Source organism: Halomonas llamarensis (assembly GCF_023555005.1).
In the GTDB taxonomy this organism is placed as follows: domain Bacteria; phylum Pseudomonadota; class Gammaproteobacteria; order Pseudomonadales; family Halomonadaceae; genus Vreelandella; species Vreelandella llamarensis.
On the sequence record NZ_JAMJPJ010000007.1, the window covers coordinates 55,809 to 113,479 of the forward strand.

At 57.3% G+C, this 57,671-nt stretch carries 51 protein-coding genes and 1 pseudogene (2 of these 52 cut by a window edge); 42 read left to right on the forward strand and 10 right to left on the reverse strand.

The features are described from left to right. The 12 genes from ileS to M8006_RS06670 form a co-directional block, all read left to right on the forward strand. Positions 1–2,540: the 3' portion of an isoleucine--tRNA ligase gene (gene ileS / locus M8006_RS06605; protein ID WP_250080672.1), read on the forward strand. Its footprint begins 292 nt before the window's first position; the window shows 2,540 of its 2,832 coding nt (coding positions 293–2,832); the start codon falls outside the window, past its left edge; the stop codon is at positions 2,538–2,540. Positions 2,541–2,604: 64 nt separating this feature from the next. Next, a complete protein-coding gene (lspA, locus tag M8006_RS06610) occupies positions 2,605–3,084 on the forward strand; it encodes a signal peptidase II (protein ID WP_250080740.1) in 480 nt (159 codons plus the stop codon). A 38-nt stretch (positions 3,085–3,122) separates the two neighbouring features. Continuing rightward, complete coding sequence (gene fkpB / locus M8006_RS06615) at positions 3,123–3,569, forward strand: FKBP-type peptidyl-prolyl cis-trans isomerase (protein WP_250080673.1); 447 nt, start codon at positions 3,123–3,125, stop codon at positions 3,567–3,569. 142 nt (positions 3,570–3,711) lie between these two features. Beyond that, on the forward strand, positions 3,712–4,665 hold the full coding sequence (gene ispH, locus M8006_RS06620) for a 4-hydroxy-3-methylbut-2-enyl diphosphate reductase (RefSeq protein WP_250080741.1): 954 nt from the start codon (positions 3,712–3,714) through the stop codon (positions 4,663–4,665). A 64-nt stretch (positions 4,666–4,729) separates the two neighbouring features. Further along, positions 4,730–5,152: a type IV pilin protein gene (locus tag M8006_RS06630; protein WP_347709746.1), complete on the forward strand. Its 423-nt coding sequence runs from the start codon at positions 4,730–4,732 to the stop codon at positions 5,150–5,152. Between the two features lie 211 nt (positions 5,153–5,363). Further along, positions 5,364–5,828: a GspH/FimT family pseudopilin gene (locus tag M8006_RS06640; protein WP_284046960.1), complete on the forward strand. Its 465-nt coding sequence runs from the start codon at positions 5,364–5,366 to the stop codon at positions 5,826–5,828. Beyond that, positions 5,825–6,217 carry a type IV pilus modification PilV family protein gene (locus M8006_RS06645; protein ID WP_250080674.1) on the forward strand — a complete coding sequence of 131 codons (393 nt, stop codon included), beginning with the start codon at positions 5,825–5,827 and terminating at the stop codon, positions 6,215–6,217. Before M8006_RS06640 ends, M8006_RS06645 begins: the two co-directional genes overlap by 4 nt. A 15-nt stretch (positions 6,218–6,232) precedes the next feature. After that, a complete protein-coding gene (locus M8006_RS06650; protein WP_250080675.1) occupies positions 6,233–6,682 on the forward strand; it encodes a PilW family protein in 450 nt (149 codons plus the stop codon). 33 nt (positions 6,683–6,715) lie between these two features. After that, positions 6,716–7,816, forward strand: a complete 1,101-nt coding sequence (locus tag M8006_RS06655; RefSeq protein ID WP_250080676.1) for a pilus assembly PilX N-terminal domain-containing protein — start codon at positions 6,716–6,718, stop codon at positions 7,814–7,816. Positions 7,817–7,890: 74 nt separating this feature from the next. Next, entirely contained in the window at positions 7,891–8,916 is a 1,026-nt protein-coding gene (locus M8006_RS06660) for a tryptophan--tRNA ligase (protein WP_250080677.1), read from the forward strand. Positions 8,917–9,049: 133 nt separating this feature from the next. Continuing rightward, entirely contained in the window at positions 9,050–10,270 is a 1,221-nt protein-coding gene (locus M8006_RS06665) for a YeeE/YedE family protein (RefSeq protein ID WP_250080678.1), read from the forward strand. A 107-nt stretch (positions 10,271–10,377) separates the two neighbouring features. Beyond that, complete coding sequence (locus M8006_RS06670) at positions 10,378–12,609, forward strand: CHASE2 domain-containing protein (protein ID WP_250080679.1); 2,232 nt, start codon at positions 10,378–10,380, stop codon at positions 12,607–12,609. Between the two features lie 132 nt (positions 12,610–12,741). Here M8006_RS06670 and M8006_RS06675 read toward each other — a convergent pair whose 3' ends face one another. The 3 genes from M8006_RS06675 to M8006_RS06685 form a co-directional block, all read right to left on the reverse strand. Further along, positions 12,742–13,515 (reverse strand): 3',5'-cyclic-nucleotide phosphodiesterase, encoded by a 774-nt coding sequence (locus tag M8006_RS06675; protein WP_250080680.1) that lies wholly within the window; start codon positions 13,513–13,515, stop codon positions 12,742–12,744. 39 nt (positions 13,516–13,554) lie between these two features. Beyond that, the gene (locus M8006_RS06680; protein WP_250080681.1) at positions 13,555–13,770 is read right to left on the reverse strand and encodes a hypothetical protein; all 216 of its coding nucleotides are present in this window, start codon (positions 13,768–13,770) and stop codon (positions 13,555–13,557) included. A gap of 65 nt (positions 13,771–13,835) precedes the next feature. After that, entirely contained in the window at positions 13,836–14,471 is a 636-nt protein-coding gene (locus M8006_RS06685) for a popeye domain-containing protein (protein WP_250080682.1), read from the reverse strand. Positions 14,472–14,676: 205 nt separating this feature from the next. Between M8006_RS06685 and M8006_RS06690 the strand changes: the two genes are divergently transcribed. Further along, entirely contained in the window at positions 14,677–16,353 is a 1,677-nt protein-coding gene (locus tag M8006_RS06690) for an NAD-dependent malic enzyme (protein ID WP_250080683.1), read from the forward strand. A gap of 64 nt (positions 16,354–16,417) precedes the next feature. Here M8006_RS06690 and acnA read toward each other — a convergent pair whose 3' ends face one another. Continuing rightward, positions 16,418–19,174: an aconitate hydratase AcnA gene (acnA, locus tag M8006_RS06695; protein ID WP_250080684.1), complete on the reverse strand. Its 2,757-nt coding sequence runs from the start codon at positions 19,172–19,174 to the stop codon at positions 16,418–16,420. Positions 19,175–19,451: 277 nt separating this feature from the next. Between acnA and trxB the strand changes: the two genes are divergently transcribed. After that, positions 19,452–20,402 (forward strand): thioredoxin-disulfide reductase, encoded by a 951-nt coding sequence (trxB, locus tag M8006_RS06700; protein ID WP_250080685.1) that lies wholly within the window; start codon positions 19,452–19,454, stop codon positions 20,400–20,402. A 23-nt stretch (positions 20,403–20,425) separates the two neighbouring features. On the opposite strand, the gene M8006_RS06705 is transcribed toward trxB, so the two are convergent. Then, a complete protein-coding gene (locus tag M8006_RS06705; protein ID WP_250080686.1) occupies positions 20,426–20,938 on the reverse strand; it encodes a GspH/FimT family pseudopilin in 513 nt (170 codons plus the stop codon). A 146-nt stretch (positions 20,939–21,084) separates the two neighbouring features. Here M8006_RS06705 and thiO point away from each other — a divergent pair, with 146 nt between their 5' ends. After that, positions 21,085–22,176: a glycine oxidase ThiO gene (thiO, locus tag M8006_RS06710; RefSeq protein WP_250080687.1), complete on the forward strand. Its 1,092-nt coding sequence runs from the start codon at positions 21,085–21,087 to the stop codon at positions 22,174–22,176. An 11-nt stretch (positions 22,177–22,187) separates the two neighbouring features. On the opposite strand, the gene M8006_RS06715 is transcribed toward thiO, so the two are convergent. Continuing rightward, a complete protein-coding gene (locus tag M8006_RS06715) occupies positions 22,188–22,493 on the reverse strand; it encodes a PP0621 family protein (RefSeq protein WP_250080688.1) in 306 nt (101 codons plus the stop codon). Between the two features lie 116 nt (positions 22,494–22,609). On the opposite strand from M8006_RS06715, the gene M8006_RS06720 reads away from it, so the two are divergent. Then, positions 22,610–24,244 (forward strand): NAD+ synthase, encoded by a 1,635-nt coding sequence (locus tag M8006_RS06720; RefSeq protein WP_250080689.1) that lies wholly within the window; start codon positions 22,610–22,612, stop codon positions 24,242–24,244. Positions 24,245–24,392: 148 nt separating this feature from the next. Here the strand turns inward: M8006_RS06720 and M8006_RS06725 are convergent, their stop codons facing one another. Together M8006_RS06725 and M8006_RS06730 are read right to left on the reverse strand one after the other, a co-directional pair. Further along, positions 24,393–26,099, reverse strand: coding sequence for a methyl-accepting chemotaxis protein (locus M8006_RS06725; RefSeq protein ID WP_250080690.1), 1,707 nt, complete (start codon positions 26,097–26,099; stop codon positions 24,393–24,395). A gap of 232 nt (positions 26,100–26,331) precedes the next feature. Continuing rightward, complete coding sequence (locus M8006_RS06730; RefSeq protein WP_250080691.1) at positions 26,332–27,138, reverse strand: outer membrane protein assembly factor BamD; 807 nt, start codon at positions 27,136–27,138, stop codon at positions 26,332–26,334. 199 nt (positions 27,139–27,337) lie between these two features. On the opposite strand from M8006_RS06730, the gene rluD reads away from it, so the two are divergent. The 12 genes and pseudogenes from rluD to M8006_RS06790 all read left to right on the forward strand — a co-directional run bounded on the left by rluD (position 27,338) and on the right by M8006_RS06790 (position 40,408). Continuing rightward, complete coding sequence (gene rluD / locus M8006_RS06735) at positions 27,338–28,297, forward strand: 23S rRNA pseudouridine(1911/1915/1917) synthase RluD (RefSeq protein ID WP_250080692.1); 960 nt, start codon at positions 27,338–27,340, stop codon at positions 28,295–28,297. 19 nt (positions 28,298–28,316) lie between these two features. Continuing rightward, on the forward strand, positions 28,317–29,072 hold the full coding sequence (gene pgeF / locus M8006_RS06740; RefSeq protein WP_250080693.1) for a peptidoglycan editing factor PgeF: 756 nt from the start codon (positions 28,317–28,319) through the stop codon (positions 29,070–29,072). A gap of 145 nt (positions 29,073–29,217) precedes the next feature. After that, positions 29,218–31,800 carry an ATP-dependent chaperone ClpB gene (clpB, locus tag M8006_RS06745; RefSeq protein WP_250080694.1) on the forward strand — a complete coding sequence of 861 codons (2,583 nt, stop codon included), beginning with the start codon at positions 29,218–29,220 and terminating at the stop codon, positions 31,798–31,800. Between the two features lie 233 nt (positions 31,801–32,033). After that, a complete protein-coding gene (locus M8006_RS06750) occupies positions 32,034–32,801 on the forward strand; it encodes a helix-turn-helix transcriptional regulator (RefSeq protein ID WP_250080695.1) in 768 nt (255 codons plus the stop codon). 133 nt (positions 32,802–32,934) lie between these two features. Further along, positions 32,935–33,291 (forward strand): RidA family protein, encoded by a 357-nt coding sequence (locus tag M8006_RS06755; protein WP_250080696.1) that lies wholly within the window; start codon positions 32,935–32,937, stop codon positions 33,289–33,291. 1 nt (position 33,292) lies between these two features. Further along, positions 33,293–34,228 (forward strand): bifunctional Delta(1)-pyrroline-2-carboxylate/Delta(1)-piperideine-2-carboxylate reductase, encoded by a 936-nt coding sequence (gene lhpI / locus M8006_RS06760; protein WP_250080697.1) that lies wholly within the window; start codon positions 33,293–33,295, stop codon positions 34,226–34,228. A gap of 84 nt (positions 34,229–34,312) precedes the next feature. Next, on the forward strand, positions 34,313–35,386 hold the full coding sequence (dctP, locus tag M8006_RS06765) for a TRAP transporter substrate-binding protein DctP (RefSeq protein WP_250080698.1): 1,074 nt from the start codon (positions 34,313–34,315) through the stop codon (positions 35,384–35,386). A gap of 98 nt (positions 35,387–35,484) precedes the next feature. Beyond that, a complete protein-coding gene (locus M8006_RS06770) occupies positions 35,485–36,030 on the forward strand; it encodes a TRAP transporter small permease (RefSeq protein ID WP_250080699.1) in 546 nt (181 codons plus the stop codon). Further along, positions 36,027–37,301 carry a TRAP transporter large permease gene (locus M8006_RS06775; RefSeq protein ID WP_250080700.1) on the forward strand — a complete coding sequence of 425 codons (1,275 nt, stop codon included), beginning with the start codon at positions 36,027–36,029 and terminating at the stop codon, positions 37,299–37,301. The genes M8006_RS06770 and M8006_RS06775 overlap by 4 nt, the downstream gene beginning before the upstream one ends. Before the next feature lie 20 nt (positions 37,302–37,321). Beyond that, complete coding sequence (locus tag M8006_RS06780) at positions 37,322–38,353, forward strand: histone deacetylase family protein (protein WP_250080701.1); 1,032 nt, start codon at positions 37,322–37,324, stop codon at positions 38,351–38,353. After that, complete coding sequence (locus M8006_RS06785; RefSeq protein ID WP_250080702.1) at positions 38,350–39,456, forward strand: class II histone deacetylase; 1,107 nt, start codon at positions 38,350–38,352, stop codon at positions 39,454–39,456. Before M8006_RS06780 ends, M8006_RS06785 begins: the two co-directional genes overlap by 4 nt. After that, a pseudogene (locus M8006_RS06790) lies at positions 39,453–40,408 on the forward strand (branched-chain amino acid transaminase). The gene M8006_RS06785 and the pseudogene M8006_RS06790 overlap by 4 nt, the downstream one beginning before the upstream one ends. On the opposite strand, the gene M8006_RS06795 reads toward M8006_RS06790, so the two are convergent. Further along, entirely contained in the window at positions 40,405–41,508 is a 1,104-nt protein-coding gene (locus tag M8006_RS06795; RefSeq protein WP_250080703.1) for a pyridoxal phosphate-dependent aminotransferase, read from the reverse strand. The pseudogene M8006_RS06790 and the gene M8006_RS06795 overlap by 4 nt on opposite strands. Positions 41,509–41,589: 81 nt before the next feature. On the opposite strand from M8006_RS06795, the gene M8006_RS06800 reads away from it, so the two are divergent. The 13 genes from M8006_RS06800 (at position 41,590) to M8006_RS06860 (ending at position 55,716) form a co-directional block, all read left to right on the forward strand. Beyond that, on the forward strand, positions 41,590–42,612 hold the full coding sequence (locus M8006_RS06800; protein ID WP_250080704.1) for a histone deacetylase family protein: 1,023 nt from the start codon (positions 41,590–41,592) through the stop codon (positions 42,610–42,612). Positions 42,613–42,700: 88 nt separating this feature from the next. Further along, entirely contained in the window at positions 42,701–44,359 is a 1,659-nt protein-coding gene (locus tag M8006_RS06805) for an RNA-binding domain-containing protein (RefSeq protein ID WP_250080705.1), read from the forward strand. A 246-nt stretch (positions 44,360–44,605) separates the two neighbouring features. Beyond that, positions 44,606–48,289, forward strand: a complete 3,684-nt coding sequence (locus M8006_RS06810; RefSeq protein ID WP_250080706.1) for an ATP-binding protein — start codon at positions 44,606–44,608, stop codon at positions 48,287–48,289. Further along, entirely contained in the window at positions 48,286–48,927 is a 642-nt protein-coding gene (locus tag M8006_RS06815) for a condensin complex protein MksE (protein ID WP_250080707.1), read from the forward strand. The genes M8006_RS06810 and M8006_RS06815 overlap by 4 nt, the downstream gene beginning before the upstream one ends. Further along, positions 48,924–50,168 carry a DUF445 domain-containing protein gene (locus tag M8006_RS06820; RefSeq protein ID WP_250080708.1) on the forward strand — a complete coding sequence of 415 codons (1,245 nt, stop codon included), beginning with the start codon at positions 48,924–48,926 and terminating at the stop codon, positions 50,166–50,168. Before M8006_RS06815 ends, M8006_RS06820 begins: the two co-directional genes overlap by 4 nt. Positions 50,169–50,170: 2 nt before the next feature. Further along, positions 50,171–51,052, forward strand: coding sequence for a DUF7281 domain-containing protein (locus tag M8006_RS06825; protein ID WP_250080709.1), 882 nt, complete (start codon positions 50,171–50,173; stop codon positions 51,050–51,052). 193 nt (positions 51,053–51,245) lie between these two features. Beyond that, positions 51,246–51,605: a BrnT family toxin gene (locus tag M8006_RS06830; protein ID WP_250080710.1), complete on the forward strand. Its 360-nt coding sequence runs from the start codon at positions 51,246–51,248 to the stop codon at positions 51,603–51,605. A gap of 128 nt (positions 51,606–51,733) precedes the next feature. Next, positions 51,734–51,997, forward strand: a complete 264-nt coding sequence (locus M8006_RS06835) for a hypothetical protein (protein ID WP_250080711.1) — start codon at positions 51,734–51,736, stop codon at positions 51,995–51,997. A 79-nt stretch (positions 51,998–52,076) separates the two neighbouring features. Then, entirely contained in the window at positions 52,077–52,544 is a 468-nt protein-coding gene (locus M8006_RS06840; RefSeq protein WP_250080712.1) for a hypothetical protein, read from the forward strand. Positions 52,545–52,659: 115 nt separating this feature from the next. Beyond that, a complete protein-coding gene (locus M8006_RS06845; protein ID WP_250080713.1) occupies positions 52,660–53,913 on the forward strand; it encodes a Shedu immune nuclease family protein in 1,254 nt (417 codons plus the stop codon). A 4-nt stretch (positions 53,914–53,917) separates the two neighbouring features. Then, the gene (locus M8006_RS06850) at positions 53,918–54,364 is read left to right on the forward strand and encodes a GNAT family N-acetyltransferase (protein ID WP_250080714.1); all 447 of its coding nucleotides are present in this window, start codon (positions 53,918–53,920) and stop codon (positions 54,362–54,364) included. Positions 54,365–54,407: 43 nt separating this feature from the next. Further along, positions 54,408–55,028, forward strand: a complete 621-nt coding sequence (locus tag M8006_RS06855; RefSeq protein WP_250080715.1) for an MBL fold metallo-hydrolase — start codon at positions 54,408–54,410, stop codon at positions 55,026–55,028. A gap of 34 nt (positions 55,029–55,062) precedes the next feature. Then, positions 55,063–55,716, forward strand: a complete 654-nt coding sequence (locus M8006_RS06860; RefSeq protein WP_250080716.1) for a DsbA family oxidoreductase — start codon at positions 55,063–55,065, stop codon at positions 55,714–55,716. Positions 55,717–55,815: 99 nt separating this feature from the next. Here the strand turns inward: M8006_RS06860 and M8006_RS06865 are convergent, their stop codons facing one another. Next, on the reverse strand, positions 55,816–57,012 hold the full coding sequence (locus M8006_RS06865; protein ID WP_250080717.1) for an E22 family MetX-like putative esterase: 1,197 nt from the start codon (positions 57,010–57,012) through the stop codon (positions 55,816–55,818). A 489-nt stretch (positions 57,013–57,501) separates the two neighbouring features. Between M8006_RS06865 and M8006_RS06870 the strand changes: the two genes are divergently transcribed. Then, positions 57,502–57,671, forward strand: partial view of an acetolactate synthase 3 large subunit gene (locus tag M8006_RS06870; protein WP_250080718.1) — the beginning only. Its footprint extends 1,555 nt past the window's final position; only the first 170 of its 1,725 coding nucleotides appear in the window; its start codon is at positions 57,502–57,504; its stop codon lies beyond the right edge, outside the window.

The following is a 57,671-nucleotide window of genomic DNA, read 5'->3' on the forward strand; positions in this document are numbered from 1 at the left end:
GCCTGCCTATCGAACATAAGGTGGAAACCACCCACGGCAAGCACCTGGAATCTGGAAAAGCCCGCGGCCTGTGCCGTGAGTATGCCGCCGCGCAGATCGAAACTCAGCTTACCGATTTTGTGCGCCTGGGCGTCGTCGGCGACTGGGACAACCCCTACCGCTCGATGGATTACGCCAACGAGGCGGGCGAGATGCGTGCGCTGGCCGATATGGTCGATGCGGGCTATGTGTTTAAAGGCTTGAAGCCGGTGAACTGGTGTTTCGACTGTGGCTCGGCGCTGGCCGAAGCGGAAGTTGAGTACGCTGACAAGAAGTCGGATGCCATCGACGTCGCTTTCCCCGTGGCAGACGCCGACAAGCTGGCGGCCGCGTTCGGTTTAGACGCGCTGCCCAAGCCCGCCGCCGTGGTGATCTGGACCACCACACCATGGACCATTCCCGCCAACCAGGCACTGAACGTCCACCCCGAGTTCACCTACGCGCTGGTCGATATTGGCGAGCGTCTGTTGCTGCTGGTGGAAGACCTGGTTGAAAGCTGCCTGGAGCGCTATGCACTGACCGGCGAGGTAATAGCCACCGCCAAAGGCGCGGCGCTGGATCTGATCAATTTCCATCATCCGTTCTATGATCGCCTCTCGCCGGTGTACCTGGCCGATTACGTCGAGGCCGAAGTCGGCAGCACCGGCATCGTTCACTCCGCGCCCTCCTACGGAATGGATGACTTCATTACCTGCCGCGAGCACGGTATGGAGTTCGACGACATGCTCAACCCGGTCCAGGGCAACGGCGTTTATGCCGACGACCTGCCGTTCTTCGGCGGCCAGATGATCTGGAAGGCGAACCCGCATATCCTCGACAAGCTACGCGACGTGAACGCGCTGATGGCCCATACGCCGATCACCCACAGCTATATGCACTGCTGGCGGCATAAAACGCCGGTGATCTACCGCGCCACGGCCCAGTGGTTTGTGGGCATGGATATCAAGGGTAAGGACGACAAGACCCTGCGTGAGCGTGCCCTGGAAGGCATCGAGGCGACCGAGTTCACGCCCGCTTGGGGCAAGGCACGCCTGCACAGCATGATCGCCAATCGCCCGGATTGGTGTATCTCGCGCCAGCGCAACTGGGGCGTGCCGATTCCGTTCTTCCTGCATAAACAAACCGGTGAGCTGCACCCGAACACGGTCGCGCTGATGGAGCAAGCGGCCAAGCGCGTTGAGCAAGAGGGCATTGAAGCCTGGTTCCGCCTCGACCCCGCCGAGCTTTTAGGCGCGGAAGCGGCCGAGTACGACAAAGTCACCGACACGCTGGACGTGTGGTTTGATTCCGGCACCACGCACCGCCACGTGCTTCGCGGTTCGCACCCGCATGGCCACGAGACAGGCCCGCGGGCGGATTTATATCTGGAAGGCTCCGACCAGCACCGCGGCTGGTTCCATTCATCGCTTCTCACCGGCTGCGCCATCGACGGCCACCCGCCGTATCGTCAGCTGCTCACCCACGGTTTTACTGTCGATGCCCAGGGTCGCAAGATGTCTAAATCCATGGGCAACGTCGTTGCGCCGCAAGAGGTGATGGACAAGCTCGGCGCCGATATTCTGCGCCTATGGGTCGCCTCCACCGACTACTCTGGCGAGATGGCGGTGTCGGACGAAATCTTAAAGCGCACGGCCGATGTGTACCGCCGTATTCGCAACACCGCACGCTTTTTGCTTTCCAACCTGAACGGCTTCGACCCGGTTACCGATCAGGTGGCGTTTGGCGATATGCTGGCGCTGGACCAGTGGGTGGTGGATCGCGCCGCGCAGCTGCAAGGCCGCATCAACACCGCGTATGAAGAGTACCGCTTCCTAGACGTTTACCAGCAGGTGCACGGCTTCTGCGCCCGTGAACTTGGCGGCTTCTACCTGGATGTGATCAAAGATCGCCAGTACACCACGCAAACCGATTCGCTCGCACGGCGCAGCGCGCAAACCGCGCTCTACCACGTGGTCGAAGCGCTTAGCCGCTGGGTCGCGCCGATTCTCTCCTTCACCGCAGAAGAGATTTTTGAGCACATCCCAGGCAAGCGCGGCGATAGCGTGCTGCTGGAAGAGTATTACTCAGGCCTTGGCACGCTCGACGACGGCGCCGAGATGGGGCGCGCCTTCTGGGAGCAGGTGCTGGAAGTGAAAAATGCGGTCAACAAACGCCTGGAAGACGCGCGTAACGCCAAAGTCATCAAAGGTAGCCTAGCGGCGGAAGTCACGCTTTACGTTGACGATACGCTCCACATGACGCTTGCCAAGCTTGGTGATGAGCTGCGCTTTGTGATGCTCACCAGCGACGTCACGCTCAAACCGCTGGCTGAAGCGCAAAACGCCGATGTCACCGAGCTTGAAGGCCTGAAGGTGGCCGTCGCGGCGAGCGAAAACACCAAGTGCGAGCGCTGCTGGCACCACCGCGAAGACGTCGGCAGCCACGCGGAACATCCGGACCTGTGCGGCCGTTGTATCACCAACCTGTCGGATGGCCCCGGTGAGACACGGCGTTATGCGTGAAAAAGCGTCGGGTAAAAAAAAGCCATCAGCGGCCGACCAAGCCAGTACCGTCACAAGGCCGCCCATGCAGCGGCCGCTGCGCTGGCTATGGTTGGCGCTGGCGGTCATCGTGCTGGATTTGGCGACCAAATACGCCGCCAGCGCGTGGCTTAGCTACGCGCAACCGGTGGAGGTACTGCCGTTTTTCAACCTCACGCTTTTGCACAATACCGGCGCGGCGTTTAGCTTTCTCGCCAGCCACCCCGGCTGGCAGCGGTGGTTTTTCGCTTTAGTGGCCATCGGGGCGAGTATCGGTTTGACTGTGTGGCTCTCGCGCCTAAAAGCGGATGAAAAGCTGCTGGCGGTCGCGCTGGCGTTGATGATCGGCGGGGCGCTGGGCAACCTGTATGATCGCTTGGTACACGGCTACGTAGTGGATTTTCTCTCTTTCCATGTCGCCGGTTGGTACTACCCCGCGTTCAACGTCGCCGATATCGGCATTACCCTAGGCGCTGCTGGCCTGATCTGGGAGTCGATCTTCGGCGAACGCCGACGCAACAAGTAATCGCCAGCAGACTAATTTTTAAACGACGGGTACAAGCAATGAGCGAATACCAGATTAATGAAGGCATGGAAATCACCCTGCACTTCACGCTGAAATTAGAAGACGGCACCGTGGTGGATTCCACCAAAGAAAAAGCGCCGGCGACGTTTCAGTTTGGCGATGGTAACTTGCCGCCGGGATTTGAAAACCCGATCAAGGGCATGACCGCCGGCCAGAGCGACAGTTTCGCTATCACACCGGAGCACGCCTTTGGCCAGCATAACCCGCAGAATATCCAAACGTTGAAGCGCGACGACTTCGGCGAAGAAACGCCGGAACTGGGCATGGTGCTCTCGTTTGCCGATAAAGCGGGAACGGAATTGCCCGGTGTGGTCAAAAGTATCGACGGTGATCGTATTGAGGTAGACTTTAACCACCCGTTGGCAGGGCGTACCCTGACCTTTGAGGTCGACGTTCTCGACGTTAAACCGGCGCTGACCCATTAAAAGCGCCACTTATGGCAGCGGTACTCTCCATTTTTTAGCGATGCAGTGGCATCAAGGCGTGAGCATGGCTTCTGAAAAAGTTTCTGAAATAGCTTCTGAAATAGCTTCTAAGACGCTCCCGGAAACGGCGAATACATCATCCGTGCAGATCAAACTGGCCAATCCGCGCGGCTTTTGCGCCGGGGTCGACCGGGCGATCGATATCGTCAATCGCGCGCTGGATGTGTTTGGCCCGCCGATTTACGTGCGCCATGAGGTCGTCCACAACCGTTTTGTGGTGGAAACGCTGCGTGAGCGCGGTGCAGTGTTTGTCGAGGAACTGCACGAAGTGCCTGACGACGTGATTGTGATTTTCTCCGCCCACGGGGTTTCCCGTGCGGTGCAGCAAGAAGCCGAAAAGCGCGGCTTAAAAGTATTTGACGCCACCTGCCCGCTGGTCACTAAAGTTCACCTGGAAGTGCTGCGCTATGCCAAGCGCGGTCAAGAGTGCATTCTGATCGGCCACGAAGGGCACCCCGAGGTGGAAGGCACCATGGGGCGCTACGACACTTCCCACGGCGGGCGAATCTATCTGGTCGAAGATGAACACGACGCAGCCAATCTGGAGGTCGAAGATCCTACCCAGCTGGCGTTCGTGACCCAGACCACGCTCTCGATGGACGACGCCGCCAAAGTCATCGACGCGCTGCGGAATAAATTCCCCGAGATCAGCGGGCCGCGCACGGATGATATCTGCTACGCCACCCAGAACCGCCAAGATGCAGTGCGCGAGCTAGCCGCCGAGAGCGACTTGGTGTTGGTGGTTGGCAGCCCCAACAGTTCCAACTCCAATCGCCTGCGCGAGCTTTCCGAGAGCGTGGGCACACCAGCGTATTTGATCGACAACGCCGAGCAGATCGATGCAAGCTGGCTAGATAACGTGCAGCGCATTGGCGTCACTGCGGGGGCCAGTGCGCCCGAAGTGTTAGTGAAAGGCGTGGTTGAGCGGCTGAAGTCACTCGGCGCCGCCGCACCCGAAGAACTCGCCGGCCGCGAAGAAACCATCACTTTTTCCATGCCCCGTGAGCTGCGTCAACAGGTGATTGCCAGCAGCTGATGCAAAGTGTATCGGCTTGCGACATACTGAAAACGTATGAGACGCCGATAACAGGAGCACCGCTGTGCCCTCACTTTTTCGTTTACCCGGCGGCCTATCGCGCCGCCAGTGTGGTTTCACCTTGATTGAGCTGATGATCGTTGTCGTGATCATCGGCATCATCGCCTCCATTGCCTACCCCAGCTACACGCGTTATGTGGAGCGCAGTCAGCGCAGCGATGCCCAAACCGTGCTGATGGAAGCTGCCAGTATTTTAGAGCGCTGTTATACCAATAATTACAGCTATGAAAGCTGCACCGAGGCAAATAGCTATCTTGGCAATCAATCAAACGATTTATATTCATTTGCTGGTGAAGGTGTTGGCATTGACGCTGAGGGAGGGAATTACACGGTCAGTGCAACAGGCCCAGCAGGCCGTGTAAAAGAGGGCTGTGAGACGATTGTGTTGCACAGCGATGGTCAACGAACCCCCAGTGAATGTTGGTAAGCCCTGTAGGAGCGCAATTGATTGCGCGAACGCGGGGAAATTCGCCCGATAAATCGGGCTCCTACAAGGCTGGCGCAGTGTTTAACCGCTCGCCCTGAGCTTGTCGAAGGGTGAGTGGAAAGGGGTTAGCCTGCAGGCAAGGCCCAGTATCCTTCGACAAGCTCAGGATGAACGGCATCACACAAACGGCATCACGCACCAACGGAGTACCATGAACCAACGCGGCTTCACGTTAATCGAGCTACTGATTACGTTAGCCATCGCGGCAATTCTCGCCACGGTGGCCGTTCCCGCGTTTAGTACTTTTCTCGCCCGCCAGCAGCTTGCAAGTGATGTCAACGAAATGATCTCGGTGCTGAGCTTTGCACGAAGTGAGGCGATCAAGCAGCGGCGTGATATTGAAGTGGTTTTGACTCCACCGGAATATCGCATCATACCAACGGCTGACAATAGCGACGTGCTACGTTTGGGAGAGCTTCGTAATATTCGCCATAATGGAGGCAGTGATACGCTCACCTTTACGTTCCAAGCCCTAGGCGATGCTGATACAACGACTTGCCCAAGTAACCTCTGCGAGATCACTATCAGCCCACGGCAGGAAAACAGTGACATTGATCCCGTCACGCTTGTGATTCGAACCACCGGTAGCATTCGTAAACAGGAGGGGGGGCCATGAAGCGCCAGCGTGGCTTTAGCTTGATTGAGGCGCTGATCGCCCTAGTTGTTCTCTCCCTCGGCTTGGTGGGCGTCGCCGCCATGCAGCTGAAAGCACTACAAAGTGCGACGGCGGGGTATCAGCGTTCGGTGGCGACGCTTGCAGCGGTGGATGCGCAGGAAAGGCTATGGGCTGAGTTGGCACAAGGAGTTGTCTGCTCAGACATGACCGACAACATGGAAAGTAATTGGCAAGAGTATTGGTTTGACGGCAGTGAAACACCAATCCGAGATTCTAGCGGCACCATTTCAGAAGAAGGCAGTTGCGAGTTTAAGATTACGATTACCCTTGACCTGGTTCCTGATGATGCCGACGGTGATTTTATCTATGTTTTCCGGCTTCCTAACTAAACCGTGAGGCTCATCATGTTTAAGAAACGACAGGCAGGCTTCACCCTAGTCGAATTGATGGTCGCCATGGTGGTTGGGACGATTATTATCCTGGGTGCTGGCCAGCTATTTCTTACAACCTTTCAGACCTTTCAGAAAGTCGATGAGTTAAGCCGTAAACAAGAAGCAATGGTGTTTGCTGCCAATACGCTAGTAAACGCCTACCGAAAAGGGGAAGGTGACGACTACACCTATAGTATTAGCACAGATGGAAAAAGCTGTTCCATATTTAAAGAAGGAGATCCTGTTGTAGATGGCTTTTCTCCAGATAATCCCGCTAATGACCAAGAATGTAATTATATGGCATCGGAAGACGGTAATCTCCATAAAATCACTCTACGGTTTGAGCGGGAGAGTGATGACAATGTAGAAGAACTGGTTTTTCACGTAATGGATAGAGCTAGCGCAATTAACCCAGGTTCATAAATTGCTTTAACCCTATTTTCTAGGTGCGTTGATATGAATGCTCAAAAAAATCCAATAAAGCAACAAGGCGCCGCCCTCGTTATTGTTCTCGCCCTATTAGCTGGGTCGCTGATGATCGGCGTTTCCGGCATGAACTCTGCGCTGATTGATGAGCGGTTGGCGGGGAATTACCGCGCGGCAGCGCTAGCGCAAATGGCAGCTGAAAAAGGAGGAAGTGACAGGAGAGAGGCGGATAACTTTAATTCATCAGAATACTCTGATTCATGCCTGGATCTGGTTGATTCCTATAATCTTGACAATTTTGAAGACGGTGATGAAGTAAATTCAGAAATATATAAGAATTTTTCTGTTCGCTATGATTATAGGGGGTGTGATTATAATGGTAATAATGCCGATTTTGTCGTTGGTCAAGTGAGAGAAAGTGATGGAAATTTAGTAGCAGAATATCCCCTGGTTGTGGGTCAGGCTTCTGGAGGAGGTTCTTCCCCAGTTTATGAAAATCTACCCAACGGACTTTTCGATTATTCGCTTTTAATAGGTGGTGCTCTTGCTATAAATGGTGGTGCAAATATACCTGGTACTGTGCGAGTTGGTGGAAACTATAGTGGTAATAAAAATCAAGATGAAATAGGCGCTATTATTAAAAATGATAACAATGATATTATAAATGATTATGGACCTGGAGGGCTAAATCCTGGTAGCGGTTTTATAGAAAAAATAAGAAATACATTAGGTTATGAGGAAAATGGCAGTCAATGTTTAGATAATGTTGAGTATAATATTAAATATTGCTATGGAGATGCTATTTTAAACTTGGAAGATATTGAGGGTAAACAGGTCGTTGTAGAGGGAGAAGTTAGCATAAATGGAAAGACTGATGGCGAAAAAAATACAGTAATAATTTCTGGTGGAAATGCAGATTTTGGTGGAATGGGGGGTGATAGGTTTAAAGGTTTTGTATGGTCGGGAGGATCATTGGTATTTAAAGGACAAGGTGGAACTCAATATGAAGGAAGCTTTATTTCGGCGGGTTCGTCTACTTTTAATGGTGGGTTAAATTTGGATTTTCTCCCCTTTGAAAATGAGGCTCCAGGTAGTGAAGACGACGGTGGCTACATTTGGCTCCCCCTATGATGTTGGACTTGCCCGTTCGCCTTGCCAATGGCAGCGCGTTATCATAGTTGCATTTGACCTAGAGCCTTATACTCATGAGCAAGTTTTCCGATAAAACCCGCGTTCTTACCGGTATCACCACCACCGGCACCCCGCACCTTGGCAACTACGTCGGGGCGATCAAGCCGGCGATTGAAGCAAGCCAAAACCCTAGCGTGCAGTCATTCTACTTTATGGCCGACTACCACGCGCTGATCAAATGCCAAGACCCGAAACAAGTGCAGCAGTCGCGCTTGGAAATCGCCGCGACGTGGCTGGCGCTAGGGCTGGATACCGATAACGCGATTTTTTACCGTCAGTCGGATATCCGCGAGATTCCCGAGCTTACCTGGATGCTGTCTTGCGTTTGCGCCAAAGGGCTAATGAACCGCGCCCACGCCTACAAGGCCGCCGTGGCGGATAACGAGGAATCTGGCAACCAAGACCCGGATAAAGGCATCACCATGGGGCTGTTCGGCTACCCGGTGCTGATGGCGGCGGATATTTTGATGTTTAACGCCAACAAAGTGCCGGTTGGGCGCGATCAGATCCAGCACATCGAAATGGCTCGGGATATCGCCGGGCGTTTTAACCACCTCTATAAGAGCCAATACTTCACCCTGCCCGAGGCGGTGGTGGACGAGAAGGTGGAAGTGCTGCACGGTCTCGATGGTCGAAAGATGTCCAAAAGCTACCAAAACACCATCCCGCTGTTTGTCTCCGAGAAAAAGCTGCAAAAGCTGGTGCGTAAGATCAAAACCAACTCACTCGAACCCGGCGAGCCCAAAGACCCAGACACTTGCACGCTGTTTCAGATCTACTCCGCTTTTGCCTCAAGTGAAGAAACCGAGGCCATGCGTGCGCAGTACGCCGAGGGCATTGGCTGGGGCGATGCCAAAAATCAGGTATTTGAATATCTCAACGCCCACCTGGCCGAGCCCCGCGAGCGTTACAACGCCTTGATGGAAGACCCCGGCCACATCGAAGCCGTGCTGCAAAAAGGCGCTGAGCGCGCCCGCGAAGAAGCAACGGTGACCATGGAGCGGCTGCGAGATGCCGTAGGTCTAGGACGTTTCATATAATTGATATTCTTATATAGAATAAAAACGTCACGATAAAGCCTTTTGCGTTATTTTGTTCTAGCGTTATTCTGATAATCGCTTCTTAAAAGCGCCTGTTGGATAGCAGGCGCTTTTTCAACCTAAGGGGATGGTTATGTCTACCGCTTCTGCCTCAATGGCGGCATCACAGCCGCACTCCCGCGTGCCGTTGGTGGCGGGTGCGCTGATTGTGCTGGGCGCCTTGGTGATTGGTGCCGTGTTTGATGCCAACACCGGCTTGCTGATGATTGTCGGCGGCCTTTTGGGCATGGTGCTTTACCACGCCGCGTTTGGTTTTACCTCCGCTTGGCGGGTGTTTATTACCGAGCGCAAAGGGCGCGGCCTGCGGGCGCAAATGGTGATGCTGGCGATTGCCGTGGTGCTGTTCTTCCCCGCGCTCGGGGCGGGCTCACTGTTTGGCACGTCGGTTTACGGCTTTGTTGCGCCGATTGGCGTCTCGGTTATTGTCGGGGCGTTTATTTTCGGGCTGGGGATGCAGCTCGGTGGCGGTTGTGCGTCGGGCACGCTGTTCACCGCGGGGGGCGGCAACGCCAGGATGATGATCACGCTGCTGTTCTTTATCGTCGGCTCCGTGATTGGCTCGGCGCATTTCGCCTGGTGGCAAAGCCTGCCATCATTTCAGCCGGTATCGCTGGTGGACGTGGCAGGCACTGGGGGCGGTATTGCCATTAGCTTGGCACTGTTTGCCGTCATTGCCGCTTTCACCGTGGTCATGGAGAAACGTCGCCACGGGCAATTAGAGCAGGCACCGGCGGTTACTAAACACGGTATGGAGCGTTGGCTGACCGGCCCTTGGCCGTTGGTGGCGGGTGCTGTGGGGCTGGCGCTGTTGAACTTTGCCACCCTGGCCCTGTCGGGGCGCCCGTGGGGCATTACCTCGGCGTTTGCCCTGTGGGGCGCCAAAGCGTACACCTTTGTTGGCGGCGATGTGAGCCAGTGGGGTTACTGGCAATCCTCCTGGAATGCGGCCGCGCTAGAAGCGAGCGTATGGCGCGATATCACCACGGTGATGAACGTTGGCATTATGCTGGGTGCGTTAGCGGCGGCCAGTTTGGCCGGTCGCTTTGCACCGAATTTCAAGATTCCGTTGAGATCCGTCGTGGCCGCTGTCATTGGCGGGCTGATGCTGGGTTATGGCGCGCGGTTGGCTTTTGGCTGCAATATCGGCGCCTATTTTAGCGGTATCGCCTCCGGTAGCCTGCACGGCTGGGTATGGCTGGTGGCAGCGTTCGCCGGCAATATGCTCGGCGTGAAGCTGCGGCCTTTCTTCTTCGTGGGAGAAGCAAGGAAAAAACCGGCAGCAAAAACGTGCTAACTGCCCGGCACTATTAAGCAATGCGCCTCGGCTTTTGGTCGGGGCGTTTTCGTTTTAACGCACGGGGCATGCTAGGTTGTCATGACATTGGTAACGAGGCCCCTGGCGTGGCGAAGCTTTTTTTTCAACGGCCGTCTTCCCAACAGCACCCTTCCCAAAAGAGCCGCTATTGGCGCTGGCTACAATACCTCGGCGGCGCGCTGATTGTGGCGTTGCTGCTGGCAGAAAGAGCGGGCGTGATGCCTCCTCTGCCCGTTCTGGAGCGCTTGGAGTGGCAGGCGTATGACCTGAAAGTACGCGGCACGCTCAGCGAGCAGGCTGACCCATCGTTGGCGATTATTGATATCGACGAGCGCAGCCTGTACGAAATTGGCCAGTGGCCGTGGCCACGCGCCACCGTGGCGGCACTGGTGGAAACGCTATTCACTGAGTACGACGCGGGCCTTTTAGGCATTGACGTGGTGTTTGCCGAGCCGGAGACCGCGCTGTGGCAACAGCACTGGGAAGCGCTTGCCCGCGAACATCCCCAATTAAACGATTTGGCGCCACCGGCTAACGGCGATGAGCAGTTGGCAAGCACCCTGGCAAACCACCCGGTGGTGCTGGGGTACTATTTTCAGGCGTCGCGCCAACCGAGCGACCCGCCTTCCGTTGGGCAGTTGCCCATGCCCGCCAGGGTGGAAACGTCAACGGCACTTCCTTTCCCCACGCCAGAGCGCTATACCGCCAATTTGCCGGTGTTGCAGCAAAATGCATTGGGCGCGGGCTACTTTGATAACCCGCGTGTGGATGACGACGGCGTGTTTCGCCGCGTGCCCATGCTGCAGCGCTGGGAAGACGAGCTATACCCCAATTTACCCTTGGCAATGCTGTTGACCATGCTGGGGCAGCCCACGATTACACCGGTGATTGGCGAAGGTGCGGGTATCACGCAGTTGGAAGCGCTTGATGTCGGCGGCTTCGAGATCCCCGTTGATGCACGAGGGGCAGCGCTTGTGCCCTGGTACGGCCCACGTGGACACTTCGATTACTACTCGGCGGCCGATGTCTTGGAAGGGCGCCTTGAACCAGGCGCGCTGGCGGGGAAAACGCTGATCCTGGGCGCCTCCGCCCCAGGGTTGATGGATTTACGCTCAACGCCAGTGGGGGCGGTTTACCCCGGGCCGGAGATTAACTTGAGCCTGCTGGCGGGGATGCTGCACCAGAGCATTAAAGCCCAGCCACCCTGGGTGCTTGGCTTTGAGCTCGTGAGTTTGAGCGCGCTTGGGCTTCTCATGGTGTTGCTGTACCCCCGCTTGAACGCGCCGCTATTGCTGGTGGTGAGCGGTGTACTGCTGGCGACGGCGGTCGGTGGCAACCTTTGGGCGTGGTACCAGGGGCTGGCGCTGCCTATTGCGGGGTTATTGCTGCTGCTGGTGGCGCAAATGCTGTGGCATTTGGCGATGAATTTCCTGCGTGAATCGCAGCAAAAGCGCTGGGTCGCCGAGCGCTTTGGCCAGTACATTCCGCCTGAGTTGGTAGAGGACATGGTCGAAAGCGGCGAAAGTTTTGGCCTAGAGGGCGAAGAGCGCGAACTCACCGTGCTGTTCTCGGATGTGCGCGGCTTTACCGCGTTTTCCGAGTCAATCCCGCCATCGGAACTCACCGCGGTGATGAACCGGCTGTTAACGCCGCTGACGGGCGCGATCCATCAATACAACGGCACTATCGATAAGTACATGGGCGACGCCATCATGGCGTTCTGGGGCGCGCCGCTGCACGACGCACAACACGCCGAGCACGCCCTTGACGGCGCCTTCGCCATGCTCGCGGCGCTGGAAGGCATCAATCGCGAGTTTACCGCCGAAGACAAGCCCGCGCTGGCGATGGGGGTGGGGCTCAACACCGGGCCGATGAGCGTGGGTAACATGGGCTCAAGCTTTCGCATGGCCTATACGGTGATGGGCGATAACGTCAACCTAGGCTCGCGCCTAGAAGGGCTCACCAAGGCGTACGGGGCGAGCGTGATCGTCAGCGACACCACCGCCGAGCAGGCGCCAAGCTGGTGCTACCGCCGCCTGGATAAAGTCCGCGTGAAAGGCCGCAGCATCGCGCTGTGGATTTTAGAGCCGCTCGGCCGCTGGGAAGACCTTTCCCAAGCGCAGCGCGAATGGCACGCCGCCTTCGAGCAGGCGCTGGATTTGTTCCACGCCGCGGATTTTGCCGCCGCCGAGCGCGCCTTCCAGGCGCTAGACCCGGAAGACACGCCCACGCAGATGTACCTGGAACGCATCGAACACTTTAAAACCGAGCCGCCCCCGGCAGACTGGGACGGCGTCTGGACGCACACGGAGAAGTGAGGTTAACGCTCAAATTCCTTGGTATACCAAAGTAAAAGTTGAACCATCGCTTACTTCAAGCGTGCCTGTCTTGGTTGAGAGGTTACCAGGCGTGGCGAGCGAGTCGGGAGACGTTGAGCGGCATAGCGTTCCTCATGATGGCAGTGCCCAATTTAAAGTAGGGGGAAGGTGTTGGCGTAGCTCGGTGGCAATACGTTCGCGTTGTTTGGGCTTTAAATGGGTGATCCATAAGGCGTTGGGCAGCGTATCCAGGCCAGCGAGCAGGGTAGCGAGTCGCTGCGGTGTCAGGTGGTGGGCGATTTCTGCCAGGCCATCCAGGTGGTTACTAAAAGCGCATTCAATGACCAAGCGGTCAAGCGCGCCTAAGCGGTTAAGGGAGGCAATGGTGGTCTCGCTTAAGCCCGTATCGCCGGAAATGGCTATCTGAGAGGTGCCATCGCTAATACAGTAGCCGCAGGTGGGGACGCCGTGAGTGACGGGAAACGCGGTGGCTTGTAGCGTTCTCTCCGAATCCGCAGGTAAGGCAAACGGCTGCCATAGATGGATGGGCACAAAGCGAACGACCGGGGTCTCCGCTGAGGGAAGGCGGGTGAAGTCAGGCCAGATGTGGCCGTTGAAAATATGCGTTTTCAACACCTCGAGCACCTCCGGCAGCGCATAGACGCTTAGGGCGCGCTCTTGCTCGACCAGCGTCTCAAATTGCGTATCGATCAGCAGGGGGAGGCTGGCGATATGATCAAGGTGTGCGTGCGTGATCAGAATGCTGCTGAGTGACGATAGGGCGGCATCACTAAGCCGTGACGCCCCTGTGCCCGCGTCAATGAGCGTATGAGGCGGTAGATAAAACGCGCTGGTGCCTTGCTGTGGCTCTAGGCCACCGCTGGCGCCAAGAGAGTGAATGAGCATAGCGTTGTTAGTATCTTTGCATAAGAGTGAATCGTCGACCTAGGCAGATGATGTGGCACGCAACCTCGGTAGCGAGGCGATGTCCACGGTATCAAACTGGTCATTAGCAAGGTACTCACGCGCGTACTCAATGTACACGCTTTCCTCGACAAACACGGCGAAAAAGTTGGGGTCTAAGTGACTGTTCTCGACCATGCGCCCATGATGGTCTGCGAGTGCTTGCTGCTTGGCCGCAACGTGTGTCTTTACTATCATCAGGCGGCTAAGTAGTGTTTCTAGTTTGGTCGACTTTCCCGCAGTCGTTTAGCCAGGCGGCGGGATCAGCGGGCGAGCTTATTTGCCATATCTAACCCAATTGCGCCTTGCAGGGCATCTTTCATATCGGGGTCGCGCAGGTACAAGCGCTCAAGGACATGAGCGGGCCACACTAAGTAGCGCACCGGTTCTTTGGCAACGACATCGGCACTGGTGAGCTTGTGACTGATAAAACTCATTTCGCCAGCAAAGTCTCCTGGGTACAGCGTGGCACGTTGCTGTTGGTTGATTTCGACCTGAGCTTGTCCCGATAAAATAAGCAGCAGTGCATTGAGTTCTTGGCCTTTCTCGATAAGACGCTCGCCTTTTTCGGTCTCATGTATTTCGGCGAGCTGGAGGAGGCGACGCATCTTTCGGGGCTTTAGCAAGCGCAATGTGGTTTGCTGTAACCACGTTTCCTGCTCATTGAGTTTGATGGGCCGCCGTTGAAGCAGCAACGCGGTTAAATTAAACGCATTGATAATGATAAAGGCGAGCTGCCACACCATGGCGGAATAGAGAGGCGTCGCTTGAAAATAAAAATAAGGCAGCGTACAGCTGGCTGCGAAAATCGTAATGGCGCGCAAATACGCCATGTCGCGGACCATATAAGCCACGCAAAATAAGATATTGGCAAAGAAAAACAGCGCCACTGTGAGCACATCACCTCCATTACGCGACGGCACGTTGGCAAAAGATTGAACATGTTGAATATGAGTAATCTAATGTTACAGGAAAGCGTGGCAAAGTCCTCTCAACAGGTAAAGAGTTTGCCTTGGGGCCGTGTTACATTATGGCTGTGCTAACGTAAGTGCTTGGTTTTATTTCACTGCAGCAGTCATCAGAGATAAAAAGCGGAGAGTGCCCATGACCCACGAAAAACGTCCCCTATACATTCCTTATGCTGGCCCGTCGCTGCTGGAGATGCCGCTGCTCAATAAGGGCAGCGCATTTTCCCAGCAGGAGCGTCTGGCGTTTAATTTGATTGGGCTCTTGCCGCAAAAGGTCGAAACGGTTGAGGACCAACTAGCACGCGCGTATCGCCAGTATCAGCAGTGTCACAGCGACCTTGAGCGCCATATTCATCTTCGCGCAATTCAAGACGACAATGAAACGCTCTACTTTCGCTTGGTTTCTCAGCACTTGGAAGAGATGCTGCCGATTATTTATACCCCCACCGTGGGCAAGGCGTGCCAAGAATTCTCCAATATCTACCGCAATCACCGGGGGCTTTTTATCGGCTACCCGGATCGCGAGCACATGGACGACATGTTGCGCAGCGCCACCAAAGACAACGTCAAAGTCATCGTGGTGACCGACGGCGAACGCATTTTGGGGTTGGGCGATCAAGGCATCGGCGGGATGGGTATTCCGATTGGTAAGCTGGCACTTTATACCGCGTGCGGGGGAATTAGCCCGGCCTATACGCTGCCGATCATGTTGGACGTGGGCACCAATAACCAAGCGCTGCTAGATGACCCTATGTACATGGGCTGGCGCCACGAGCGGGTGGGCCAGGAAGAGTACGACGCTTTCATGGACGAGTTTGTCGCGGCGGTGAAACGTCGTTGGCCGAACGTGCTGCTGCAGTTTGAAGACTTCGCCCAAGCCAATGCGGTCCCGCTGTTAGAACGTTATCGCGACGAGCTTTGCTGTTTCAACGATGACGTGCAGGGAACGGCATCCGTCGTGGTGGGCACCTTGATGGCGGCTTGCCAAGCGCGGGAAGAGACCCTTGCGGGTCAGCGTGTGGTATTTGTCGGCGGGGGCTCGGCCGGTTGTGGCATCGCCGAGCAAGTGGTGGTGTCGATGATGGCGGAAGGCTTAAGCGAAGCGGAAGCTCGCTCGCGTATCTACATGGTCGACCGCGAGGGGCTGATGACCTCGGATCAAACATGGCAGCGCGATTTTCAGCGCCGTTTAGCCCACGACCCAACACTGGTGGCAGAGTGGAACGGCCAGGCGTTGGAAGAGACGATCGCGCAAATCAAGCCTACCGTGCTGGTTGGCGTGTGCGGCCAACAAGGGATTTTTACCGAAGACGTGATTCGCACCATGCACGCCGGTTGCGAGAACCCGGTCATTATGCCGCTTTCCAACCCTACCTCCCGCGCTGAAGCGGTGCCAGAAGATGTCATCCGCTGGACGGACGGCAAGGCACTCGTGGCAACCGGTAGCCCCTTCGCGCCGGTGGTGCATAACGGCCGTACTTATCCTATCGCGCAGTGCAATAACGCCTATATCTTCCCCGGTATTGGGCTTGGCGTGCTCGCCGCTAATGCCTCGCGAGTGACGGATGAAATGCTAATGAGCGCCTCGCGTGCACTGGCGCGCGAAGCGCCGCTAGTAAAAGAGGGTAAAGGGGCGCTATTGCCGTCGCTTTCACGCATTAATGAGATCAGTAAGTCCATTGCCTTCGAAGTGGCTGCTCAAGCGCAGCAAAACGGCGTCGCATTGAAAACAAACGGCACCAAGCTGCGCGAGTCCATCGAGCGCAACTGTTGGTCGCCGGAGTACCGCGTTTATCGTCGCCGCGCGTTTTAATCTCAAACAAAAAAAGCCCCCACCGTAGTGGGGGCTGCAAGCATTGGACCGGTCGGTTACCCGACTAGGCTGCGCCAATCATCTTGCGAAGCACATAATGAAGGATACCACCATGACGGTAGTACGCCAGCTCATTAGCGGTATCGATTCGGCATTTGGCGTTAAGGTCGTGCACTTCACCGTCAGCTTTCAAGATTCTGACCTTAACGTTGCCGCCCGGGCTTAGCTCGGAAAGCCCTTCAATAGAGACTTCTTCATCGCCGGTTAACCCCAGCGTTTGACGGCTCTCGCCTTCGGGGAACTGCAGCGGAACCACACCCATGCCGATCAGGTTGGAGCGGTGAATACGCTCAAATGATTCGGCGAGCACCGCACGCACGCCGAGAAGCCGCGTGCCTTTGGCCGCCCAATCGCGCGAGGATCCCGTGCCGTACTCTTTGCCGGCAATGACGACAAGCGGCTTGCCTTCCTCTTTGTACTTCATCGCCGCGTCAAAGATCGCCATCTGCTCGCCGCTTGGCACATGGCGGGTTTCGCCGCCAATCACGCCGTCGAGCATTTCGTTTTTGATCCGCACGTTGGCGAAGGTACCGCGCATCATGACTTCGTGGTTACCGCGGCGCGAGCCGTAGGAGTTGAAATCGACCGGCTTGACGCCGTTCTCCTGCAGGTAACGACCAGCGGGGCTATCGGGCTTAATGGCGCCGGCTGGCGAGATATGGTCGGTGGTCACCGAGTCACCCAGCATTGCCAGCACACGCGCGCTTTTCACGTCGTCAATGGCGTCGGGCTCACGTCCCATGTCTTCAAAGAACGGCGGGTGCTGAATGTAGGTAGACTCCGGCCACTGGTAAACCTTACTTTGCGGCACGTCAATTGCTTTCCAGGTGTCGTCTCCTTCAAATACCGCGCCGTACTCTTTGCGGAACATCTCGGTATTTACTTGCGCCACCGCTTCGGCAATCTCCGCTTGCGACGGCCAAACGTCTTTCAAATACACCGGGTTGCCGTCGCGATCTTTGCCTAGCGCGTCTTGGGTGAGGTCGCACTGCACGTTGCCAGCGAGCGCGTAGGCCACCACTAGCGGCGGCGAGGCGAGCCAATTGGTTTTCACCAGCGGGTGAACGCGGCCTTCAAAGTTACGGTTACCGGAGAGCACCGAGGCAACGGTTAAATCGCCATCGGTGACGGCTTTCTCGATCTCTTCCGGCAATGGGCCGGAGTTACCGATACACGTCGTGCAGCCGTAGCCCACCAAGTTGAAGCCGAGTGCGTCTAAATCGTCGTTCAGATTGGCGGCTTCGAGGTAATCGGTGACCACCTTGGAGCCGGGCGCGAGCGATGTTTTGACCCACGGTTTGGTGGTTAAGCCTTTCTTGCGGGCATTGCGCGCCACAAGGCCGGCCGCCATCATCACGCTGGGGTTGGAAGTGTTAGTGCAAGACGTGATTGCTGCAATCACCACCGCGCCTGGGTTGAGCTTGAAGTCTTGGTCTTTGAAATTGACGTTTTGGCTGTCGTCGTGATCAAAGCTGCGCTCGACGCCTACGGCGGTTTGGCCGCCTTCAGAGTCGAGTTTATCTGGCGATGATTGGGGTTCCGTCGTCTTGCCGTCGTCTTTCATGACTTGGGCGAAAGCCGTCGGCATGTCTTTCAGTTCAACGCGGTCTTGCGGACGCTTCGGCCCGGCAAGGCTGGCCTCAACCTCGTTCATATCCAGGTGCAGCGAGTCGGTGAAGACCGGTTCGTCGCCCGGTTCGCGCCATAGGCCTTGGATCTTGCTGTAGGCTTCCACCAGTGCGACCTGCTCATCGTCGCGGCCGGTTAAACGCATGTAGTTGAGCGTTTCATCGTCAACCGGGAAGAAACCACAAGTGGCGCCGTATTCTGGCGCCATGTTGGCGATGGTGGCGCGGTCGGCCAGCGGCAGGTCTTTCAGGCCGTCGCCGTAGAACTCCACAAACTTACCGACGACGCCTTTTTTGCGCAGCATTTCGGTGACCGTCAATACGAGGTCCGTGGCGGTGATACCTTCGCGCAGCTTACCGGTAAGTTTGAAGCCAACCACTTCGGGGACCAGCATGGAGACCGGTTGGCCAAGCATGGCGGCTTCTGCTTCGATGCCGCCAACGCCCCAACCGAGCACGCCCAAACCGTTGATCATGGTGGTGTGGGAGTCGGTACCCACGAGCGTATCGGGGTAGGCAACGGTTTTGCCGTCTTCCTGCTTCGTCCACACCGTTTGGCCGAGGTACTCCAGGTTGACCTGGTGGCAGATACCGGTGCCGGGCGGCACCACGCGGAAGTTATCAAACGCTTCCTGCCCCCAGCGCAGAAATTCATAGCGCTCGCGGTTACGCTGCATCTCAATATCGACGTTATCCTGGAACGCTGTGACGTTGCCAAAATTATCCACCATGACCGAGTGGTCAATGACCAAATCCACCGGTGTAAGCGGATTGATGCGCGCCGGGTCTTCACCAAGCTTGGCAACGGCGGCGCGCATGGAAGCAAGGTCCACCACACCGGGCACGCCGGTAAAATCTTGCATCAGCACGCGCGCCGGGCGGTAGCCGATCTCGCGGCTCGATTTGCCTTCTTTCTGCCAATCGACCAGCGCTTGCATATCTTCCACCGCAACGCTTTCGTCATCAGCGAAGCGCAGTTGGTTTTCAAGCAGTGTTTTGAGTGTCTTGGGCAGGCGGTCGATGTTGCCTAGCGTGTTGGCAGCGTGAGGAAGGCTGTAGTAGTGATACGTTTGGCTGCCCACCTCGAGGGTTTGTAACGACTCGGTTTGTAGCGATTCGGGATTCTTGCTCATAGGTTTCTCCTTTTAGCGATTCAGCTTAGCAGCCGTTTCGCAGAGCGACGATCTGTGTCTTTTTTACTGCTTGTTCTTTTAATGCCCCAGCAATAGCTTTTTCAATACACTAATAACACATGGGTGTGTGGATAAATAATTTCAAGGCGATATTCGCCTAATCGCTAAGATAGACCCTTGTAATCACGCTGAGCTGGTACCATTTATCTACGCAAATATTTTGATCGCCCTGAGCTTGTCGAAAGGCGATCACATTTCATCTCACCAAGGTGCCTGCATGGAAACACGTCACGAACGCTTGATCATTCTCGGCTCCGGCCCTGCCGGTTATACGGCCGCCGTTTACGCCGCGCGTGCCAACCTCAACCCGCTGCTGATTACCGGTATCCAAGCGGGCGGTCAGCTCACCACCACCACCGATGTGGATAATTGGCCGGGGGATGCCGAGGGCGTGCAAGGGCCTGAGTTGATGGAGCGGATGAAGCAGCACGCTGAGCGGTTTAATACCGAGGTGCTGTTTGATCATATTCACGAGGTGACGCTAGGTGAAAAACCTTTCACCCTGAAAGGCGATAATGGTATTTATACCTGCGATGCGCTGATTATCGCCACCGGTGCCAGCGCGCGTTATCTGGGTCTTGAGTCTGAGCAAAAGTTTATGGGCCAAGGCGTGTCGGCCTGTGCAACCTGCGATGGCTTTTTCTATCGCCAACAGGAAGTGATTGTGGTCGGCGGCGGCAATACCGCCGTGGAAGAGGCGCTGTATTTATCTAATATCGCCTCCAAGGTGACCTTGGTACACCGTCGCGACACGCTGCGTGCGGAGAAAATTCTCCAGGATAAGCTGTTCGAGAAAGTGAAAAGCGGCAATATGGCCGTCGAATGGTTCCAAGAAGTCGACGAGGTGCTAGGCGATAACACCGGCGTCACCGGGGTACGGTTGAAGTCGACTCAAGACGGCAGCAGCAAAGAGCTGCACGCGCCGGGGCTTTTCATCGCCATTGGCCACAGCCCGAACACAGGGATGTTCGAAGGCCAGCTGGAAATGGGCGGCGGCTACATCAAGGTGAAATCGGGCCTTGACGGCAATGCCACCGCGACCAGCGTGCCGGGTGTGTTTGCCGCCGGCGATGTGATGGATCACGTTTACCGCCAAGCGATCACCTCCGCTGGCAGCGGTTGCATGGCCGCACTCGATGCCGAGCGTTATTTGGATGGCTTGAGCTAAGGGCACCGCTATCACTCAAGCACTCACGGTGAGGAGCAGTCGTAAGGCTGCTCCTTGGCTCGTAAACGACCGAGCTGGCTAAGTACGAGTTCACTTCCCTTCTCAGCCTTACCCGGGCACACAAAAAAGCGCCCGTTATAACCGCTGTTATGCCCCAGCGGAGTGAATTTAATGCGCTTCCAATTTCTGCTATAGGTGATTTTGGCCCTTTGCGTGGCAGGAAATACCCGCACGATATCATCGGCATCGAGGCTCTTCTGCTTATCTCCCGCGACCACGAGAATCGGGCCGCTCCATTGTTTAGTACATGTTTTTCGCTCAGCGTCCGTCGGGCAAACCGTGACCTCTATGCGTTGCGTAATCGCCGTATTGCGGGCAAATGCCAGCGTACTCTGTAGCTGGTTAACTGCCGCGCTGCGGACGTTGCGCTCGCCAAAGGCGAGAAAGCTGGGCATGGCGAGCGTCGCCATAATGCCCACGAGCAAGATGACCACCAGTAACTCCAGCAGGGTAAATCCTCGGGGTGGGTGTTCCACAGGCAAGCCTCCCTGGCCGTGATGAATGCTGCTTGACCCGCCTGGCTACGCGGTTATGCTCAAGGTCGGCGGCCAGACGGAGGTATGCTACCTATCAAGCTAGACGATGCTGGCCAACGTTATGTAAGCCAAAACGGACAAAACGTGTGAGCAATTTCTTAATTATTGGCGGCGGGGTCATCGGCATGATGACGGCGCTTCAGTTGGCGGATGCCGGTCAGCGAGTCACACTGGTCGAGCGCGGTGAGTGTGGGCAAGAGGCTTCCTGGGCCGGCGGTGGTATTGTGTCGCCGCTTTATCCATGGCGCTACGCTACGCCCATTTCACAGCTGTCGCGCTGGTCAGAAGGTGCTTACCCCGCGCTTTCTCTGCGCCTATTGGAAGAGACGGGCATCGACCCAGAATATCGCCAAAAAGGGCTTTTATACCTTAACGTTGACGACGAGGCGAGAGCCCTTGCCTGGGCGCGCACCATGGGTAAGCCGCTTAAGCGCGTCGGTAGCGACTTTGTAGCCGAGAAAGAGCCGCAAGCGGCACCCAGTGACAGAGCTCTATGGATGCCAACACTCGGCAGCATACGCAACCCGCGCTTGGCTCAGGCGCTAAAAGCGCGCCTGAGCGCGATGCCTGAGGTCACCTTGCGCGAAGGGTGCGAGGTGCAGCGTTTTATACGCCAAGGAAACACCGTTAACGGCGTTGAAACTGCACAAGGGCCACTTTACGGCGAACACGTGATTGTCTGCGGCGGCGCGTGGGCGGCGGGGCTTCTGGCAACGTTAGAGGTAATCCTCCCGGTCAAGCCAGTTAAAGGACAGATGATTGCCTTTCAAACACCGCCGGGGCTGGTCAACCGGGTGATACTGAAAGATGGGCGCTACGTGATTCCCCGTGCCGATGGGGTAGTGCTGGCTGGTTCGACTTTGGAGGACGTCGGCTTTGATAAAACCATCGACGCTGAAGCGCTGGCACTATTGAAGCAGAGCGCGGAAGCCATCGTGCCCGCCTTGGCAGGTTACCCGGTGGCGCACCACTGGGCGGGGTTGCGTCCCGGCTCGCCCGATGGTACGCCGTTTATCGGCCTGGTACCGGGTTTTGAGCGGCTCTACGTCAACGCCGGGCATTTTCGCAATGGCTTGGTGTTAGCGCCAGCCTCCACGCACTTACTGGTGGATAAGTTGCTGGGGCGTGAGGCGCTGATTGACCCGTCGCCATACCGGCTGGAAGGGCGTTTGTCCTAAGTCGGCTCGATTTAGTCGCGCTTGTTGGAGTCCTCATGTTTCTTTTGGCTTTCGGTAATGTCATCGCGCTGCTCTTGGAGAAAGCGGTCGCGGTGGGCACTTGAGCAGAACCACTGTTTTTGTTCGCGCAGGGCGTCTTGTTCTGGCACATGAACGTCGCACCACTGGCAGCGCACCATCTGGCCGCCATCGCGGCGTTCGGGTTTCTGCTCCAGCGCTTCGCGGTCAATCTTCCATTCGCGGTACATGCCATAAAGTTTGAGGCCGGCAAAAAACAGCACGGCGAAAATAATGAAACGAATGATCAATAGGTTCATCCTTTAAAACTCCCAGGGGTGTTAGTGCGACCTTTGCCAGCCGCTGGCCCTTGCGGGACAATAGGGTGAGTAACGCGTCACTGCGATTTCACGATTCTCAAGAGATTTGAACGCCCATGCAAGACTTAACGCTGGTCATGGCTCAACTCGACCCTTTGGTCGGAGATATTCCCGGCAACGCTGCCCGCGCGATTGAAGCGGTGCGCGAGGCGCGTATTGAGCACGGCGCCGATATTGTTGTCTTTCCGGAACTGTTTCTTTCTGGCTATCCGCCGGAGGATTTACTGCTGCGCCCGTCGATGGAGACGCGTTTGCGCGAAGCTCGTGCGACGATGGCGGAAAAAATTGCCCGCGATGTGCTGGTGATTATCGGCTACCCCGGCGTGCGCGAAGGGCGCTGTTATAACCTCGCCGGCGTTTTGTATAACGGCCGGTGGGAAGCCGAGTACGCCAAGCAAGCACTGCCGAATTATCAAGTCTTCGATGAGCAGCGCTACTTCACGCCGGGCACTGAGCCGTTGGTTTACGAGCACAAGGGCGCGAAGCTGGGGCTTTTGATCTGTGAGGATCTGTGGGAGGGCGCACCGGTTAACGCCGCTTGCGACGCTGGTGCGGAGCTGCTCATCAGCCTCAACGCCTCGCCCTATCATCACGATAAGCCCGCTGAACGGCTGCGTTTACTTGAAGCGCGTGCTAAAGACGTGCAAAAGCCGATTGTCTACGTCAATACCATTGGCGGCCAGGACGAGCTAGTGTTTGACGGTGGTTCATGCTGCGTGGATGCCCAGGGCGAGCTCAGCGTGTTGGCGCCGTATTGGCAAGCGGGTTTGATGCCCGTGCAATTTCTGCAGCAAAGCGCTTCGGCTTGGGTGCCGGAGCCCGGCGAGATTGAACCAGAGGTTGAGCCAGAGGAAAGCCTTTACTGCGCATTGGTGACGGGCCTTCGCGACTACGTCAATAAAAGCGGTTTTAAAGGTGTGGTGCTCGGGCTTTCCGGCGGGATTGATTCGGCGCTGTCGCTGGCAATTGCCGTTGATGCCCTCGGCCCGCAGCGGGTGCAGGCGGTGATGATGCCGTATCACTACACCGCTGATATTTCCAAACAGGATGCCGCCGAACAGGCCAAGATGCTGGGGGTCGAGTACGAGATCATGCCCATTGAGCCGATGGTGGACGCCTTTATGAGCACGCTGGCGGAAAGCTTTGCTGGCACCGAACGGGATACTACGGAAGAAAACCTGCAGTCGCGCTGCCGTGGTGTGCTGCTGATGGCGATCTCCAATAAGAAGGGGCTGATGGTGCTCACTACCGGCAACAAGAGCGAGATGGCGGTGGGCTACGCCACGCTCTACGGCGATATGGTGGGCGGCTACAATGCGCTTAAAGACGTCTACAAGACGTGGGTGTACCGCTTGGCCCGCTGGCGCAATACCGAGTCGCCCGCAGTGCCCGAACGGGTCATTGAACGCCCCCCAAGCGCGGAACTGGCGCCCGATCAGCAGGATAGCGACTCGTTGCCCGACTACGACACGCTGGACGCTATTTTGGTGCGCTATATTGAAGGCGATATGAGTGCAGAAGCGATGATTGAGGCGGGCTTTAAGCGCGACGACGTGTACCAGATCGTCAAGCTCGTTGACCGTTGCGAGTACAAACGTCGCCAAGCGCCGGTTGGCGTGCGCGTCACCCCGCGTGGCTTTGGGCGTGATCGCCGTTATCCGATCGTCAATGGCTGGCAGCCGGGAGAGTAACCCGCCTACCGTTGCGACGTCAGTGTGGGTAGCGATGAGTCGATAAAGCCAGTAACGCAAACGCCGCCTTAAAAAAGGCGGCTTTTTTGGCTTTAGTCCGTTATCAGCGCGATACAGTGAGCGTATCTACTAAGATTAGCTTAGACACCTAGAAGCTTTCCCACTCGGGCTCGTCTTGTTGAGATTTGCGCACCACAGGAGCGGGGGTTGAGCGCTCGCTGCGTGGCGCACTTGACGTGCTGGCAATCGTCGGCTGAGGGCGTTCGTTACTTGCGTGAGGAAGTTTGAACTGTGACATGGCGTCGATGAGGCGGTGCGCGTTTTGGCGCAGATTATTGGCAGACTTGGCACTTTCTTGCACCAGCCCGGCATTTTGCTGGGTGACTTGATCCATCTCGGTCACCGCTTGTCCAACTTCCTGCACCCCGTCACTTTGTTCGGCGCTGGCGTTGCTAATTTCTTGCATGATGCTCGTCACGCGCGAAATCGCCGAGACTATCTCTTCGGTCGATTTGCTCGCCTCTTCGGCGCGTGCATTGCCGTGATTAACGCGGTCGAGATTGCTGGAAATCAGCGTGTTGATTTCTCGAGCGGCATCGGCGCTGCGCTGTGCAAGCTTGCGTACTTCTTCAGCCACTACCGCAAAGCCACGGCCGTGTTCACCGGCACGAGCCGCTTCCACGGAAGCGTTCAGCGCCAAGATGTTGGTCTGGAAGGCAATGGAGTCGATGGTGGAAATGATGCCAGCGATTTCCTGTGAACTCTGGTTTAGCTCGTTCATGGTTGCCACGACTTGATGCACCGCTTCTCCGCCTTGCTTGGCTGTGCTGGAAGCGCTGGAGGCTTCTTGACTTGCTTGGGCGGAGTTATCGGCGTTTTGTTTGACGGTGCTGTTGAGCTGTTCCATCGCCGAGGCGGTTTCAGCCAGTGCGCTGGCTTGCTGCTCGGTGCGCGCAGAAAGATCGTTGTTGCCTTCGGCAATTTGCTCGCTGTTAGTCGCGACCGCTTCAGCAGAGGCACGCACCTGCGCTACAATGCCTTGCAGCTCACGGGCCATCTCGACCTGTGCGGCCATGATGCTGCGCTTGTCGCCCTTCTTTAGGTGCCCTTGAGTGGTTAGCTCACCGCGACCAACGGCTTCGGCAAAGGCTTTGACTTCGTAGGGTTCGGCGCCAAGCTCTCGTAGCAGTTGGCGTGAGAGGAACCATGCGATAAGGACGCCGATCAGTAGAGCGACGAGAGTCGAGATCAACATCTTTATCTGAAAACCGGAAGCCGTGTCGCGTGCGCTGGCGGTGGTCGCGTTATTGATCTTTTCCTGTAAATCAATGTACTGGTTAATGCGGTTTAACCACTCAGCATAGGCTGGGCCTGCTTGTTCAAGAAGTAGAGTGCGTGCCCTCTCGATATTGCCGGATTCGCGAGCGTTAAGTACCTCTTGGGTAAGCGCAAGCGCGGTTTGTTGCTGTGCGTTGATGCTATCAATAATCTGCTCCCCCTGCTCACTCGCGGCATATTCGGAGATTACGCCCTGCATGCCCGAAGTTGCTTCGACGTAATTATTGCTCAGGCGCTGCATCAAGTTCTTAAGCGCACGGACCTCACTTTCATCTTGGGTTAGGACGATATCGCGAAGGGCGATGGCACGGTCGTGGACGCTGCCGCGCCAATCCACCGCAAAACTCTGTTTCTCACCGTTAACATCGTTGATGGTGGTTAGGTCACGATCAATCTGGTTAACTTCGTAGATACCTTCGGCAGCAATAATGACGAGTAAGGCAAGAAGGATGGCAAAGCCAATGGTGAGGCGGGTACCAATTCGGGCTTTTGCGAGGCGGGCATACAGCGAAGACATGCATTCTCCTTAAGGCACCGTTAATATGCTTGATAATGTGTGTGCGCAGATATTAGCCCTAAGTATGAGTTTTGTACAACTATTGAGGCGTTTTCTTTTTTATACTCCTTATTGGTGCATAGAAAAATATTATTTATCAGTTATTTAGGAACTTTTCCTGGTAACGATAAAAAACCACGCCGAAGCGTGGTTTAAGTGGTTAGTTCATCTGTATAGCTTATAAAGATCTTGTCTAATGATGCTTGGGTTGAAACTCACCGCCGTTAAGTTGCTCGTGATCGGGAGCGTTTTCCCGCAACACGGCAAGCACTTCTTGTACACGGTCATTCATTCCGAGGCCCATATAGCCCTCTACCATGGTAGCGAGGGCATCGTGAGAGGCGTTGGACTCGGGATAGTTCTCAATCACCCAACGGCCGCGTTCCACCGCCGCCACATAGGCCCCGCGACGCAGGTAGTAATCGGCGACGTGCAGTTCGTGGCGGGCGAGAATTTCGCGCAAGTAGATAATACGCTGCTGAGCATCGGCGGCGTATTCGCTACTGGGGTAGCGCTGGATGAGCTCGCGGAAATCGTTGTAAGCATCGCGGGTCGCACCCAGATCGCGTTTGGAAATGTCGATTAAACGCAGGCGCTCAAGGCTAAAGCGACCCGCCTGCCAAGCGGCAAGGCCGCGCAGATAGTAGGCGTAATCTACTTGCGGGTGATCGGGGTGCAAGCGAATAAAGCGGCTTGCCGCTGCCCGTGCCTCTTCCCAGTTATCGTTTTCATAGTAAGCGTAAACCAGCTCAAGCTGCGCTTGTTCGGCGTGAGCGCCAAAGGGAAAGCGAGTGTCAAGCGCTTCCAAGCGTTCAATGGCGGTCGGGTAAAGACTGCTGTCTAGCGCAGCGCGGGCGCTCTCATATAGCTCCCGTTCTGCGACATCAGCATATTTACCCTCGTCAACGGAGTCGGTTGAGCCGTTGCTGGCGCAGCCTGTTAATAGGGCCAGACTTAAGGTAAGTGCGCCAAAATAGGTCGCAGCAGAAAAAACGCGCATGGAGATCCTCGTGACAATCCAGCCAATCGCCGAAAAGCGATAGCGGCCATGTTAGAATGAGTTGTTGATAGCCCACTATAAATCACCTCAGCGCAAAACGCAGGCGTAAAGCCATTGTTGTTAACAACGTCGTTAAGAACGTTGCTAAAAACGTTGCTAAAAACGTTGTCGAAAACTGAGGTGCGTTAAAGGAACCTTTATGCCCCGTACTGTTGAAGCCACGCAGCGGGTACCGGCAACCCTTGTCGGCGCGCGTTTAGACCAAGCAGCGGCTGAGCTGTTCAGCGACTACTCGCGTGAGCGTTTGAAAGCGTGGATCAACGCTGGCGAACTCACCGTCGATGGCGCCCATGTTAAGCCTAAAACCAAGCTTTATGGCGATGAAACGTTAGACCTCTGCGCCACGCTGGAAGAAGAAGGACGTTTTGAGCCGCAGGCGATAGCACTGGACGTGGTGTTTGAAGATGACGCCGTGATGGTGATCAATAAGCCCGCTGGCATGGTCGTTCACCCGGCGGCGGGCAATCCCGATGGCACGCTGCTCAACGCGCTGCTGTACTACCATCCAGCAATCGCCCAGCTGCCGCGGTCCGGTATCGTTCACCGCCTGGATAAAGACACCACGGGGCTGATGATGGTGGCGAAAACGCTGCCAGCGCAAACCGCGCTGGTTGAGCAGCTGCAAGCGCGCACGGTCTCACGCCAGTATGACGCTGTGGTGATCGGCACGCCGGTGGCGGGCGGCACCGTTGACGCGCCGATTGGCCGCCACCCGAAGGATCGCAAACGCCAAGCCGTGAATGCCTCGGGTAAACCGGCGGTGACGCACTTTCGCGTGGTGGAGCGCTTTCGTGCCCACACGCACGTGCGCTGCAAGCTAGAAACCGGGCGCACCCACCAGATTCGCGTTCACATGGCGCATGCACGCTACCCGCTGATTGGCGACCCGGTCTATGGCGGGCGGCCCAAACTGCCACCGGGAGCTGCCGAGCCGCTAAAAGAGATCCTGCGCGAATTTCCGCGACAGGCGTTGCACGCGCGCAAGCTCTCCTTTGTTCACCCGCACACCGAGCAGACCATGACCTTCCGTGCGCCGCTGCCAGATGATCTGTTAATGTTGCTGGATTACCTGCGCGAAGATCACGCGACCATGCGTTAAAACGCCTGAAGGAGCTGTCATGAGCGACGCCATTGACCTTCGTCCCACGTTAATCACGCCCGACTGGCCAGCGCCGCCTAACGTAGGAGCTTTCGTCACCACGCGTGAGACCGGCCCCAGTCAGGGCGATTTTGCCGCCTTTAACCTGGCGCATAACGTTGGCGATAACTCAGATCATGTCGACCTGTGTCGGCGCCAGCTACACAAAGAGCTAGGCGATGAGCGCCCTCTGATGTGGCTAAACCAAACGCATGGGGCGCGGGTGCAGCAACACTTCCAAACATCCCCGCCCGAAGCGGATGCAGCATTGGCCATGAGCCGCGACTACGCCTGCGTGGTGTTGACCGCTGACTGCTTGCCGGTGCTGTTTTGCGACCGTGCCGGGACACGTGTGGCGGTTGCCCATGCAGGCTGGCGCGGGCTAGCGGGCGGTGTATTAGAAGCGACCGTGGCTGCGCTCAACACGCCGCCCGACGACGTGCTGGTGTGGCTGGGGCCAGCCATCTCTAACGCGCAGTTCGAAGTGGGCCCAGAAGTGTACGACGCTTTTATTGCCGTGAATCCCGAAGCGGCGGAGGCGTTTGATCACAGCCCCTATCGGTTAGGGCACCAAATGGCCGATTTGTATCGCTTGGCGCGGCTGCGGCTTGAAGCGCTGGGCATCCATCATGTTAGCGGTGGTCACTTTTGCACAGCGTGTGAGTCGCGCTTTTATTCTTATCGTCGCGACAATGGCCACACGGGGCGCATGGCCAGCGTGATCTGGCTCAAGTAGCTCTCCCTTCTTTAAGGTCTCCTCTTGAAAGTGCTGAGAACGGGCACCATAAATTATATTAGGCGCGGCTCAACACGTGGCCGCAAGCATGATTTAGGGGCAAAACGGTGCGTCCAAACGCGCCGTCATCCCGGAGGAGATTTTTATGCGATTTGATAAGTTTACCGCCAAGCTGCAAAACGCGATTGCCGATGCGCAGTCGCTGGCCGTGGGCCACGGGCACAACCAACTAGAGCCCGTTCACCTGCTGCTTTCGCTGATCGACAATCAAGATACCGGCATCAAAGCACTGGTGCAGAAAGCCGGTGGCGACAGTTCGCGGCTGCGCGAGGGTCTTAACCAACAGCTTGACGACTTACCCAAAGTCAGCCAGTTCGATGGTGAAGTGCAGCCCTCAAGAGATTTGATCAAGCTTTTCAACCTGACCGACCGCGAAGCGCAAAAGCGCGGTGACCAGTTCATCGCCTCAGAGCTGGTGCTACTGGCAGCCCTTGAAATGGGCCAAGTTGCTAAGGCCTTAAAAGACGCTGGCGTGACGCGCAAGGCACTGGAAACCACCATTGAAGGCGTGCGCGGCGGCGAGAAAGTCGACGACCCTAACGCCGAAGATCAGCGCGAGGCGCTCAATAAGTACACCCTGGATCTTAATGAGCGAGCCGCTAGCGGCAAGATCGACCCGGTGATCGGGCGCGATGACGAGATCCGTCGCACCATCCAGGTGCTGCAGCGCCGCACAAAAAATAACCCGGTACTGATTGGGGAGCCGGGCGTGGGCAAAACCGCCATCGTTGAAGGCTTGGCCCAGCGTATTGTCGACGGCGAGGTGCCAGAGGGACTTAAGGACAAACGCGTGCTGTCGCTCGATATGGGCGCGCTGCTGGCGGGGGCCAAGTTCCGTGGTGAATTCGAAGAGCGGCTAAAAGCGGTGTTGAAAGAGCTCTCTCAGGAAGAGGGCCGGGTGATTCTGTTCATCGACGAGCTGCACACCATGGTCGGCGCGGGCAAAGCCGAGGGCTCCATGGACGCGGGCAATATGCTTAAGCCAGCGCTGGCGCGCGGCGAGCTGCACTGCGTGGGTGCCACCACCTTGGATGAGTACCGCAAGTACATCGAAAAAGACGCGGCACTTGAGCGGCGCTTCCAGAAAGTCCTGGTGGACGAGCCCACCGAAGAAGACACCGTGGCGATTCTGCGCGGGCTGAAAGAGCGCTATGAAGTTCACCACGGCGTGGATATCACCGACTCGGCGATCATTGCCGCGGCGAAGCTCTCCACGCGCTATATTACCGACCGTCAGCTGCCCGACAAAGCCATTGACCTGATCGATGAGGCGGCCTCGCGTATTCGCATGGAGCTCGACTCCAAACCCGAAGAAATGGATAAGCTCGACCGCCGCCTGATTCAGCTCAAAATGGAGCGCGAGGCGCTGAAGAAAGAGACCGACGAGGCATCGAAAAAACGGTTGGAAGCGCTGAATAATCAGATCCACGAGCTGGACCGCGAATACGCTGACCTGGATGAAATTTGGAAAGCAGAGAAAGCCAGCATTCAGGGCGCCGCGCAGTTCAAAGCCGAGCTTGAGCAAGCGCGCATTGACCTTGAGCAGGCGCGTCGACAGGGCGATCTCGGGCGCATGTCGGAGATTCAGTACGGCAAGATTCCCGAAATCGAGAAGAAAATCGCCGAGAGTAACGAGGGCGAAGCCGCTGATACCGCCAGCCACCAGCTGCTGCGCTCCAACGTCACCGAAGAAGAAATCGCCGAGGTGGTCTCTCGCTGGACCGGCATCCCGGTAGCGAAAATGCTGGAAGGCGAGCGTGACAAGCTCTTGCGTATGGAGGAAGCACTGCACGAGCGGGTGATCGGCCAGGAAGAAGCGGTCGAAGCCGTGGCAAATGCCGTGCGTCGTTCGCGCGCAGGGCTTGCCGACCCGAACCGCCCCAGCGGCTCGTTTTTATTCCTCGGCCCGACCGGGGTGGGCAAAACCGAGCTGTGTAAGTCGCTGGCGAACTTTTTGTTCGATACCGAAGAGTCGATGGTGCGTATCGATATGTCGGAGTTCATGGAGAAGCACTCCGTGGCACGGCTAATTGGCGCGCCTCCCGGTTATGTGGGTTACGAAGAGGGCGGCTACCTGACCGAAGCGGTGCGGCGCAAGCCCTACTCCGTGCTGCTTTTGGACGAGGTGGAAAAAGCGCACGCTGACGTGTTCAATATCCTCCTTCAAGTGCTTGAAGATGGCCGCTTAACCGACGGGCAAGGCCGCACGGTGGACTTTCGTAACACCGTGATCGTCATGACATCCAACATGGGCTCGGACATTATCCAGCGCATGGGCGGCGACGACAGCGACTACGAAAGCATGAAAAATGCCGTGATGGAAGTCGTGGGCAACCACTTCCGTCCGGAGCTAATTAACCGTATCGACGAGGTGGTGGTGTTCCACGCCCTCGGCCAAGAGCAGATTCAGGCCATCGCCGCGATTCAGCTGGAGCGCTTGAAGGCGCGCTTAGCCGAGCACGACTTGGGGCTTGAGGTCAGCGACGACGCCATGGCGCAGCTGGCCGTAGTGGGCTTTGACCCGGTCTTCGGCGCGCGGCCACTCAAGCGGGCGATCCAAAGCCGCATTGAAAACCCGCTGGCCCAAGACCTGCTAGCCGGCAAGTTTGCCCCTGGCAGCATCATCCGCGTCAGCGCAGAAGACGGCAAGCTGGTCTTCAATAGCTAAACAATAGCTAACTGACGGCTAAGGGCGCAGCACACAGCACCTTGCGCCCTAGGCCGTTGCCGAAATGCAACGCGTAAAGCCCTACTGGCATGGCTGGTGGGGCTTTTTAATGCGTGATCCTTTTTCTAAAGTGCCAACCGAGCGTTAGCCCAAAGTTGACTACCCCCTCGCATTTTGTTGCCTCGCCGTCTTATAGTGTTTGATCAGTATTCGACGAAAGACGGTAACCCACCATGGCCCTTTTTGAGCTGCAAAGCCGCAATTTAGACCAAGAGCATGTGGCCCATACCCACGATTTCCATCAGCTGATACTAGCCACCTGTGGTGTCACGGAGCTTGCGATGGAAGGGCAGGGGGAAAGGGTAACTGCCCGCCGTGGGTGTTTGATTCCTTCGTCGCGCCATCATGAGTATCAGGGCGACGGCAGCAACCGTACCCTGGTGCTGGATGTTCCCGTTGCTCAACTGGCTACGCTTGAAAAAGGCAGTGAGATTGAGCGCTTGTTCGATAAGCCGCGTTTTTTCAGCGTGCCCCCAGCGTTAAACCAACTTACCCACGCCCTGGCCAGTCAGCTTGAGCAGTGCCCTGCGCTGCAGAATGAGATCGCTATTCTGCTGTTACGTGCGCTGACGATGTATCTGCATGACGCCACACCTGAAGCGGCTGAGCAGTTGGGTCAGCACTGCATCAGTGAACGCCTCGACCTAGCCCGTTTGGATGCCTGGTTGGATCAGCACCTTGCCGACGAAATTCGCGTGGAGCAGCTAGCCGCCCTTTGTGCCTTGAGCCCAGGGCATTTTCACACCTGCTTTCGCGAGTTGACCGGCGTGACGCCGCTGGCCTATGTCCAGCGCCGGCGCCTGGAGCATGCGCGTTCGTTGGTACGGCACAGCACGCTTAGCCTGGGGCATGTCGCCATGCTGGTCGGTTTTCGCGACCAGGGCAGCTTCTCCCGCGCGTATCGGCGCTATTTCGATATTTCTCCCTCGTCTGACAGGTAGGCGTTTCCTGAAACCGGCTCCCATCCTGAGAACCGTCTGCATGACTTACGGGCAAACTTGCCGCAGTGTCGGGCAAGTAATTTGCCACATAGCGTTCTAGTCTCTGAAGAAGCCCTTTTGATGGAGAGACCCTGTGAGCGTTACCTACCAAGACAGCAATGCGCGGATGAGCCAAGTGGCGGTTCATAACGGCACCGTTTACCTTGCGGGGCAAGTACCCACGGATGCCTCGGCAGATATGCGCGGGCAGACCGAACAAGTGCTGGCGCGCATCGATCAACTGCTGGCCCAGGCCGGCACCTCCAAAGAACATCTGCTTTCAGCGCAAATCTGGGTTACCAGCATGGCAGAATTCGACCATATGAACGCCGCCTGGGATGCCTGGGTCGTGCCGGGTCGCCCGCCCGTGCGCGCAGCCGTCGAAGCCAAACTCGCCAAGCCCGAATGGAAAGTGGAAATCATGGTGATTGCCGCGCTGCCGGAGGCCTGATATGCGGGTGTTATCTGCACAAGACGTTGCTCAAACGCTTAGTTGGGATGGTTTGGTCAAGCGGCTACATGCTACTTTCGTGAATGGCGTTGAGTCACCACCGCGCCACCATCACGCCATGCACCGGCCAGATGGCGAAGCCACCATGCTGCTGATGCCCGCCTGGGAAGAAGCGGGGTATATCGGCGTCAAGATGGTCAATGTGTTTCCACAAAACGCCGACCATGGTGTCCCTGCTATCTCCGGGCTTTATCTGCTCAGCGAGGGCAAACATGGCCAGCCGCTGGCATGTATCGATGGCAGCGAGCTCACCCGTCGTCGCACGGCTGCGGCGTCGGCGCTTGCCGCCCAGGCGTTGGCGAATGAAAACGCAGAGACCTTGCTGGTCGTGGGTACGGGCAAGCTGGCACCGATGGTGATTGAAGCCCACGCCAGCGTGCGGCCTATCAAGCGGGTGATGATTTGGGGGCGTAACCCGAGCAAGGCGGCAGCGATAGCCGACGATTACGCCGAGCGCTTCGAGACCCAGGTGGTGGAAGCGCTGGCCGACGCCGTGGCCGAGGCCAATATCATCAGCTGTGTGACGCTTTCCACCCAACCGCTGATCAAGGGTGAATGGCTGACCCCCGGCACCCATCTGGACTTGATCGGCGCGTTTCGTCCACAAATGCGCGAAACCGATGCACTGTGTTTGCGCCGCTCAGAGGTATTTGTGGATACCTACGCCGGTGCCAAAGGCGAGGCGGGGGATATTCTGCAAGCGATTGACGAAGGTGAGTTTCAGCTTGACCAGATTCAGGCGGAGCTTGCCGAAGTGCTATCTGAAGCTAAGCCCGGACGCTCGGGAGAGGAGGCGATTACGCTGTTCAAGTCGGTAGGTGCGTCGCTTGAAGATCTCGCCGCCGCCATTGAGGTATGGGAGTCACTTCCCGAATAACCCACACAACAAAAAAATCGCTACCGATGAGGTGGTAACGCCAGTCATAACCAAGACCGACCAACAACCAAAACGAGGTATGTTATGAACGCTAATAAATCCATATTGATTGCCGCCCTGGCAGCGCTCCCGCTGGCGATTGCCAGTGCTAATGCCCAAGCGCAATCCAATGAAATGGTGATCGCCACCCAACTGCCGGAGGACATGAGCAATAACGCGATTTATCCGGCGCTGGTGCACTTCAAAAACCTTGTCGAGGCACGTACCGACGGGGATCTTGCGGTCAATATCTTCGGTGGCGGCCAGTTAGGCGCCGAGGTGGAAAACGGCTCGGAAGTACAGGGCGGGCGTACGCTGCAGTCGACGATCATGTCGGCCGGGGCGATGTCGTCCTTCTATGCAGACTATCAGGTCGTCACGGCGCCATTCCTGTTCACTAACTGGCGCCAAGCCTGGACGTTCTTTGACAGTGAGTGGTTCGCTGACTTCATGTCCGGCACCATTGAAGACGCCGATATGCGCTACCTGGGCACCTTCGACGATGGCGGCGGCTTTGTGGCGTTTACCAATAACGTGCGCTTGATTGAGACCGTCGAAGACCTGGAAGGGCTCAACATCCGCACCGAAGAGAACCCTGCCCACGTTGCCATCATGCAAGCCCTCGGGGCGTCTGCCACACCGTTACCCTGGGGCGAGCTGATCACCGCGCTGGAAACCGGCCTGGCCGACGGCCAGTTCAATGCGCCCGTACTTAACACCACTTTCAACTTCGATGCGGTGACCGACTACACCACCCTTACCGGGCACGTTTACAACAGCGCCCCCTGGGTCGTTAGTGAGTCGTGGTACCAGTCGTTGCCCGAAGAGCAGCAGCAAGTGCTGATTAGCTCCGCGCGGGAAGCGATCCAGATGAGCCACGGCATGTCAGGCGCACTGGCGACCGCCAGCTGGGTGGAATCCTGCGAGCGCTTTGAAGAATGCTACCTGATGCCTGATGACGAGCGCGAACGCATGGCCGAGATTGCCCGCCCTGCCTGGCAGGAATGGATCGTCGATGACTTCGGCATGGACGCAGACCGTGTACAGGGGCTGCTGGACGAAGTCGAAAGCGTCGGCCAAACAGTTGCCGAGGAAGACTACCGTGTTTATGGCCAATAAACACATGTCCATAGCGACGCGCTGCTGACCGTCGCCGGGGTGGTGCTTACCGCCCCGGCGTAAGACGTGATTAGCGGGCGTTGTCATGAGGGGGTGTTATGGGCGTATTACAACCGTTGCGCCGCCTGAGCGATGGTGTCAATCAGGTGGCTATCGTGGTGTGTGTGGGCTGTATCCTGGCGATGCTGGGCATTTCGTTTACCGCCTTTCTCTACAAGCTGGTAACGGGCAGTACATTAAGCTGGACCTATTCACTGGCCCGGCTTTTTTTGCCGTGGATCGGCTTTCTCTCCATGACCATTTCGCTGCGCTACGGCGAACACGTGGCCATGACCCTGCTGGTTCGCAGCCTCCCCAGAATCATGGTGCAAATCGCTGCCGGGCTCTGTTTGGCGGTGATTGGGCTGTTTGCGCTGATGCTGACCTGGTACGGCTGGGAGTACTTCACCAGCGCCACTCAGGTCTACATGGTGTCCGCGCAAATTCAAATTTCCAGCAAGTTTACCGCTGTTGTACTGCCCATTAGCGGCGTCATTATGCTGCTTCACCTGGTGCATGGTTTCGCCCTGCTGGAGCACTTTATCGATGACAGTCATGTGATCGATGAACTGATTGAAACGGCCGATGGGGAGCCCCGCTCATGACGCATGCAATCGTGGTATTCGTATTGCTGCTGTTGATCGGCGCGCCGGTGGCGGTGGTGATGGCCATGTCGGGGCTGGCGGGCGGTTTTGCGCTGGGCGGCGAGCGCATGCTGGGGATCATTGCTGATCGCATGTTCTCCGGCGTATCGGGCTTTCTGCTGATCGCCGTGCCCTACTTTATCTTCACCGCCGAGCTGATGAATCAGGGTGGGCTGACGCATAAGCTGATCGCGTTCAACAATGCGCTGTTTGGCCGGGTGCGCGGCTCGCTCTCCCATGTGAATATCTCGGTCTCGGTGTTTTTTGCCGGGCTAACCGGCGCGGCGGTCACCGACACCGTCGCGATCGGCAAGATCATGATCCCCGAGATGAAAAAGCAGGGCTATGATGCCGACTACGCCGCCGCGGTCACCGCCTGCTCCTCGATCATTGGGCCGATTATCCCGCCAAGCGTGGTGATGGTGGTTTACGCCACGCTGCTGCGCGATATCTCGGTGATTGACCTGTTTGCCGGGGGCATTATTCCCGGCTTGATCATGGCATTGGCGCTGCTGGGCGTGAGCTTTTTCCTGGCCTGGAAGCGTAACTACCCCAAACAAGCGCCAACGCCCTTTAAAGCGGCAATCGTCGCCTTTCTCGTCGCGCTGCCGGCCATGGTCGTGCCGCTGATTATCCTCGGCGGGATTCTCTCAGGGCTGACGACGATTACCGAAGCCTCGGGCTTTGCGGCGGTTTACGCCATCGCGATTGGCGTGGTGTTCTACCGCAACCTAACCTGGCGCAAAATCTGGGATTCGCTGGTGACCACGGTGCGCTTCTCTGGCGTGGTGTTCTTCCTGTTAGCCACCTCGGCGGTGCTGGGTTGGTTTGTCACCCGCTCGGGCATAGCCAGGGATGCGGCGAGCATGATCACCACCGTGAGCGATGCCGCCTTTGTGCAATTGATGCTGGTCTGCCTGCTGCTCATCGTGATTGGCACGGTGATGGATGTGCTGCCCGCGCTGGTGGTGATCGCGCCGGTGCTGGTGCCCGCGATGATCCAACTGGGGTTCGATCCGCTACACTTCGCCATCTTGATGATCGTGGTGCTCAATATCTCCAATGTGACCCCGCCGGTGGGGATGACGCTGATGACCGCCGCGCGAATCGCCGAGGTGCCCTATGAAAAGGCGATTGTGGCGTCACTGCCGTTTTACGTGTCGTTTTTAGCGGTGATTGTGCTGCTGGCTGCTTTCCCAGCGCTCTCCACCTGGATTCCTTCTTTACTCTAACGGGCTGCCAACACTTAACCATGAAATGTTTTTACCACCTTGATCAGGAATTCCATGCGCCGCCAACGTTTTTGCTGCGCGGCCAGCCCGTGCCTTCGCCGGAAGGGCCGGTGCGCGCCGAACTGCTCACCCAAGGTTTGGCGAACGCAGGACTGACCCTGACCGCACCCAGAGAGGCGGATTCGCCAACGCTGCGCAAGCGCCTGGAGAAGATCCATACGCCGCGCTACCTGACGTTTCTGGACACCATTTACGCTCGCTGGCAGGCGCTGCCGGATGCAGCAGAGTTTGTTGCGCCCAATATTCACCCCTGCGGTGGCGGCCACCACTACCCGCGCCATCCGATTGGGCAGGCGGGCTGGCACCTGCATGACATGGCCTGCCCGCTAAGTGCCACCAGCTTTCAAGGCGCGCTGGCCTCGGCGGCAAGCGCCGAAGCGGCGGCTGAAGAGGTGCTTAATGGGGCGCCAGCGGCCTATGCGCTGTGCCGCCCACCGGGTCACCATGCCGGGCCTGAGCGCGCCGGAGGCTTTTGCCTGCTGAATAATTCGGCGCTGGCGGCCACGGTGCTGCGCGAACGCTTTGCCAAGGTGGCGATCATTGACGTGGACTTGCACCACGGCAACGGCACCCAGGATATTTTCTACCACCGCCGCGATGTCTGGACGGGCTCGCTGCATGCTGACCCCAGTGACTTCTACCCCTTCTTTTGGGGTGGCGCTGATGAAGAGGGCTTTGATGAGGGCGTAGGCGCTAACGTCAATCTGCCCCTGCCGGTAGGCAGCGACGAGGTGGTGTATCTCGACGCCCTGGCGGTGCTAATTGATCACCTGCAGCGCTACGAGCCGGATGCGGTGGTGGTGGCACTGGGGTTAGATGCCCATAAAGATGACCCGCTAGCGGGACTAACGGTGGAAACCGAAGCGTTTATTGAGGTGGGCAAACGCCTAGCGGCACTTGCGTTACCGATGGTGATTGTTCAAGAAGGCGGCTATCCCACCGAGCATCTAAGCGCCAACCTGGCCGCCTTTATGCAGGGCTTTACGGCATGAACAGAACCGGTTTCTACTGGCATGAACGCTGCTTCTGGCATGATCTGGGTGCGATAGGTGTGTTCTCTGCGCCCGGCGAATTTTTACAGCCCCAGGCCGCCTCGGAAAGCCCCGAAAGCAAGCGGCGGCTGAAAAATATCCTCGAAGTCAGCGGGCTGATTGATGAGCTGAGCGTGGTTAAACCACCTGCCGCGACGCTTGATGACCTGCTGCGCTTTCATACCCCGCGCTATTTAGACGAGCTGCAGGCGGGGGATAACGCGCGAGGCGGCAATGGCGGCGACTGCGCGCCTTACATGCCGGGTAGCTGGGCAGCGGCAACCCATTCAGTGGGGCTAGGCGTGGCGGCTGTTGAGGCCGTAGCACTGGGCGAGGTGAGCAACGCCTACGCCCTGTGCCGCCCGCCGGGCCACCACGCTGAAGCCGATCAGGGCCGCGGGTTCTGCCTGCTGGGCAATATTCCCGTGGCGGTGATGCGCGCCCGCGCTTTGGGTCAGGTTAAGCGCGTGGCGATACTCGATTGGGATGTCCACCACGGCAACGGCCAGCAGGCGGCGTTTTATAATGAGCCGGATGTGCTGACCGTCTCGATTCATCAGGCGGCCAACTACCCGCTGGAAACCGGCGGTTTTGACGAGCAGGGCGAAGGTGCAGGCTTGGGTGCCAACCTCAATCTACCGCTGCCGCCGGGGTGCGGCCTGGGGGCTTACGACTACGCCATGGAAAGACTGGTGCTGCCCGCGCTGGAGGTCTTCAATCCCGAACTCATTGTGGTGGCCTGTGGTTTTGATGCCTGCGCCAAAGATCCATTAGGCAAAATGTTGCTCAACAGCCAGGCGTTCGCCGCCATGACCGCCCAGCTTAAAGCGCTGGCAGAGCGCTGCTGCGATGGCAAGCTGGTGTTTGTCCACGAAGGTGGTTACTCCGAAGGCTATGCGCCGCTATGCGGCCACGCGGTGATCCAAACCCTGGCGGGCAGTGCGATTGCCGTGCCCGACCCGCAAAACGATGAAATTGCCGCCTGGGGCTACCAGGCCCTGCAACCGCACCAGCAAACGCTTATCGATAGCTGGCGCCAACAGTGGGAGCAAGCAATCCGATGACACCGCTTTATGATCGCGACGGCTGGATTTGGCAGGACGGCGAATGGCGTGAGTGGCGCGACGCCACGGTGCACCTGTTTACCCATACGCTGCACTACGGCATGGGCTGCTTTGAAGGTGTGCGCGCCTACGCTGGACCCAGCGGAACGCACCTGTTTCGCGCGGCAGAGCATACCCGCCGTTTGGTGGAGAGCGCTCATTCGCTGGATATGCCGTTGCCGTTCAGCGAAGCTGACTTGATCGAGGCCCAGCGCGAGTGCCTGGCCAAGAATAATTTGAGTAATGCCTACCTGAAGCCCACGGTATTTTCGGGGCTGAAGGCTTGGGGCTACGTGCCCAGGGGCTCACCACCCATGTGATGGTCGCCGCCTGGGATCTAGGCCCATACATTTCCCCTCAGGCGGCGACTCACGGGCTGCGGGCGCTGACCTCTTCCTGGGCGCGCCACCACGTCAATATCAGCCTCTGCCGCGCCAAAACCAACGGCCACTACGTCAATTCCATGCTGGCGCTGAATACGGCGCTCAAAGCCGGGTTTGATGAAACCATCATGCTCGACCCGGAAGGTTATGTGGCCGAGGCCTCGGCGGCGAACGTCTTTTTGCTGCGCGATGGGGTGCTGCATACCCCGGAGGTGACTTCGTGTTTGCAAGGCATCACCCGGGATAGCGTTATTCAGCTGGCGCAAAAGGGGCTGGGTATTGAGGTTCGCGAGCGGCGGATGACCCGCGACGAACTCTACACCGCCGATGAAGCTTTCTTGACCGGCACCGCCGCCGAAATATTGCCGCTGCGCGAGCTGGATGGGCGGCGTATCGGTGGGCGCGCTGGCGCCCCGCCCGTCAACGAGCCCATCAGCCCAAACAGTGTCACGGCCCAACTGCAGAGCTTATATCGCCAGGCGGTGCGCGGTGAGCTGGATGATTTCCGTCACTGGCTGACGCCAGCCTAAGTCTTGATTGCCTTCTCTAGCGCCGCCAATCTTCCTGGCTCCAGTGCGGCCTGCACGGCGGTAATGCGTATCACATTGGCAAGCGCCGGGTGTGCTAGGCGAGCGACCAGCACGCCCTTGGCGAGTAACTGCTGGTGCACCTCGGCGGCCAGCTCGGCGCTGGGCAGGCGAATGCCGACAAAGTTGGTGGCGCTGGGCAGTACGTCGGCCCCTAGCGTGCGAAAGTGCTCCGCCAGCTTTTCCCGTCGGGCTTTCACGTCGGTGACATGCTGGTTCACCTCGTCAGGATGGTCGAGCACCACTTCGGCGGCCGCCTGGGTGAAGGTGGAGACGGCATAATGAATACGCACCTTCATCATCATCGCCAGCACTTCTGGCTCGGCGATGGCGTAGCCAATGCGTAGGCCGGCCAAACCGTGGGCTTTTGAGAGTGTGCGCAGGCGAATTACCCCTGGTATGGCTTTAGCAGCGAACTCGCTGCCCGCATCATCACGGAAGTCTCCATACGCCTCGTCTAACAGCAGCCAGCAGGTATCGGGCAGCGCGTCGCGCAGTTTTAGGATGGCGCTGTCGCTGTGCAAGTGGCCGCTGGGGTTATCCGGGTTGGCCAGATAGACCAGGCGGGCGTTTTCCTCATGGGCTGCGGCGGCCAGGGCTTCCAAATCGGGAGCCAGCACGCCGGGGGCTTCATGGTAGCGGGGTTCGACCACAAGACAGCCCTGGCCCTTGGCGAAATAGCCAAAGGTGGGGTAGGTGCCAGCGGTGCTGACGACGGTTTCACCCGGTTCGCAGGTGGTGCGCAGCGCCAGGGCAATCAAACTGTCGGCGCCAGCGTCCACCAGCAGCGTGTCCAGCGCAATACCCTGCTGTTTGCTCAGGCGCTGGCGAACACCCAGCGCCTCGGCATCGCCGTAGCAGTAAACGTGTTCGGCCAGGGCATCGCCAAAGTGCTCGCGCAGCGCGCGGTGCGGCATGTCCAGGCCTTCGTTGGAGCCCAGCCGATGAGGGATATTCTGGCCAATGCGGCGCTCCAGCACCTTGATACCGGGAAAGGGGTTGGCGGGGCCTTCGCTCATTAAGTGGTCGGGGTAGCGGGGCATGGTGGCTCCTGGCAATACGGTTAATGATTAACCTAAGATTTTAGTGTGCAAGTACTTTCATCATTGATAAGGGCGGTGCTTATGCAAACCTTCTTCCACGATGACCAGTTGCTTCACCGGCCGCAAGTCTACTTCTCACGAGGGATGATGCGCACGCCCCAGGAAGTACCCGAACGCGCCACGCATCTGCTGGCGGCGGCCAAGCAGCTTGGCTTCGACGTTCAACCACCTGCCGATTATGGGGTAGCGCCGCTCAGGGCAGTGCATTCGCTGGCCTACCTGCGCTTTCTGGAAAGTGCCTATCGGCGTTGGCATGCCCTTGGCGAAGATTGGGGAGACGAAGTTATCTCCAACATCTTCGTGCGTTCGCCCAACGCTCTGCGCGGCATATTGGCGGAAGCCGCGCGCTACCTGGCCGATGGCAGCGCGCCGGTAGGTCAGCATACCTGGCAGGCGGCGTACTGGTCAGCGCAAAGCGCGGTCGCCGGTGCCGAGGCCCTGCTTAACGGCGAGCGGTTCGCCTACGCGTTAACGCGCCCGCCGGGTCACCACGCGGGTATCGAAACCGCCGGTGGCTTTTGTTTCCTCAATAATACCGCCATTGCTGCTCATCACCTTACCTCGCGCTACCCCCGCATCGTAGTGCTGGACCCTGATATGCACCATGGGCAGGGCGTTCAGGAAATTTTCTACCAGCGCGACGATGTGCTGTATATCTCGATCCACGGCGACACCACCAACTTCTACCCGGCGGTTACCGGCTTTGAAGACGAGCGCGGGCAGGGCGCAGGCTTGGGTTACAACATCAACCTGCCGATGCCCCACGGGTCACCGGAATCGGTGTTTTTTGAACGCCTGGAACAAGCCTGCCAGGCCATTCGCCTGTGTGAACCGGACGCGATCGTGCTGGCGCTGGGCTTTGATATCGACGAGCGAGACCCCCAGGCGAAAGTCGCCGTCTCCACATCAGGCTTTGGTCAGCTTGGCCGAACAGTCGCGGACCTGAATCTACCCACGTTGGTGGTACAGGAAGGCGGTTACTACCTGGAGGGGCTTGAAGCCAATGCGGTGCGTTTTTTTGAGGGGCTGCTCGGCAAGGCGTAATCAGTAAGACAAGCCATCAAGGTGTCTGGCACTATAGCCACTTTCAGCGATCAGCAAACGATCCGGATAGTCATTGAAAGGGAACGGCATGAACCAGCCAGCCTTGCATACGCTGCTTGAGGACCTAATCCACACCTGGGAGAACGAGGTAGTGGAATTTAAGCAGGCTGGTAACGACTACGACACTAACAAGATTGGTGAATACTTCTCGGCCCTTAGCAATGAAGCCAATCTGCGTGGGTTGGAACGTGCTTGGTTGGTATTTGGCGTAAGTAATAAAACTCGTGGTGTAGTGGGAACCAGCTACCGCGAAGACCCTGAGCGTCTGCATAACTTGAAACAGCAAGTAGCACAAAGCACTGAGCCCAGTGTCACCTTCCGCGATATCCATGAGTTGCAACATACAGACGGTAGGGTGTTGCTGTTTGAAATACCCGCGGCACCACGTGGCATTCCCATAGCATGGAAGGGACACTATCACGCCCGCGCGGGTGAAAGTCTGGGATCCTTAGGCTTGGACAAACAAGATGAGATTCGTCAACAAACTCTTGCACAGGACTGGAGCGCGCAACTGGTTTTAGCCGCCAGTCTAGCCGACCTGGACGAGACTGCGTTGCATAAGGCCCGTGATGCCTTTGCCCAGAAATACGCCAATCGTTTTAGTAGCGACGAGGTAATGGGCTGGCCTTTGTCTACCTTTCTTGATCGGGCACGTATTACTCAGAACGGTAAGATTACGCGAACCACGCTATTACTGCTGGGCAAGGCTGAAGCCGCTTGGCATCTGTCGCCTCATCCAGCCCAGATGACCTGGAAGTTGGAAGGCGCGGAGCGTGCCTACCAGCACTTCGCACCCCCTTTTCTGCTGGCCACTTCGCAACTGTACCAACGCATTCGTAATGTACAGTTGCGCCTGCTCCCACAGGACGAGCTGTTACCTGTTGAAGTATCGAAGTATGACCAGAAAATCGTGCTTGAGGCTCTGCATAACTGCATCGCCCATCAGGATTACATGCGCCAGGGTCGGGTGGTGGTAATAGAACACCCGGATCGTCTGGTGTTTGAAAATGAGGGAAGCTTTTATGAGGGCGCACCTGGTGACTATCTGGAAGGTAATCGTATACCCCGCCGCTACCGCAATCCCTTTTTAGCCCAGGCCATGGCGGAGCTGAATATGATCGACACCATGGGCTACGGCATTCATGACATGTTTGCCCGTCAAGCCCGCCGTTATCTCCCCATGCCTGATTATGATCTTGGCGAATCGGGTGCGGTCAGGCTGACTATCTATGGTGGTGTCGTTGATCCGGCCTATAGTCGGCTTCTGATCCAGCAAACTGATTTACCGCTTGCGGATGTGTTGGCACTAGACCGAGTTCAAAAGCAGTTGCCGATTCCCGACGAGGCGGTCACTCGCCTAAAGCGCGCTGGCCTTGTAGAGGGGCGAAAGCCGCGTTTCTATGTTTCAGCCAGCGTGGCTAAGGCGACTGCAAGCAAAGCGGACTACATTCGTACACGTGCACAGGATGATGAGTTCTACGCCAAGCTGGTCATCGATTACTTGCATCAGTTTGGCCAGGCTAGCCGCGCAGAGATTGATAAGTTATTAATCGATAAGCTCAGTGATGCGCTCACACCTGAACAAAAACAGCGCAAGATAGGCAACCTATTGACCAAACTGAGGCGGCGGGAGCGCATTCTTAATACGGGGTCGAGAGGTAAGCCAGAATGGAAGCTTGCAGAATGAAAGCAGCATTGAAAGGAATTTAATTATTTAAAAATCAATTTCTTACTTCTTTCTGCAAAAAGTTGAAGTATGCGGAATGCAGAAAGAATGCAGAAAGAAAACGCCATGAAGCTAGGTTTTTCAAACTCCAGGCCATCCAGCGCTGCCAGAAGATGCTGCTTGGATCAGTGTCTGGCACTATAGCCACTTTCAGCGATCAGCAAACGATCCGGATCGCCCTTGAAATCGTCATCGAAAGGACACGGCATGGCCCACCTGCTACGCATCGTGATGATTCACGGCCACCTGGAAGGCGTGGTCGAATTGAGTGTGGATGGCCACACCAATATTTGCGGCACCAACGCCTCGGGTAAAACCACGCTTCAGCGGCTGGTGCCAGTGTTTTACGGCGAGCTGCCCAATAAAGTCGTCCCCAAAACGCGCATGAAGTTTGATGCGTTTTACCTGCCTCACCGCAACAGTTACCTGGTTTACGAATACCGCCGCGAAGCGGGCAATATCTGCCAGGTGGTACTGACCCGCAAATCGGAAGGTGGGGTGGAGTATCGCTTTGTCGCCGCCCCGTATCGGCCAGAGGATTATCTGGTCGAGGGCGAAAGGGGCGCCGTGGCGCTGGAGTACGCCCAGTGGGCCAACGGCCTGCGCCGGGAGAACATCAACGTCTCGCCCAAGCTCACGGCCACCTCTGAATACCGCGCCGTGATCCAGAACGACTTTACCCCCACGCCCGGCATTATGCCCCACGGCAATCGCAAGGATGCCCTCAAGCTGCGCCAGTTGGCCGCGCAGTTCAGCCTGGTCAAGCCCGAGCACCGTATCCGTCATATCGAAAAGCTGGTCTCCGCGGTGCACGCCAAAGAGGGCAAGATGGACACCCTCAAAACCATGCTGGCGGCGATCTTTGAAGAGGACGGCGTCGAGCTGCCGGTGACCCGCATCCGCAGTGCCAAGGCGCGCGAGTGGATTGACCAGATGCGCCAGTCGATGCGCCTGGAGCCGCTGCAACGCTCGCTTGCCAAGCTGCATGACGTCGACCGCGAGCTGGCGGATGTGGAGGCCGCGCTGTGGCAGCTGAAACCGCAGTTGGAAGCCGACCGTCACCATATCGAGCGCACCCTGGCCGATGCCGAAGCCGATATGAACACGCGCCAAGAGGCCTTCGACGCCGAGAAAAACGCCTACGAGGCGGCCCGTGATCAGTTGAATGAACAGCTTAGCGAGCTCGAAAGCGGCCTCAAACAAACCCAGCGCGATCTGAGCGACCTGCAGGAACAGTATGAAGCCTATGAGGCGGCGGACATGCCCGCCCTTGAGCGCGACCTTAACGCGCTGGCCCAAAAACGCGAGCAGTTCGAGCAGCTAAAAAGCCACCTGACCGCCCTGCAAGAGGCCGTCCAGGCCAGCCAGGCCCGCAAGGAAGAACGGCTGCGCGAGCTGGGCGAAGCGCTGGCCCGCCAAAGCGAAGAGATCCAGGGGCTGGTCGATGCCCTCAACGAAGAAAAAGCCGCGCATCAGGAAGCCCATTGGGAGGCCCAGCGCCACCTGGACGCCCGCTACCAGACCCAGCGTGAAGAGGCAGAAGCCGACTTTCAGGAACGCCTCAACCAAGGAGTTGAGCGGCTGGCGGCGCTGAAAGCCGCGCTTAGCCACAGCGGCCCCACGGCGGAGGAAAGCGAAGAAGCCGCGCTGGTTCAGGCGCGGATCGACCAGGCGCAAAGCGACTACAACGCCGCCAGCAGCCAGCGGGAAAGCCAACGCCGCGAGCTGGATAGCCTCAAACGTGAACGCGATAGCGCCGAGCAGGCCCACGCGGATGCGCGCCGAACGCTCACCCGCGCCCAGCAAACCAGCCAGGCGCTGCACCGCCAGCGCGACCCCGCTCAAGGGTCGCTGCGGCATTTCCTGCGCTACCACCTGCCTGAATGGGAGCAGCGGCTGGGCAAGGTGATCGCCCCCGAGCTGCTGGAGCGGCGGGACCTTTCGCCGACCTTGACGGAGCAGCCAAGCGACGACTTGTACGGCCTGGTGCTGGATACTCAACTGATCGAGCCGCCGGACTACGCCCAGGATGAAGCCAGCCTGCTGGCCGCCATTGAAGCGGCGGACGACGCCGTGGTGCGCGCCGAGGCCGAGCTAGGCAACAGTGAAAAGCAGCTCAAACGGCATAACGAGCGCGTCCAGGCCGCCGATGAAGCGCTAAGCCAGGCCCAACTGGCGGTGAAGCGCGCCGATGAAGAAGTCGAATACGCCCAGGAGGCCCGCCGCCAGTGCCAGGCGCGCCATGCCCAGGCGCAACGCCAGCGCAAGGCCGACCACGAAGCCGCCCTGGCGGAGCAGGAAGCGCAGCAGCAAGCCCTGCGCGACGAACGCCAGACTGCGCTGGACAAGCTAAACGCCGCCCATCAGGCAGAGCTGCTGGAGCTCAAAGCGGACGCGCAAAGCCAGTTGGAGTCCATTGACCGGCAGATTCAGCAGTACAAGACCCAGCTCACCGAGCAGAAGGCCGAGCACAAGCGCCAGTGCGAAGAGCTGGAGCAGGCGTTCGATCAGGAACTGAAAGCCCAGGGCGTCGACCCGGAAAAACTCAGGGATACCCGCACCCGGCTGCAGCAATTGGACGAACACATCCGCCACACCGCTGGCCGCCAGGACGAGCTGGATGCCTACAAGCGCTTTATGCGGGTGAGCTGGGGCCAGCGCAAACCGGAGCTGGTCGAGCAGGAAGGGCGTTTAAGCCGTGAGATAGACGCCGCCCAGCGACAACGCGAGGAGCATCAGCAGGCTTTCAAAGCCACCAAGGCGGCTCATCAGCAACACGTCGCGGCGTTTGAAACTAAACGCCGGGAAAGCCACGAGGTGCTCAACGACCTGAAGCCGCTGCTCAAGCAGCTCGATGAACTCACGTTGACCTCGGATGCCACGCCCCAGCAGGAGGCCCCCGGCGATGTCGCCGAGCGGCTGGCGCGTACACGCCAGGCGCTCTCGCGCCGAGCCCAGGAACGCGACACGCTGCGCAAGGGCTGCCAGGAGGCGGAGAGCCAACTGATCAAGGGCGCCAGTACCAGCTTTGTCGACGCGCTGGAAAGCGAGCGCGCCCAGCTGGCCGACCCCGACGACCCGAGGGCGCTGCTGCCGCTGCTCGGCGGCATGCTCAAGTTGCTGGAAGACCAGCAGCAACAGCTGATTCAGCAGGGGCGCAACCTCAGCGACGACCTGGATAAGTTCTTCACCGTATTTCGCGACCTCAACCGCCGCATCAGCGCCCAGAGCAAGCGCCTCTCCGATGAAGTGGCCGACGACCTGCGCCTGGATGGCATCAGCAAGGCCGAGGTGCGCATCCAGTCGACCATCGACGAACTCGGCTTCTGGGAGCCGCTCAAGCTGTTCGCCCAGCGCTACAAGGCGTGGCGCGACTCCGAACAGACCCTGCCCAGCGACGACTACCTGAACGCCCTGGCGGACGTGGTCGATTTGCTGCGCAGCGATCAGCAGTACAGCTTCGAAAGCCTGCTGCGTCTAGAGCTGCACTTGAATGAAGGCGGCACCGACCTGATCATCAAGAACGACCGCCAACTGCTCGAATCGTCCAGCCACGGCATGGCGTACCTGATTCTGTGCAAGTTCCTGCTCGCCTTTACCCGCCTGCTGCGCGGCCGGGCGGCGATCGCCATTCACTGGCCCATCGATGAGATCGGCACGCTGGCCTACCACAACGTCGAAAAGCTGTTTGACGCCTGCGACAGCAACCAGATTCATATTGTCGGCGCTTTCCCCAACCCGGAATCCGACGTGCTGCTGCTGTTCCATAATCGCTACCTGATCGACCGCGATGCCGACGACCCCGCCAAACGACGGCTAAAACGCATCGAGCCCCGCCAAAGCCGCCTGGCCGAACGGCTCAAAGCCCGCCATGAGGAGGCGCCGGTATGAGCGATATGAGTCTTCTACCCCATGGCCCGCTGCTGGAACGGCTGCTGGCGGGCGAGTTTATCTGCGCGGTGAGCGACGAAAGCGCCTTCAAGCGCCTGCAGGATGACGCCACGCGCGAAGCCATCGATGACTACCTGCGCCCGCTCAATCGCCGCGTGGCCAGCAGCCAGGATGAAGGCGTCTATTTTCTTGCCTGGCGTCAGCTGGATGACAGCGCGCGGGACCAGCTCGCCCGCCAACTGGGCGACACCGTCAACAGCCTGCTGCCGCTGCTGGAATGGCTACAGCTGGTGCAGGAAGCCCTGGGCCGCGACAGCGTGCTATCCCCCGGCGATGTGCTTAAGCCTGGCGAGCTACAGGCCAAAAGCGAAGATAACCCCAGCCTGCGCGAACGCATTGAGCGCCTGGCCACCGACAGCTTTTTTGGCTCCCAAAGCGACCAGCTGGACGCCCAGGTCAAGCAGGTGTTCAAGCGGTTGAGAGAGCACGGCTACCTGCTGCAGCCCCACTCGGACCGCCAGGTGTTCCTGGTCACCGGCAAGGTCGACTACCTGCTCGAACTGGTGCGCTTTATTCGCGATGAAGAGCACCTGCCGGTGGACGACGAAGGCGAGGACACCCAGGAGGCGCTGCTGTGAACGACGCGGAAACGCCAGGGCTGGAAAGCCGCCTGGTCACCACCGGGGTGGAACGTCTGGCCCTGCTGGGCCGCCACGCTGACGCGCTGATGCAGGGCTACGCCAACGATCAAGTCCCCCTTGAGGGGCTGAGCCACACCGCGCTGCGCAAGCTGCTAAGCGCGCGGATTGTCTGGCGGCCCGACGAGCAGGGCGGCCTCAAGCTGACCCCTAAGGTGCGCGAGCTGATCGCCGAAATGGTGGCCGATGAAGCCCGGCGCCACGTCAACGCCGATGTAGCCGAAGCGCTGGAGCTGATCCGCAGCCTGATCGAGAGCTATCGCGATTCTAGCAGCCGCGGCGACTACTGGCAGCAGGAGCAGCAACTGTTGCGCCTGCGCCAGGCGGTGGATGACATGAACGGCCGCTTCGCCGACGCCATCGACAGCCTGTGGCAGCGGCTCAACAGTGACTTTGGTTTTGTCAGCCAGCTCAACGACAAGGTGCGTGAAAACGACCGCGCGCAAAAGCAGGTGGTCCGCCTGCTCGATGGGCTGGCGCTGATCGACTTTGACGAGCTGATTGAGCTGGTGGGCAGCGACGGCACCCTGCGCAAGGTGTTGATCAGCCAACTGCAGCAACAGCTCAGCCAGCACTACACCAGCCTGCGCGAAGTGCAGCACCGCCTGATCGAGTTGATGGCGCGTTTTCGCCGCATGCAGGCACGCAGCCGCCTGGTCTCCGGCATGGCCGCCTTCCTGCGCGAGCACCCCGGCTTCACCCCCGGCAACTACGCCCGCCGCAGCGAGGTACCGGCGCTGTTCAACCACGCAGCACCCCTCACCGCCGCCGGGGCCGTGGCGCTGGACCGCGCCCAAGACGTGCCCACCATCAGCGCGCTGCTGCAAAATGTGCCCACGCCGTTACGTGCCGCCCAGTCGGCCACCGCGGCACGCCCGGCGGAACACGTTGAAGACACGCTCATCGCCGCCCGCCAGCAGGCCCTCAAGGATGACGTCGAAACCTTCTACCTCAACGTGGTGGACCGCGCCGAGCACGACCCCATCAGCGCTCTGGACTACCTCAACCAAAGCGAGCTGGAGTGGCCTGCCGAAATCTGGCTGTTCCAGGTCATCGCCGAGCACCAGGGCCTACCGCATAGCGAGCAGCGCGCGTTTCATCTTCATCAGCAGGAAGAACGGGCGAGCGCCTACAACGATGTGAAGCTAATCCGCGACGTTTCGTTAGGCCTGGCGGTGTAACGATGGATGACCAGACGCTAACCGCTAAGGTCTACAGCAAATTAAGCGACGTGGATCGCCAACTGCGTAAGCAGACGTGGGTCGACAAGAAGCGCAGCCAACAGTGGGTGGCGGCCTTCATTCGCTGGTGTGATGCGCAGCATATTGAGCTTGGCCTCAGAATTAGCCATCAATCGCTGCGCTTTGATCGCGCCCTTATCGAGCAGGTGAACGCTGCGCTCGAAAGCCAACGACTGACCACCATTGAGCAATGGCAAAGCGGCTTGACCAGTGCGGCGCAAGCGGAGCAGGGCATCGATGAAGATAAAACCAACCGCGAAGGCCCGCGCGCCCAGCGGGTGTTGGTGAACACACCCGCCAGCCCACCCGCTTGGCTGTCGGCCCAGCTGCGCTCAATGCACGATGTCGACTGGCGAGATATAAACCTGGAAGCGTGCGACGTGCTTATCCAGGTCGAAAACCTGGACAGCTTTTACGCCTTTTCACCGCAAATCCCCGCGCTAAACGACTACAAACAGCCGCTGGTGGTCTACCGCGGCGACAGCCACTACGGCGGCGGCTTCAAGCAACTTGCCAGCGCCTGGAACGCGACCCAAAAGCCGCACCTCTATGCAGGCGACTTCGATATAAAAGGCGTCAGCATCGCGCTTTCCAGCGGCGCCACGCACCTTCTACTCCCGCCGCTAGCATGGCTCACCGAGCAGGCCACTACACTCCACGACCCCGCCAAACAACTCGACCACCGCCGTCGGATTGAGCACCACCGCGACCAATTACCCATCGCACATCCGCTACAGCCGTATCTAACGCTACTACTCGACCAGCAGCGCGGGCTAAGGCAGCAGTGGTTGGGCAAACAACTGGAGAGGGTGGCGCTGGCGTGATGATTGAAACCGGCAAAACGCACAGGCACGCGAATTCTGGCTATGCCGCCGAAATTGGCTTTGCTCTCAAGGGAATCAATGGGGTAGAGTCAAATGAAGTGGCTGCAAAGCCTCGATCAATGCGCCGTCGCGTTTATTGAGGTTTTGTAGCGGGGCGTAGCGTTGATTCACTGTTAGAGCCCAGGGAGGTTAAATGGAAGGGATGGCTGATCAGGATTTTAGGGTCGTATTTGGCCGAACAAAGATCGATTACGATCCGACCAAAGAAACTGCCAATCGGGCAAAGCATGGATACTCCCTTGAAAGCGCCGTTTATCTACTCGAGCGGATCATGCTTCCACTAGGTGGCAAAGTGCATTACGCAGTAAGTGATCCCTTTCACGAAAATGGAGAAGTGCGGCACATGCATATGAGTGTTGATGACGATGGGATAGTGGTTCTCATGGTCACAACAATGCGTTCTGATGAAACTGTACGGATTATCTCTTTTCGCCGGGCCCACGAGAGTGAGCGGCTTCGATTCGAGCAATTGACGGGATACCGTGAGTCATGAGCTCTAACCAGTGCAGGCACCGCGACGCCCTTTACATTGCGCCTTCGGCTCCATTCCAAGGACGCGCATGCTGCAGGCGTTAGATGTAGATGCATTTCAGGAAAACCTGATAACGAGCGGAGGAAGTCATGACGAAACTCGCAACGAGAAAGAAGCAAATCGAAGACCTTGAGGGGTTTCAAATTGAAATCTTCGATGGATTCGGTAATCCGGCCAACCTCGACGCGCAAGGCTTGCCCGGCTACGGCTATCAACGAAAAGCCCCGGGGAACATGACGGTCGTTTCATGGAAGGGACGGTTCCAGCAGAACTATCCCGGCTACACTTGTGATGTACTTCACAAAGATGGATCCGTTGCGCATGGAAATACCAAGCTCAGTAGTGTGCGCTAATTCTACTCGTACACATCTAACACGGCGCTCAACGTGACTGGGTTACGCTTTGCTTCACCCAGCACGTTAGCTGGTTAACATGACAGGTACGCTCACGACAGACGTTGAAAGAATTGTATGGGGTGGTTTGGCGGGTATAACCGTATATGTCATTGGTCAACTGCTCTCGAAGTTTTTTATCGAGCCTCTGCATGAGTTGAGAAAGGCCGCTGGCGAAGTACGGTTCAATCTTGCGTTTCACGCACCTACGATTCACACACCCATTGGTCGTTCTGAGGAGATCTCGGAAGCCGCTCGTCAAGCACTGATGAAAAGCTCCTGCGATCTGATAGCTAAGTTGCACGCGGTTCCTGGGTTCACCATCGTTCGGCATTTGTACTTTGGTGCCCTACCAAATACAAGAGATGTAGGAGCAGCAGCTGTTCAGCTTCGCGGATTTTCTACCTATGTACATGAGAAAAGCGACAAGGCTAACGAAAATATAGAAGTCATTAATAAGCGCGTAGCCAAAATTGAGTCTCTATTACGTTTGAAACCACTAGAATAAGTGACGGAACAGCTAACTAGGCCAAGCACGGCGACAGCTTTTGCGTTGCGGCTTCGCCTCCACTACAAAGCCGTGTGTGTTGGCGGCGTTATATGTCTAAGGATGGCTAATTGAGATGATTGAGTTCAGAGAGATAAACAACAAGATTATTTTTTCCTACTCAAGCGAGTATCCAGGGCCTGCGTGGGTGTATCGCGAGTTGGATGATAGCGGACAGGTAACGATAATTAAGGCTTTCTCATTCACCCGCAATGAACTGATTTCCTCGCAGGAAAAAGATAATGAGGATGCACCTATTGAATTTGAGGTAGCTAGCAGGATTGGAGAATACTATTGCTTTCCAAAGAATGTCTTGTCACTTGATCACGATCTTTATATTCATGAAGGCGTTAGTCTGGAAAGGAAGCTGTTTATAGCAGAACGCAACATATCAATTTTCCCAAAAATTGATCGAATGGTTTCGCGGTCAATATATGTGGGTGGCGATAATGAAAATGCAATTCCAGAATCAGTGTTTAGAGACTTGCTAAAAAAATTTCCCAATACATATGAATTAAACAGGTATGCGTCGGCTCGCATCAGTAGTATTTTATCGTCATACTTGGATGAAAAGGAAGACTACGAAGAACAATACCAACAATATCTAAATAAAAAGATAAGCAAAAAAGGTGCGAACCTAAAGATTAATTTTTCTGAGCTTGAGCTATTAAAATATTCCATCTTGCTAGAGAAGTTGAAATCCATGCTTGATGATGAGATTTCATATTCAGAAGCTCAATGGCAAGAAGAGTTGCTGCAGATTATCCTTCTGCTTTATCCAAAATATATATACGTTTTCAAAGAGGCACCTGTAAGAGATGTATACAACAATGCCAATAGAAATATCGACTATTTGTTAATTGATTCAAGTGGAAGTGCGGATATCATAGAAATAAAAAAACCATTTGATAAGTGTATTATTACTGAGCGAACCTATAGAGATAACCATATTCCTTTAAGAGAGCTTTCTGGGACTGTGATGCAGATTGAGAAGTATATATTTTACTTGAACAAGTGGGGGCGGAAAGGTGAAGAAAAATTAACGAAATACTACAAAGATGATATGGCAGATGATTTTCAGATCCGGATTACCAATCCAAGCGGAATAATTATCATGGGTCGCAACAAAGGAATGACTGCTGTCCAGAAGCAAGACTTTGAAGTCATTAAAAGAAAATACAAAAACGTTATAGATATCATTACGTATGATGATCTGATACAAAGGCTTGAGTTTACAATAGCTCAGTGGGCAGAAACACATAACAAAGCCATGCACCCGACCGCTACAGTCGCCGCCGCTCCTTCCGCGTCGGGTGATGGCTGGCGTTAGACATATGCAAACAACTCTGCGAACACCAGAAAAAGCCGATTATGAGGCTATTGCGGCTTGGATCAGTGATAAGAAGGCCTGCTCCCGCTGGGCGGGGCCATCAGTGCCGTTTCCCTTTGCTGCAACCGATTTGCCTGAGCTGCTCGCCATTCAGGGAGGCTCAAGCTATTGTTTATCCGATAGCGATAACCGCTGCGTTGGTTTTGGTCAGTTCTGGCCTGGAAAGCAGGGCGCCGTGCATATCGGCAGGATTATTATTTCGCCAGAGGCAAGAGGAAAGGGCACCGGCCGCTTGCTTTGCGAAAAGCTGATAGCACAGGCGAGACAATCAACAGGTGCGTCGACGGTGACGCTGCGCGTCTATCGAGACATCATGCCGCTCGTTCTTTGTATTCAAGCCTTGGCTTTTTTATCGTCGAGTCAGAATCCACAGATGACTTATTGTTCATGAGTACAGCGGCTAATGAGGTTGCAAGAGAGACCACGAGCAAACTATGAATTTACTCTTCCTCGGCACCTCAGCCGGTGTACCCACCAAAAGCAGAAACGTCTCCGGGGTCGCGTTGCGCGAGAGTAAGGGGAAGGGCTGGTACCTGATCGATTGTGGTGAGGGCACTCAGCATCAGGTTTTGCACACGAAACTGTCGCTTAATTCATTGAAAGCTATCCTGATTACCCATGTGCACGGCGACCACTGCTATGGCTTTCCGGGCCTACTGGCGAGTGCGGCAATGAATGGCCGGACAGCGCCACTGACCATTGTGGCGCCCGCAGGCATCAAGGCATGGCTGGATGCCACCTATGAGGCCACCCAGCTATCGTTATCCTTCACCTTGGAGTTTGTCGCCTCTGATGACTTGCCAAGCGTTGAGTTTGAGAACATCGCGGTTGCCACCTACAGGCTTTCACACCGCTCGCCGTCCTACGCCTATGAGTTTACGGAAAGAAAGGTGGACGCTGCTCTAGACGTCGATAAGTTGGCGCAAAAGGGGATTCCGAGAGGGCCGTTGTGGGGGCAGTTGAAGCAAGGGATTGATATTGAGTTCGCAGGGGAACGGTTAAAAAGCCGTGGCTTCTTGATCTTCAAATACAAGCCAGTACTTGGCGCTGTTTAAGCCCTGATGACCGAAGCCGATGAGGAGATGAATCATGCAGACGTTGAGAATTGACCTGGTGTCCGATGTCGCATGCCCGTGGTGCGCGATCGGCTATCGGCGCTTGGAGCAAGCGTTAGAAACCCTTGATGGCGGGATCGACGTTGAGCTCTACTGGCAGCCCTTCGAACTCAACCCGGATATGCCGCCCGAGGGCGAGCCGATCCTAGAGCACTTGTGCCGCAAGTACGGCAAGGACGCCGCTAGCATGGAGCAGACCCAGCGCGAGATTATGGCCCAGGCCGAAGCGTTGGGGCTAAATTTCCGCGGCGCCCTTGAGCGTCGGGCGAACAATACCTTCGCGGCCCACCGCGTGCTTACGTGGGCCGCAACGCAGAACCTAGAGACGCCCCTGCAGTTGGCACTGTTTGATGCCTACTTTGGTGAGGCGAAAAACCCTTCAGATCCCACTGTTCTGCGAGAGAAGGCCATAGAGGCTGGGCTTGACGGGGACGCTGCCGAGGCTATCGCCCGGTCCGATCAATACGCGGACGACGTTCGAGCGGCAGAGCAGCGATTCATGGAAGCAGGAGTAAGCGCGGTTCCAGGTTTCATTCTCAAAGGGCGCTACCTGATTTCTGGTGCCCAGCCCGCCGACGTGCTTGTCGATGCGCTTCGTCAGGTGGCCGAGGAAAACGCGAACCGCTAATGTTTCAGAGGCTCCGGCCTGAGTTGCTACCAATAAGGCTGGTTCATATCGCAACGTCTTAAGCGCTGGCTTCAAGACGCAAAGCCAGCGCTCAATCAATTACTCCAAAAACGCCCGCAGCGTATCGCTGGCCTGGTCGATGAAGAGTACGCCATTCAGGTGGCCGCGATCGCCTTCCAGGGTTTCAAGCGTGACTTCGCTGCCGCCTTCCTCGATCAGCTCGGCGGTGTGGCGCACACCTTCCGGGGCGAAGACGAGGTCGCTCTCGCTGTAAAGCATCAGCGTGGGCGCGTCGATGGCGGCAAGCCCTTCTTCTAACGAGTCGCCGTGGCCGGTCATAAAGGCTTGGTTGGCTCGTACCAGATACAGCAGATGGTTGGCATCGGAGGTTTCAGCGCGTGCGGCGGCAATGTCGTCCAGCGTTTGCTCTATCGCGTAGCGGGCGTCGATATCCTGGGCCGGGTCGCGGTCTTCGTCGGCCCAGTCGCGGTTAAAGATGTCGTTGGCCCACGCCCAGTGGTTGGCATTGAGCGTGACCAGTTTGAGCGCTTCTTTGAGCCCGTCGGTGGGCGGCTCGCCGCCGTAGTAGTCGCCTTCGTTCCAGTTGGCATCCAGGCGAATCGGCGCGGCCCAGGCGCTCAGCGTTGCCAACAGCCAGGGGTCGGCCACCCCGCCGCCGATCACGGGAATCAGGCGCTCGACCCGGTCTGGGTAGGCGCTGGCCCATTCAAAGGCCTGTAGCGCGCCCATCGAGGCGCCCATGACCGCATGCAGCGATTCAATGCCTTGGCTTTCCAACAGCTCGCGCTGCACTTCGACGAAGTCACGAATCGTCACCACAGGGAAGTCCATGCCCCAGGGTTCGCCGGTGTCCGGGTTGATCGAGGCAGGCCCGGTGGTGGTGACATTCGAGTCGTGGGCGTTGAGGTTGACCAGCGTATCGGAGGCAATGATGTAGTACTCATCGGTATCCAGCGGTTTGCCGGGGCCAATGATGGCGTCCCAGTAGCCGGTTGGCTCGCCATCGGTCTCATAGCGGCCTGCGGCGTTGCTGGTGCCGGAGAAAAAATGGGTAATCAGAATAGCGTTATCGCGGGCGTCGTTTAATTCACCGTAGGCCTCCCAGCCCACGGCTACTTCGGGAATGGTTTCGCCACTTTGCGTGGTGAAGTTCTCCATCTCGAAGGTCTGTTTCTCGACCACGCCGTCCCAGGCCATTAGCGATGAGGAGGCCAATAGCGTGAGTCCGGCGAATGTCGAAACCGTGAGTAAAGAGGTCCGTTGCGTAAGCGTCATAGCGTTTCCTTGAATGAGGGAGGGTTGTGTTTGTTATCGCCACCCTTCAGCGTAGCCAAAGTGAGTGCCTTTTGAACGAATTTGGCTTGGCATTAGCGATCTTGGGGTCGCAGGAGGCCGCATTTTGATGGGTTTGGCTGTCATTTCGTCACGTAAGGGCGGCGAGAGGTTGACATGCCGAGGGCGCTAATGGAATCTTGTTACTTCCTGATTTGCGGGCGCGGAACCAACGGGCAATCCCCAATCCCCGCGTGAAGGGTAGGCGAATGCCTCTACCCGCCGAAGGACTTCCGGGCTTGGGCTAACCGCCCGACCTGGCCAACGCCCCGACGCGGCGATCTGCCGTGAGAGAGTGCAGGCCCTAACCGGGTCTAATGCCAGGGTTTGGCATCAGGTGCCGGCGTAACCGGCAGCGGCATACCGCCGCACTCGAAGAAAGCAGGCATCCGGCCTGTGTATGGCACTCGAGACCTCCAGGGGAGAAATACTGTGGAACTGCTTTCCGGCGCAGATATGATCGCCCGCTTCTTGCAAGATGAGGGCGTTGAGTACATTTATGGTTATCCCGGTGGTGCCGCGCTGCATATTTACGATGCGCTGTTCCGCCAAGACAAAGTGAAGCACATTTTGGTGCGTCATGAGCAGGCCGCTACCCATGC

Coding starts and splice junctions, on each gene's coding strand:
- lspA (WP_250080740.1), top strand. CDS start 2,605: ATGCAGCGGCCGCTGCGCTGGCTATGGTTGGCGCTGGCGGTCATCGTG.
- fkpB (WP_250080673.1), top strand. CDS start 3,123: ATGAGCGAATACCAGATTAATGAAGGCATGGAAATCACCCTGCACTTC.
- M8006_RS06640 (WP_284046960.1), top strand. CDS start 5,364: ATGAACCAACGCGGCTTCACGTTAATCGAGCTACTGATTACGTTAGCC.
- M8006_RS06645 (WP_250080674.1), top strand. CDS start 5,825: ATGAAGCGCCAGCGTGGCTTTAGCTTGATTGAGGCGCTGATCGCCCTA.
- M8006_RS06650 (WP_250080675.1), top strand. CDS start 6,233: ATGTTTAAGAAACGACAGGCAGGCTTCACCCTAGTCGAATTGATGGTC.
- M8006_RS06655 (WP_250080676.1), top strand. CDS start 6,716: ATGAATGCTCAAAAAAATCCAATAAAGCAACAAGGCGCCGCCCTCGTT.
- M8006_RS06660 (WP_250080677.1), top strand. CDS start 7,891: ATGAGCAAGTTTTCCGATAAAACCCGCGTTCTTACCGGTATCACCACC.
- M8006_RS06665 (WP_250080678.1), top strand. CDS start 9,050: ATGTCTACCGCTTCTGCCTCAATGGCGGCATCACAGCCGCACTCCCGC.
- M8006_RS06675 (WP_250080680.1), bottom strand. CDS start 13,515: ATGCTCATTCACTCTCTTGGCGCCAGCGGTGGCCTAGAGCCACAGCAA.
- M8006_RS06680 (WP_250080681.1), bottom strand. CDS start 13,770: ATGATAGTAAAGACACACGTTGCGGCCAAGCAGCAAGCACTCGCAGAC.
- M8006_RS06690 (WP_250080683.1), top strand. CDS start 14,677: ATGACCCACGAAAAACGTCCCCTATACATTCCTTATGCTGGCCCGTCG.
- acnA (WP_250080684.1), bottom strand. CDS start 19,174: ATGAGCAAGAATCCCGAATCGCTACAAACCGAGTCGTTACAAACCCTC.
- trxB (WP_250080685.1), top strand. CDS start 19,452: ATGGAAACACGTCACGAACGCTTGATCATTCTCGGCTCCGGCCCTGCC.
- M8006_RS06715 (WP_250080688.1), bottom strand. CDS start 22,493: ATGAACCTATTGATCATTCGTTTCATTATTTTCGCCGTGCTGTTTTTT.
- M8006_RS06720 (WP_250080689.1), top strand. CDS start 22,610: ATGCAAGACTTAACGCTGGTCATGGCTCAACTCGACCCTTTGGTCGGA.
- M8006_RS06725 (WP_250080690.1), bottom strand. CDS start 26,099: ATGTCTTCGCTGTATGCCCGCCTCGCAAAAGCCCGAATTGGTACCCGC.
- M8006_RS06730 (WP_250080691.1), bottom strand. CDS start 27,138: ATGCGCGTTTTTTCTGCTGCGACCTATTTTGGCGCACTTACCTTAAGT.
- rluD (WP_250080692.1), top strand. CDS start 27,338: ATGCCCCGTACTGTTGAAGCCACGCAGCGGGTACCGGCAACCCTTGTC.
- pgeF (WP_250080693.1), top strand. CDS start 28,317: ATGAGCGACGCCATTGACCTTCGTCCCACGTTAATCACGCCCGACTGG.
- clpB (WP_250080694.1), top strand. CDS start 29,218: ATGCGATTTGATAAGTTTACCGCCAAGCTGCAAAACGCGATTGCCGAT.
- M8006_RS06750 (WP_250080695.1), top strand. CDS start 32,034: ATGGCCCTTTTTGAGCTGCAAAGCCGCAATTTAGACCAAGAGCATGTG.
- lhpI (WP_250080697.1), top strand. CDS start 33,293: ATGCGGGTGTTATCTGCACAAGACGTTGCTCAAACGCTTAGTTGGGAT.
- dctP (WP_250080698.1), top strand. CDS start 34,313: ATGAACGCTAATAAATCCATATTGATTGCCGCCCTGGCAGCGCTCCCG.
- M8006_RS06770 (WP_250080699.1), top strand. CDS start 35,485: ATGGGCGTATTACAACCGTTGCGCCGCCTGAGCGATGGTGTCAATCAG.
- M8006_RS06775 (WP_250080700.1), top strand. CDS start 36,027: ATGACGCATGCAATCGTGGTATTCGTATTGCTGCTGTTGATCGGCGCG.
- M8006_RS06780 (WP_250080701.1), top strand. CDS start 37,322: ATGAAATGTTTTTACCACCTTGATCAGGAATTCCATGCGCCGCCAACG.
- M8006_RS06785 (WP_250080702.1), top strand. CDS start 38,350: ATGAACAGAACCGGTTTCTACTGGCATGAACGCTGCTTCTGGCATGAT.
- M8006_RS06795 (WP_250080703.1), bottom strand. CDS start 41,508: ATGCCCCGCTACCCCGACCACTTAATGAGCGAAGGCCCCGCCAACCCC.
- M8006_RS06800 (WP_250080704.1), top strand. CDS start 41,590: ATGCAAACCTTCTTCCACGATGACCAGTTGCTTCACCGGCCGCAAGTC.
- M8006_RS06805 (WP_250080705.1), top strand. CDS start 42,701: ATGAACCAGCCAGCCTTGCATACGCTGCTTGAGGACCTAATCCACACC.
- M8006_RS06810 (WP_250080706.1), top strand. CDS start 44,606: ATGGCCCACCTGCTACGCATCGTGATGATTCACGGCCACCTGGAAGGC.
- M8006_RS06815 (WP_250080707.1), top strand. CDS start 48,286: ATGAGCGATATGAGTCTTCTACCCCATGGCCCGCTGCTGGAACGGCTG.
- M8006_RS06825 (WP_250080709.1), top strand. CDS start 50,171: ATGGATGACCAGACGCTAACCGCTAAGGTCTACAGCAAATTAAGCGAC.
- M8006_RS06830 (WP_250080710.1), top strand. CDS start 51,246: ATGGAAGGGATGGCTGATCAGGATTTTAGGGTCGTATTTGGCCGAACA.
- M8006_RS06835 (WP_250080711.1), top strand. CDS start 51,734: ATGACGAAACTCGCAACGAGAAAGAAGCAAATCGAAGACCTTGAGGGG.
- M8006_RS06840 (WP_250080712.1), top strand. CDS start 52,077: ATGACAGGTACGCTCACGACAGACGTTGAAAGAATTGTATGGGGTGGT.
- M8006_RS06845 (WP_250080713.1), top strand. CDS start 52,660: ATGATTGAGTTCAGAGAGATAAACAACAAGATTATTTTTTCCTACTCA.
- M8006_RS06850 (WP_250080714.1), top strand. CDS start 53,918: ATGCAAACAACTCTGCGAACACCAGAAAAAGCCGATTATGAGGCTATT.
- M8006_RS06855 (WP_250080715.1), top strand. CDS start 54,408: ATGAATTTACTCTTCCTCGGCACCTCAGCCGGTGTACCCACCAAAAGC.
- M8006_RS06860 (WP_250080716.1), top strand. CDS start 55,063: ATGCAGACGTTGAGAATTGACCTGGTGTCCGATGTCGCATGCCCGTGG.
- M8006_RS06865 (WP_250080717.1), bottom strand. CDS start 57,012: ATGACGCTTACGCAACGGACCTCTTTACTCACGGTTTCGACATTCGCC.